Here is a 57,289-nt window from a genome sequence, read left to right as displayed (position 1 = left end):
CGATGCCATCTGCGCAGGCAAGCCGTGCTCGATCCCGGCCTGCCAACGCGCGCGTGGTAATGCCGCGCATCGGTTCGCCCAGCTTGTCGTGCGCCGCGGTGGTCGGCGCGACACATGCGGCTTGCAGGCACCCCGCGGGAGCACCGCTGCAACGTTCCGTTGCCGATGAAACAGTGGCAACGGCCAAACGTGCGTGGTATCAATGCACTCAATGAACGCACCCCGCAGCCAGTTTTACTTTTGGTACTACGGTTTTCCGATGCCGCTGGCGGAGGACGGATTGCGCTCACCCTGAAGAAATCTTCAGCAGCATTCCCGAAAAGCCGCCAGCGCACACTGGCGGCTTTTTTGTTGCCGCCGCGCCTGGCTCCCTGATGCAACACCGCCCACCGAGACACTGTTATGCCGCCTGTGACCGATGACCTGCGTATCCGCAAGATCGAAGCCCTTGCCCCGCCCTCGCAGCTGCTGTCGCTGCTGCCCTGCGACGAGCGAGCCTCCGAGACCGTGACCAATTCGCGTGCCGCGCTGCACGAGATCCTGCATGGCCGTGACGACCGCCTGGCGGTGGTGATCGGGCCCTGCTCGATCCACGATCCGGTCGCGGCGATGGACTACGCGCACCGCCTGCGCCCGCTGCGCGAGCAATTCGGCGACGCGCTGGAGATCGTGATGCGGGTGTACTTCGAAAAGCCGCGCACCACCATCGGCTGGAAGGGCCTGATCAACGATCCGGATCTGGATGGCAGCTTCCAGATCAACAAGGGCCTGCGGGTGGCGCGCGGTCTGCTGCGCGACATCAACAACCTCGGCCTGCCGGCCGGTGTGGAATTCCTCGACATCATCTCGCCGCAGTACATCGCTGACCTGGTGGCCTGGGGCGCGATTGGCGCGCGCACCACCGAAAGCCAGGTGCATCGCGAAATGGCCTCGGGCCTGTCGTGCCCGGTGGGCTTCAAGAACGGCACCGGCGGCGACGTCAAGATTGCGGTGGACGCGGTGGGTGCGGCCTCGCACCCGCATCATTTCCTGGCCGTGACCAAGGACGGCCACACTGCGGTGGCCGCGACCGCAGGCAACCCGGATTGCCACGTGATCCTGCGCGGCGGCAAGCAGCCCAACTTCGACGCGGCCAATGTGGAAGCGGCCAGCCAGGTGCTCACCACGTCCGGCTTGCCGGCGCGGCTGATGATCGACGCCAGCCACGCCAACAGCGGCAAGAATCCCGAGAACCAGCCCAAGGTCATCGACGATATCGCCACGCAACTGGAAGGCGGCGAGACCCGCATCGTCGGCGTCATGGTGGAAAGCCACCTGGTCGGCGGACGCCAGGAACTGGTGCCCGGCTGCGCACTGACCTACGGCCAGAGCATCACCGACGGCTGCCTGGGGTGGGACGCCTCGGTGCAGGTGCTCGAGCGCCTGGCGACGGCCGTGCGCGCACGTCGCGCAAGGCGGGTTGCCGAAGCTGCGTGATCGTTGATGCGGTGGGGCGAGAACACGAGGCTTCTCGCGTACCCTCATCCTGCGCTACGCGCCACCTTCTCCCGCCGGGAGAAGGGAGAAGGGAGAAGGGAGAAGCCCCTCTCGAGCAGCCTGGCAATGAACACAAGCGCACGCGTGCTGATGGCCGCTCCAGAACGAGAACGCCGGGCCGGCGCAGGGAGCCGGCCCGACGGATTGGACACCACCCAGTGGTGACCCGTCGCGCCCAGCGGCAGGAGGGGGAGAGAGCCATCCTGCCGCCGAATGCGAGCGGGCAGGAACGTTATCCGCCACATCCGTGACATCGCGATGTCGCAGCATGTCGATGCCAGCAATGAAGTTCGCGAAGCGTTAAACACTGGCACGACGACCGTGCTCCGATCTTTCTAGCAACACCGTCACGCTGCGCTACAAGCGCCGATTCCCGATTCCCGAATCCCGGCTCACCCCAACATATCCCCCGTCTCCAACCAGCGCTGATGCCACGACAAGGCCTCGGTCAGCAGATGCGGGGTGTGCTTGCCATAGCTGTCGCGATTGGCGCGCGCCACATAATCTTCCAGCGCATCGCGGTAGCGCGGGTGTACGCAGTGATCGAGCAACTGGCGTGCGCGTTGCTTGGGTGTGAGGCCGCGCAGATCGGCCAGGCCTTGTTCGGTGACGATCACCGAGACATCGTGTTCGGTGTGATCGACATGGCTGACCATCGGCACGATCGACGAGATGCTGCCAGCCTTGGCGATGCTGGGGCTCAGGAAGATCGACAGGAAGCCGTTGCGCGCAAAGTCGCCGGAACCGCCGATGCCGTTCATGATGCGGCTACCCATCACGTGGGTGGAATTGACGTTGCCGTACAGGTCGGCCTCGATCATGCCGTTCATGCCGATGCAGCCAAGCCGGCGCACCAGCTCCGGATGATTGGAAATCTCCTGCGTGCGCATGATGATGCGTTGCCGGTAGAAATCGATATTGCGCTTGAACTCCTCGTTGCCTTCCGGGCTGAGCGCAAAACCGGTGCACGAGGCATAGCGCAGCACGCCATCGCGCAGCAGCGCGAGCATGCCGTCCTGGATCACTTCGGTGAACGCTTCCAGGTCGCGGAAGCCGCTGCGTGCAAGCCCCGCCAGCACCGCATTGGGAATATTGCCCACGCCCGATTGCAGCGGCAGCAGGCTGGCCGGCAGCCGGCCCTTGTCCACTTCATGGCGCAGGAACGCGATCAGGTGCTCGGCGATGCGTTCGCTGCTGTCGTCGGCGGCAGCGAACGGGCTGTTGCGATCCGGGCCATGCGTGCGCACCACTGCCACGATCTTGTCCGGATCGCAGCGCAGGCTGGGCTCGCCGATGCGGTCGTCGCCGTGGATCAACGGGATCGGCTTGCGCTGCGGCGGCAGCGCAGTGCCGTAGTACACGTCGTGCATGCCATCCAGGCCGGCCGGCTGCCAGTCGTTGACCTCGATGATCACCTTGCTGGCCAGGTCCAGCCAGGTCTTGTTGTTGCCGATCGAGGTGGACGGCACCAGGCTGCCGTCGGCGCGGATCGCCGAGACTTCCACCACGGCGGTGTCGATCTGCCCGTAGAAGCCGAACCACACGTGCTGGGCGACGTGGCTGAGATGGATGTCGATATAGTCCAGCGTGCCGGCGTTGATGCGTTGGCGCGCGTCCGGGTCGGACTGGAACGGCATGCGCATGGCGATGCCGTCGGCCTTGGCCAGCGCGCCGTCCAGTTCCGGCGCGGTGGACGCGCCGGTCATCAGCTTGATCTGGAATGGCTGGCCCTGCAGATGCGCCGCTTCGATACGCTGTGCCAACGCCATCGGCACCGCCTTGGGGTAACCGGAGCCGGTGAAGCCGCTCATCGCCACGGTCTCGCCGGGCTGGATCAATGCGGCAGCGGCCTCGGCAGAAACCAGGCGCTCGCGCAGCGGCGCGTACAGGATGCGTTCGTCGGACATGGCGGCACAGCGGGACAGGGGACTGCCATTATCGCCGCTGCATGCGCTGGCGGCGCTGCGACCATGGTGCAATGCACCGGTGCAGATGGCCGCAACTGCGTGCGAAGCGGACTGTTGCGTGCCAGGTCGGTTGGGGCAACACATCGACGCTGCGTCCGCTTTCGTTGCCGCATCTGCAGCCTGGCGTCGGCGTTGCCGCCGGCGGGCCGGCGGTTATCTGGCGAGCGCGTGCCGGTACGCCCTGTCACACTCCTGCACTGCAGCGCCAACCGTCAACGCATCCCGGCTGCCGTACAGCGCGGGTGGTGACGCGCTACCGGCCATGTTCACGCCTCGCCGCCAGCGCAACCGCGATAGTGGCGGCAGACTCGACTTCTGCCTGCGCCCATGTCCTCTCTTCGCGACCGCTTCCAGCGCTGGCCCCGGCCAGGGCGCATCGCAGTGGTCGTGCTGGTGGCGCTGTATGCGCTGTATCTGCTGGCCGGCAACCTGTTTCTCAACACGCCGCTGTTCGATGCCGTCACCAACCGGCAGCCGCATAAATTCACCATGCAGACCGGCCCGGCACTGACCGTGTTTCCGGGGCAGGTGATGGCCTGGAACGTGCGCATGCGTGGGCAGGCCAACCGCACCGTGTACGTGTTTCACGCCGACCGCGCCAATGCGCGCGTGGCCTTGCTTGCACTGTTGCGGCGCGAGGTGCGCCTGCCCTGGCTGCATGCCACCGGCCTGGAAGCGGAAGTGGAAACCTCCGACACGCCCATTCCGCCACCGCCGCGCGGCGATCAGGGCTGGACGCTGCGCTTCGATGCGATCACCAGCAACAGCATCCGCAGTGCGCGCCTGGGCAAGCTGCTGATCGCCGGGCAGGGCCACGGCAGCGTCGGCTTCCTCAAGCAGCTCAAGGGCGGCCCGTCGGAGCTGTTTCCCTCCGAAGCGAGCTTTCGCGATGCGGTGGTCAGCTATGACGGGGTGCAGGTGTTTAATGGCGCGCAGCTGGATGCGCAATTCCAGTTTCCGCGCCATTACCGCGACCAGGCGCCGGGCCTGCGCAAGCTCGGCATTACCCATGCGCGCCTGCAGCTGAAGGCGGCGACCGTGGCGTTGAAGATCGACACCGGCGCGCCGCATGTGGACATCCGCAGCGGGCCGTCCGCGGCGCGGGTGGAGGCCGACATCACGCTGGATCGCGGCACCCTGCAGGAGGGCAGCCATGCGGTCTGGCGTCTGCCGTTGATGGCCGGCGTCGGCGCGACCGACCGCGGCATGCTGGCGCTGCAGCTGGACGTGGCGCGCGACATCCGTGTGCAGGCACGCCTGCCGCGCGACGAGAAGACGGGCAGCGAACTGCAGGCCGATCTGCGCATCGCCGGGCGCAGCATTCCCTTCCAGGATCCTGCGCAGGTGCTGCCGCGCCTGTCCGGGCAGGTGCGTGGGCGCTGGCAGTTCGAATCGCTGAACTGGATCGCCGAGCTGTTCGTGCGCAAGCCCTGGTTCCAGCTCGCAGGCGGCGGCCTGGTCGAGGCCGATCTGCGCTTGGCGCAAGGGCGGCTCGCCAGCGGCAGCAGCCTGGAGATTCCACGTGTGGAGGCGGTGGCGCAGGTGTTCGACACGCGGCTGGCCGGTATCGCCAAGGCGCATGGGCGCATCGACGATGCCGCCACGCCGCAGGCGCATCTGGAGGTGAGCATCCCCACCTTCAAGGCCGCACCGCGCGATGCGCCCAGGCAGGTCCTGCTGGACGGCCGCGATCTGCAGCTGGCCATGCATGGCGATGCCGAACTGGCGCGCCTACGCGACACGCTCAAGGCACAGCTGCGTTTCAGCGATGCGCGCGTTCCCGATCTCACCGTCTACAACCGTTACCTGCCCGGCAAGAACGTGCGCCTGCTCGGCGGCAGCGGCAGCCTGACCGGCGATGTGGCGCTCAATGCCGCCGGCGATGTGGGCAGCGGCCACGCCAACCTGCGCGGGCAGGGCGCGCACCTGGCGCTGGCCGGCGTGCAGATGCGTGGCGATGCCGAATTGCAGGCGCAGCTGCAGCGTGCCGATTTCAAGAACAAGTTCTTCGACCTCAGCGGCACGCGCGTGCGCCTGCGCAATATGCGTGTGGGCGACGACAGCAGCGACGCCAACTGGTGGGGGCAGATGCAGGTCGGTGCCGGCACCATCCAGGCCAGCGCACCGTTCCAGGTGGATGCCGATGCGGCGATCCGCATGCGCGATGTCGCGCCGCTGCTGTCGGTGTTTGCGCAACGTGCCGATTATCCGCGCTGGGTACTGGGCTTGCTGGATTCGGGCGAGCTCGACGCCACCGGCAGGGTACGTTGGCGCAAGCAGCAGTTGCTGATCGACGACCTGCATGCGGAGAATGCGCGGCTGTCGCTGCGTGCAAGGCTGGCCTTGAACGACGAGCAGCGGCGCGGCGATCTGTATCTGCGCTGGGGCGTGCTGGGCGCCGGGATCGAACTCGATGGCAAGCAGCGCCAGTGGCATCTGGCCGGCGCGCGCGAGTGGTACGACGCGCAGCCGGGGTTGTTGCCGGCGGTATCGAAGGCGAAGTAAGCGGCTCGTGGTTTGAGGCTTGCGTAATGCGGCCAGCTTTGCCGTCTTCGACGAGGCGTGCGCACACTGCCGGGCGTGTAGGACATCCACTGCACACAGGGCAGCCTGCCGGTGCCCAGCCGCAATCGCCGCTGCGCACCGCGCTCACGGTTTCCTTGGCACACTGCGCCACGCCGCGTGCGCGGTCTTCAGGAGCCTGCCGTCATGACGATGCCTGTTCGCGCCCGCTGGCAAAGGTTGCCCCGCCTGGTGCGTTGGCCGTTGCTGGCGTTACTGGTGGTGTACGCAAGCTATCTGCTGCTCGGCAACCTGTTGCTCAACACGCCACTCGGGCCGGCCGCGCTCAATCGCAAGCCGGACCGGTTCACCATGCACTGGGGCCCGGCAGTGACCTGGTGGCCGGGCCGGCTGACGCTGTGGAAGGTGGAGTTGCAAGGCCGCTCCACACGCACCCGCTGGAACGTCAGCGCGCAGCGCATGAGCGGGCAGGTGCGGCTATTGCCGTTGCTGCATCGGCAGTTGCTGGTGCCGGAGCTGCATGCGCACGGGGTGCGCGGCGGAATGCAGGCGGCTGTACCCACAGCCGGTACCGTGGCGACGCCAGCACCGGCGACAGCGCCGAACACGCAAGTCGCTGCCGCAGCGCCGGCTGACGCAGCCGGTACGCCGCAGCCAACGACCGCGCAGGACAAGCCACCCACACGCACCCCAGACCTCGCGGCGAGCACGCCGCCGCCCGCACGGACGACCGGCGCAGCCGCCCGCGTGCCGCCATCCTCTGGGGTCGCCAATACCGCTGGCGCACCCGCAGGTCCCGCATCGACCGCTCCGGCCTGGACCCTGCAGTTCGACCGCATCGTCGCCGATCAGGTGCAGGCAGTGACGCTGCGTCAGCTGCGGATCGAAGGCGATGGTCAGCTGCAGCTCGGTCTGTTCAAGCAGTTGCGTGGCGGGCCGATGGAAGTGTTTCCCTCGCGGGCGCGCTTCGACAACGCACGCATGCGCTGGGGTGACAGCGAAGTGCTGCGCAACGGCCAGCTGCGCATCGAAGCCAGCATCGCGCGGCATGCGCCGGAGCAGGCACGTGGGCTGGCCATGCTGCAGCTTGCCGATGCACAGGTGAGCGTGCATGGCGACACCGTGGCACTGGATGTCGTACGTAATGCGCAGGGGCGCCATACGCTCGCCACACGCGCCGGCACGGGGCGTGCGGATGGGCAGTTGCGCTGGATACGTGGCGCCTTGCAGCCCGGCAGCCAGCTGCAATGGCGCGCACCCCTGCACGACAGCACGCGCACGCCGGCCGCCCTGCTGGGCGAGCTTGCAGCGCAACTGCAGGTGGATCAGGACATGCGCCTGCAGGTGAGCATGCCCGAGCCGGCCGATGCCGGGCTGACCCTGGATGCGGATCTGCGCGTGCTGGGCCGGCAGCTGCCGCTGCAATCGATGCGCAGCCTGCTGCCGCGCACCTCCGGGCATGCGCGCCTGCATTGGCAGCTGTCTTCGCTGAGCTGGATTCCGGCGCTGTTCCCGGACGTGGACTGGCTGACGCTGGAAGGCGACGGACTGGTGGATGCGGATCTGCGCATCGATCACGGCCAGCTCGGTGCCGGCAGTCGCCTGCAGGTGCCGCACGTGCGTGCGCATGTCGGCGTGATGGGGCATGCGATCGATGGGCAGGCCAGTGCCGACCTGCGGGTGAGCGCCGATGCGAACGGACAGCTGCTGCCGGCACTTGCCTTGCAGATGCAGCAGTTCTCCATTGCGCACAGCGATGCGCCCACGCGCCCGTTCGTGCAGGGCCGCGACCTGCGTCTGGACCTGCAGACGCGCGCCGATGCACGCAACCTGGCCACGCTGCGCGACGCCACGCGCGCGCATCTGGTGTTCGCCAATGCGCGCGTGCCGGATCTGCGTGCCTACAACCGCTATCTGCCGCAGCAGCAACTGCGTTTCGATGGCGGCAACGGTGTGCTCAGTGGCGATCTGCAGATCGAACCCGGTGGGCGTATCGGCAAGGGTGGCTTGCGCATCGGTGCGCGTGCGGCGCGGCTGCAGTTTGCCGGCCTGGCACTGCGTGGCGATGTGGATGCGGATCTGCGCTTGCAACGCGGCGATCTGCGTGCGGAAAACTTTCGCCTCGACGCCAGCACCATCCAGCTGCGCAATATCGGATTCACCGGGCCGGATGGTCAGCGCCGCGATGGCTGGTGGGCGCGCATCGTGCTGGAGGACACCCGCATGCAATGGCACCAGCCGGTCGGCGTGGATGGTCGCGTGCGCATCCAGGTGCGCGATCTGGCGTTCCTGATGGCGCTGTACGCGCGCGACCGTTCGATTCCGAACTGGATGCTGCGGCTGGTGGATGCAGGCCAGGCGCAGGTGACCGGGCGCGTGCATTGGCAGGGCGACACCGTCATCGTCGATCGCTTGCAGGCGCGCAACCAACGCTTCCAGGTGGATGCGCGCCTGCGTTTGCAGGGCAGCCAACGCAGCGGCAGTCTGCTCGCGCGCTGGGGCATGTTGAGCGCGGCGGTGGGGTTGCGCGGCCAGACCCCGGAATGGCATCTGCTGCGTGCACCGGAGTGGTATCAGGCCCAGCCCGATCTGCTGCGCTGAGGTCGCCGCGCGCCAGTGCGGTGTGAAGGAAAAAGCGCCAGTTCTGTACTGCCTGGTGTTGTTTTGCAGTGCAGCGTGCAAGTGGCGTTCGGGGCGCGCACTATGATCCTGCATCCCGACGTGGGGGAGGGAGCAAAGCCCGCTGGCAGTTCGCTGCAAGCGGGCTTTTTTATTGCCTGAAGCTTGGCCAGTCAAGCCACTTGGCCTCCGCTCAGCGCGCGAAACGCCTAGTTGTTGAAGGCTTGCCCAGGCCACTGCCGGGTCACTTTGAGCATCAACCGCCTACATGTTCTCGATCCGCGTGATGGGGTGGCCAGCGGCCGCGCCTGCATACGTCGCCGGCTTCCGCTAGAATGAGATCAATTCTCATTTATCGCCGGGCGCCTTGCCGCCTGGGTCCAGCCGTCCAGGAGGTCATCGTGTCGGTCACGCAAGGCGCGCTTCATCAACAGGTGGAGCGCCTGTACACCGACCACCATGGCTGGCTGCAGGGCTGGCTGCGGCGCAAGCTGGGCGATGCGTTCGTGGCTGCCGACCTGGCGCAGGACACCTTCATCAGCGTGATCAGCGCGGGCGCCGCCGACGAGATCCGCGAGCCGCGCCCGTTCCTGGCCACCATCGCGCGCCGGCTGATGGCGCACCGGCAGCGGCGCAAGTTGCTGGAAACCAGCTACCTGGAACTGCTGGCTGCGCTGCCGGAGGAATTGGCGCCGTCGCCGGAGCTGCAACTGCTGGCGCTGGAAGCGGTGCAGCAGGTGGACCAGGCGCTGGATGGCCTGCCGCCCAAGGTGAAGGAAGCCTTTTTGCTGGCGCATCTGCAGGAGCTGAGTTACGCGCAGATCGCGCAGCGGCTGGGCGTGTCCAGCAGCTCGGTCAAGCAATACCTCACGCGTGCCAACCGGCACTGCCTGTTCGCCCTGTCGGCGTGAGCTGCACGGATGGCTGATGCCGCCTCACCTCGTGCGCGCACCGCTGCCGGCCAGCGCGCGCCGCTGGCCGGCGGGCAACCGATCAGCGCCGAGGTCGCCGACCAGGCCGCGCAATGGCTGACGGTGCTGATGTCCGGCACCGCGAGCGAGGCGCAGCTGCAGCGCTGGCAACAGTGGCGCGATGCGCATCCGGACCACGCGCGGGCGTGGACGCATATCGAAGCGGTGACCGGGCGGCTGAAGACGCTGACCCCGCAGGCGGCCTATCGCAGCCTGTCGCCGTATGCGGGTAGCAACGGCCAGGCATCGCCTGGCCGGCGCAAGGCGCTGAATCTGCTGCTGTGGGGCGGGGTGGCCGGGGCCACCGGCGTGCTGGCCTCGCGCACCGAACGCTGGCAGCGCGCCACCGCCGATTACGCCACCACGACCGGCCAGCGCCGCGAGGTGCAGTTGCAGGACGGCAGCCGCATCACCCTCAACACGCGCAGCGCCATCGACGTGCGGTTCGACGCGCAGCAGCGGCTGCTGGAGTTGCTGGCCGGCGAGATCATGGTGACCACCGCGCATGCGCTGGGCGCGGATCACGACGCGCGCCCGCTGCTGGTGCGCACCGCGCAGGGCGATATCCGTGCATTGGGCACGCGCTTTTGCGTGCGCCAGGACGAACACGACACCCGGCTGAGCGTGCTGGAAAGCGCGGTGGAGGTGCGGCCACATGCGGCCGCGCAGGCCGTCGGGCGCGTGCAGGCAGGGGAGCAGTGTCGGTTTACCGCCGAGGCGCTCGGCGCCATCGCGCCGGTCGATGCACAGGCCGCGGCCTGGGTACGCGGGCAGCTGGTCGCCGACGAGTGGCGCCTGGATGTCTTTCTCGCCGAACTCGACCGTTATCGCGCCGGGCTGCTGCGCTGCGACCCGCAGGTGGGCAGCCTGCGCGTCTCGGGCGTGTTCCCGCTGGACGACACCGACCGCATCCTGGCAATGCTGCCCAGCGTGCTGCCGGTGCGGGTGAGCCGGCGCAGCCGCTACTGGGTGACGGTGCAGGCGGCCGGGCAGGGCTGAGGCGCCGCCAGCCGGCCGTCGCCGAAAAAAGTTTGCATCCGGGCTGCCCGATCGCCGCAGTTGTGGCACCTCCCCAATGACGGTGTCAGTGCGACACCAACCTTTGTGGGAACAGCATGTCGATCACTGCCCGCCGCCGCGGCCAACTTTCCTCTTCGTCGTTGCAGCGCAACGCCCTGGTGCGGGCCGTGCAGCGGCCGCTCGGCACCGCCGTGGCGGTTGCGCTCTGCAGCCTGGGCGTGTGTGCGGGCATGCCCGATGCCATCGCCCAGACCGCGCCTGCCACGCAGGATGCACGCCAGGCTTATCGCATCCCCGCCGGCCCGTTGGCGCCGGCGCTGCGTGAACTGGCCGGTTCGGCCAATCTGTTGCTGAGCTTCACCGCCGCGCAGACCGACGGCAAGACCACCGCCGGGCTGGATGGCAGCTACACCGCACCGGCCGCCCTGGCTGCGCTGCTGGCAGGCAGCGGCTTGCAGGCCGTGCCGTTGCAGACCGGCGGCTACGTGTTGCGCGCCGCGCCGCAGCTGGGCGCGAGCAACAGCCAGGTGGACGCGTGGCTGCTGCCCACCGTCAAGGTGACCGCGCAGGCCAACCGCAGTGCGACCACCAGCGGCACCGGCAGCTACACCGCGCGCGCGGTCAGCATCGGCCGCGGCGAGCAGGCGCTCAAGGACATCCCGCAGTCGATCAGCGTGGTCACCCGTCAGTTGATGGACGAGCAGAACATCACCTCGGTCTACGACGCGCTGGCCAGCACCACCGGCATCACCATCGTGCAGAGCCCGCAGGGCGGCAAGTACATCTATTCGCGCGGGTTCGACATCACCACCGTGCAGTACGACGGCGTGCCGCTCAATCGCGGCATGTACGGCCGCGCAAGCAACTACAGCGCCAACATGGGCATCTACGATCGCGCCGAAGTGCTGCGCGGTGCGGCCGGCCTGCTGCAGGGCGCGGGCAATCCCGGTGGCGCGGTGAACCTGGTGCGCAAGCGCCCGCTGGATGTGCCGGGCGTCAGCGTGATGGTGCAGGGCGGCAGCTGGGATCGCTACGGCGCCCTGATCGATGGCAGCGCCAACCTCAGCGCCGATGGCGCATTGCGCGCGCGCGGGGTGATCGATTACCAGGAGCAGCGCTCGTTCGTCGATGGGGTCACGCGCCGCACGCCCACCTATTACGGCACGCTCGACTACACGTTCTCGCCGCAGACCCAGCTCAGCCTGGGCGTGAGCTACGAACAGGTGGAAGGCCGGCCGTTCTTCGGCGGTCTGCCCAGTTTCAGCGATGGCCGCGATATCGGCCTGCCACGTCAGACCAATCTGGGTGCGGCATGGAACCGGCAGTCCTCGTCCAATCGCGGGCTGTATCTGGACCTGGACCATCGCTTCAATGCCGACTGGGTGTTCAAGCTCAGCGCGGTGCAGGTGCGCGAGCTGCACGATCTGAAATATGCCAGCTCCAGCCGCGCGATCAATCCGGCCAACGGCACCGGCGCGCTGCTGGCCGCGCGCACCATTTCCGATGCGGACGCCTTTGGCTTCGATGCCAATGTGATCGGGCAGTTCAATGCACTGGGGCGCAGGCACGAGTTGGTGATCGGCAGCAACTTCGCCGAGACCACCGTGGATACGGTCTACGGCAACAAGAACAACTTCCAGACCTTCAACGTGTTCAATCTGCAGCGCAATGTGCGGGCGATCAGCGATGCGGAAATCTTCGCCAATGCACGCGAGGCCCGGCATGGCACCTCGCGCGAATTCGGCCTGTACGGCGCACTGCGCTGGCAGCTGACGGATCCGTTGAGGGCCATCGTCGGCACCCGCGTGAGCTGGCACGACACCCTGTGGAACACCACCACCACCGGGCTGTCGCCGTCGCAATCGATCGAGCACACCCGCGAGACCGGGCAGGTCACACCGTATGCCGGCCTGTTGTACGCATTGAGCCCGACCTGGTCGGCCTACGCCAGTTATGCGGACATCTTCCAGCCGCAGAACGCGCAGACCGAAGCCGGCGAGATGCTCAAGCCGATGACCGGTGCCAACTACGAGCTGGGCATCAAGGGGGAGTGGCTGGACGGGCGCATCAATAGCGCGTTTGCGCTGTTCCAGATCGAGCAGAAAAACCGTGCCCAGGCCGACCTGACCACCAGCCCCACCTGCCGCAACAACGATTTCTGCTACATCGACAGCGGCAAGGTGCGCAGCCGCGGATTCGATGCCGAAGTCAGCGGCGAGGTACTGCGCGACTGGAACGTGTTTGCCGGTTACACCTTCAACCGCACCACCTACCTGCAGGATGTCAGCAGCCAGGGCCAGACCTTCAACAGCTACACGCCCAAGCATTTGCTGCGGGTATGGACCACCTACCGTCTGCCGGGCGTGCTGCAGGACGTCACCGTTGGTGGCGGTGTCAGCGCGCAGAGCGCGGCGTATCGGCAGATCGGCACCGCCACCGCGCCGATCCAGGGGCGTGCGGTCTGGAATGCATTGGCGCGGTACCAGGTCAACCGGCAATGGTCGGTGGCGGTCAATCTCAACAACGTGTTCGACAAGCACTACTACAACACCTTGTCGAGCTTCGTTAACGGGCGCTATTACGGCGAGCCGCGCAACGTGATGGTGACCCTGCGCGGCGCGCTGTGATGCGGGCACAAGCGCTGCGGTGGCGCATGGCGCGTGCCGGATGAAAGAAGGTTTTCGCCAAAGCATGGCCTGGCTGCACACCTGGTGCGGCCTGAGCTGTGGCTGGTTGCTGTGCGCAATCTTCCTGACCGGCACGCTCAGCGTATTCCGCGATCCGATCACCAGCTGGATGCAGGGCACACCGGCCTTGCCGAGTGCGAGCACGCAGACGGTCCTGTCGGAAGCAGCGCTGGTGCCGCGTGCACTGGCGCAGTTGCATCAGCTTGCGCCACAGGCACGCCTGTGGCGGATCACCTTGCCCGCGCAGCTGGGTGAGGCGCTCACGCTGTCCTGGCGGACACCAGAGGGCCAGGATCAGGCAGCGCTGGACCCCGGGAGCGGCGAGCTGCTGCCGTCTCCGTGGGGCCGGCAGACCGAAGGCGGCCGGCATTTCATGAGCTTCCACTACACCTTGCATGGCGGCATTCCCGGCTATTGGCTGGTGGGCTGGGTGTCGCTGTGCGGGCTGATCGCGCTGGTATCCGGGGTGATCGTGCACAAGCGGATCTTTCTGGATTTCTTCACCTTCCGCCCGGGCAAGGGACAGCGCTCGTGGCTGGACGCGCACAACGCCACGGCGGTGCTGACGCTGCCCTTCCTGCTGATGATCGTCTACACCGGCCTGGCGTATTTCTACACCAGCTACATGCCCGCGCCATTGCACGCACTGTATGGCAGCGACGAGGACGCCTACACGCGTTACGCCGATGCTCTGTCGCCGGCAGTGCCTGCGGCCAGCACAGACGAAGCAGCAGTCAACAACGTGCCTGCCTATCTGCCGGAGCTGGTGCAGCGAGCAGACTCGCTCAACGCTGCGCCTGCGCAAACGCTGGTGATCGAGCGGCCCGATCAACCCGGCAGCAAGCTGCGCGTGATCGCGCGCGTGGCCGCGACCGGCAGCTCGCGGCGCCTGCTCAACCCAGCCAACAGCGTGGTATTCGACGCGAACAGTGGCGCGCTGCTGGAGCGGCACGCGGATGCCGCACGCACTGACCTGCACGCGCAGGATGTGGAAGAGGTCATCAAGACCCTGCACGTGGCCGGGTTCGGCGGCTGGACCAGTAAATGGCTGTATTTCATCTGCGGCCTGGCCGGCACCTTGATGATGGCCACCGGTACCTTGCTGTTTTCGATCAAGCGGCGTCGGCGTAGCGAGCAGGAGTTCGGCGCGGCCACCGCCGGCATCTATCGGGTAGTGGAAGCGCTCAATGCCGCCGCGCTTGCGGGAACCGCCTTGGCGAGCATTGCGTATTTCTACGCCAACCGCCTGGTGCCGATCGCGCAGGCCGGCCGCAGCCAGATCGAGATCCACGCATTCCTGTGGGTCTGGGCGGTCACGCTGCTGCATGCGCTGCTGCGCCCGCCCGCGCGCGCATGGGTGGAGCAACTGGCGATGACGGCGCTGCTATGTGTCGGCTTGCCGCTGCTCAATGCGGTCACCACCGGGCAACATCTGGGCGTGTACCTGGCTGCCGGCGACCTGCAGCGCGCCGGGGTCGAGCTGGTCTCGCTCGTCTTCGGCATTGCATTTGCTTACGCGGCATATCGGGCTCATCGCAGCGCAGTGCGACCGGTGCCGACACGCGCCAGGCGCGGCGCCACTGCCGGGATGGACGTGTTGTGAAGCCTGCTTCGAGCACCGCGTCGGTGACGCGCTACCGCTGGTCGGTTGCCGGTCGCGTGCTCGCTGCCAGCGTCGGCGGCTATGCGCTGACGTCCACCGGTTGCAGCGTGCTGGCGCAGCTGCTGTCGCGGTTTGCCGGCGTGTCACCTGCGGTCTCGGTGCTGAGCATGACATTGCTGAGTTTCGCCATCTACACCGTCGTCGTGCTGTGGATGTTTCGTGCGCGCAGTGCATTGCGCATGTGGGGCTGGCTGGGCGTGGGCATCGCCGTGCTGGGCGGTGCGAGCTGGTTGCTGGGACATCCGCCATGGATGGGCTGATCACCGCGCTGCTGGGCACCGCGCTCTGCCATGCCGCACTGATGGCCCTGGCCGTGGCGATGCATCGCCATTACGAGCAGCTCACCGGCCGCCGCACTGCGCCGGTCATGCAGCGATGGTTGCTGCGTGCGATGGCTGTCTGTCTGTTGATCGCCGCGCTGGTGCTGTGCGTGCTCGCTTGGGGCGGAGCGGTGGGCACCTTGTTGTGGCTGGGGTTTGCCAGCGTGGCCGCGCTGTGGGTGGCGCTGGGCCTGGCGTACGCGCCGCGCTGGAGTGCGTGGCTGGCAGTGCTGCTGGGCTGCGTCGCATGCGGGGTGGTGGGTTGGCGTGTGCTGTAGTTTGCTGTTGTTTGAAGGCCACACACACCGACCAGTTTGACTGGTCCTTGCCCGCCCACCGTCGCGTAAGCGCCTACATGGGCGTACTTGCGGCGTGTCCTGCGATGGTGGGCGGGCAAGGGCCCTGCACCAAGTCCACAGACCAATCGCTACGCAACCGATCTATCCGCATTGCCAAGCGCGCAAGAAGCAACGCCTAAAACAATCGAGATTTAGAACGCTGGCCTCTTTAACTGCGATCAAATGCCCGAGTCAAAAGCTCAGCTCGTCGAGTGCGCGGCGTCCTCACCGCTTGCGGGACACGCCGTGAACCCATCCCTGGGGGCTCGGTGGCGGCATCCATGCCGCCACACGGTCCCGCAACCGGCGAGGCCACCGCACCAGACAGTCGGTCGGCTGCTTCCTGAAAGCGTGTGACTCGGCCTGCGTCGCAGACGAGACGTTTACAGGGTACGTGTCGGAGGCTTGCCTGCCGCTCGGCTTGCAATGGAGAAATGATGAAAGTTGGGCGAACGCCGAGTGATCCAACCAGCGCACGTCGTGCACCGCATGCACCGTTTGCAACCATGCACACCGACCATCTCGCTAGGTCCTTGCCCGCCTAATGTCGCGGGACCTTACGCGGCATGGATGCCGCGTAAGAGCCTACACGGACGTACTTGCGGCGTGTCCTGCGATGGTGGGCGGGCAAGGGCCCTGCAAGGAAGCCTCAGATCACATGCTTCGCCTCTGCTTGACCGCCTCATCCGGCCTGAGCGCAAACAGCCGGCTTTCGAACTCTGACGCTGTTTCAACACGGGATACCTTCACCACTTTCGGGACACGTCATAAATCATCCGTGGAGTTCCATGGCTGCATCCATACGGCCAAGGAGCCCGCAACCAGTGAGGACATCACGCCCGCCGACATGACCGCATGCCGATGGGGCCACACGCAGTGCGGCAGTAAACCCGGTAGTTGCATTGCTGCCTCTAGACACCGCGGGATCAACCGTAGACACGTGCCGCCATCGCGCAGGGATGCCAGAATCGGCGCATGTCGCTGCCTAACTCATCCGTGTCTCCTGCGCTCACCGCCCTGATCGAGCGGGCTGTGGCGCGTGTCCGTCATGCCGTGCCGGCCGACCAGCCCTGGCCGGGCGATGACTTCGCTCGGCAGCTCGAACAGGTCGCGCTCGCCAGCGAGTTTGCGCTCGATACCTTGGCGCGTCAGCCGGCATTGCTGCAGCACCTGGCGCAGCCGGATCCACCGCCGTTGCCACTGCCGGTGCTCGACCCCGCGCAGCCACAGTCCTGGCCGACGCAGTTGCGACGTTACCGCAGTGGCGAATCCACGCGCCTGGTCTGGCGCGACGTGCTCGATCTGGACAGCGTCGATGCCACCCTGGCCGGTGCCACCCGCCTGGCCGAAACCTGCCTGCAATGTGGGCTGCAGGCGTTGGAGCAGCAATTCCGCGACCGCCACGGCCAGGTGATTGCCGAAGACGGCAGCGTGCAGCGGCTGGTGGTGTTCGGGCTGGGCAAGCTCGGTGGTGGCGAGCTGAATTTTTCCTCGGATGTGGATCTGGTTTATGCGTATCCGCAGGGCGGCCAGTCCGATGGTGCCCGCCCGTTGGCAGCGGAGGAATATTTTGCGCGGCTTGGCCAGCAGTTGGCCAAGCTGCTCGACGAAACCACCGCCGATGGATTCAGCCATCGCGTGGATCTGCGTCTGCGCCCGTTCGGTACCGCCGGGCGCGTGGCCTTGTCGTTCACCGGCATGGACCAGTACTTCCAGCGCGAAGGACGCGACTGGGAGCGCTATGCCTGGCTCAAGGCGCGCGCGGTGGCCGGCGATATCGATGCCGGCGAAGCCTGGCTGGAGACGCTGCGCCCCTTCGTCTACCGGCGCTATCTGGACTTCACCGCACTGGACGGCCTGCGCGAGATGAAGGCGGCGATCACTGCCGAAGTCGCCCGCCACGATCGTCTGGACGACATCAAGCGCGGGCCGGGCGGCATCCGCGAGATCGAGTTCCTGGCGCAATCGCTGCAGCTGATTCGCGGTGGGCGCGAGCCGAGCCTGCGCGAGCGTCGCCTGTTGCCTGCCTTGCAGGCGCTGGTGGAGGCCGGCCAGATCGATGCGGACAACGGGCATGCATTGACCGAGGCGTATCGCTTCTTGCGCCGGCTCGAAAATCGTCTGCAGATGTTGCGCGATGCACAGACCCATGCCTTGCCGCAGGCCCCGCTGGATCGCGAACGCATCGCGCTGGGCCTGGGTTATGCGGATTGGCCGGCACTGCTGCAGGCACTCACTCCGCAACGTGCGCGCGTTGCCGCCGAATTCGCCGAGCTGCTGGCACCGCGCGTGCGCGCCACCGCCCCCGACGCGCTTGCCGACTACTGGCGCGCACTGCCGGAAGGCGATGCCGCGCCGCTGGCCGGCATCGGATTGCACGATCCAGCCGGCGCACATCAGGTGCTGGCCGATTTTGCGCAGTCCTCCGGCGTGCGTGCGCTCTCCGATACCGCAAGCGCGCGGCTGGACCGCGTCATGCCGGCGCTGCTGCATGCGGCCACCCGCGCCAGCCAGCCGGATGCCGCCGTGCGCCGCGTGCTCGGCCTGCTGCAATCCACCTTGCGCCGCACCAGTTACCTGGCCTTGCTGGACGAACAACCCAGCGCGCTCGCACGCCTGGTCGATGTGCTCTCGCGCAGCGCCTTGCTGGCCGAGCGCCTGGCTGCGCATCCGCTGTTGCTGGACGAATTGCTCGACACCCGCATCAGCGGTCCGTTGCCCGACCGCGACGCGTTGCACGCTGCATGCCTGGACACCTTGCAGATCGAGGACACCGAAGCGGCGCTGCGCGAACTCAACGAACGCCGGCTCGCCTTGAGCTTCCGCATCGCACTGGCCACGCTCGATGGCCGCCAGCAGGCAGTGGACAGCACCCAGCAACTGGCCTGGTTGGCTGAAGCGGTGGTGCAGACGGTGCTGCAGCTGGCGCGCCGCGAACTGATCGCCGCGCACGGGCAGGTGCCGGGCGGGGCATTCGCCATCATCGGCTACGGCAGCCTGGGCGGCCTGGAACTGGGCTTCGGCTCGGACCTGGATCTGGTGTTCCTCTACGACCATCCACGCGAGGTGGAAGCCTCCGATGGCAAGCGAGCGCTGGAAGCCGGGCGCTGGTTTGCGCGGCTGGCGCAGAAGGTGATGACACTGCTGGCCGCCGAAACCGGCGCCGGCCGTCTCTACGAGATCGATGTGCGGCTGCGCCCGGATGGTGGCAAGGGCGCGTTGGTGTCATCGCTGGCCAGCTACCGCGACTACCAGCGCGAGCGCGCCTGGACCTGGGAGCATCAGGCGCTGGTGCGTGCACGTGCGGTGGCCGGCGATGCGGCGCTGTGCGCGGCCTTCGCGCAGGTGCGTGCCGACACGCTGACACGTGTGCGCGATACCGCCGTGCTGCACGAGGACGTGCGCAAGATGCGCGCGCGCATGCGCAGCGAACTGGATCGCAGCGATGCGGGGCGGCTGGATCTCAAGCAGGGCGCCGGCGGCCTGGTCGATCTGGAATTCGTGCTGCAGGCCGGCGTGCTCGGCCAGGCCGCACAGCATCCGGCGCTGCTGCTGGCCTGCGCCACGCCCGCCTTGATCGATGCGCTGTTAAAGGCGCAATGGCTGCCGGCCGAGCGTGCCGCACCGCTGCACCAGGCGCATGCCACCTTGGTGGAAGCGGGCCTGAGTTGCACCCTGGATCGCCGGCCGCGGCTGATCCCGCCAACGCCCGCGATCGAGCAGGCACGGCACAGCATCTTCACTACTGCGCACGCGCAAGGGCTGGAGTTTCCGCTTGGCAAGGACGTGGCAACGCTACCGCCTTGAGTGGCCGGTAGCTGGCGTTGCAAGGTGAGACGAGTGCAGCGCGCAGGGTCGGCAGAAACGCAGGTGCGTTGCAGTGGCATCCCTCCACCGCGCCTGGTGTTGGCCTGATTGCCGGTGCGCAGGCGAGCCGGTCAGCCCTGCGGGCGCGGCGTACTGCGCCACAGCAGTGCGCGGAACGGGCCGAGCAGGAACACGCCCATGCCCAGCTTCACCGCCAGGTCGCCGGCCGCCCAGCTGATCCATGGCAGGCCAGCGCCCGCAAAGGCGATGCTCCAGAAGATCGTCGTATCCAGCGTGGCGCTGCAGGTGGTGGCCACGATCGGCGCACGCCACCAATTGCCACTGCGCAGCCGGTCGAACACGCTGATATCCAGCAGCTGCGCAGCGATGAAGGCGGTGCACGAGGCCGCCGCGATGCGCGGGGTGGCCAGCCAGAGCGACAACACCACCGCCAGCGCAAACCCGCACCAGGCGACCTTGCGCGCCGCGCGCGGGCCAAAGCGGCGATTGATCAGGTTGCTCACCAGAAACGCCAGCGGATACGAGAACGCACCCCAGGTCAGCCAATCGTTGATCGGGTACTGCACCAGGATGTTGGACAACAGCACCACCGCGCCCATGGCCAGCACTGCCCACGCCAATGCGCGCGCGGTGAGTGGGGTGAACGGCGTCGGCGCGGTGCTGGACATGAGGGTGCGGTAGTGACAGAACAGCGCGGATTATCCGCGTGTTGGCGTATGTGGGCCAGTGCACCAACGCGTATGCACGACACGGCCGCGAGCTGCTGGTTCAACCAGTGTGCCGGTCAACGCATGGCCGCCAGCATTGGTGAGTGACGCGGTGCGGATCGCTCGTGCTCGCGTAATCGCGCGATGCGTGAGCGCCGCGCTGCCGTTCGAGCGCATGCCGGCGGGTCATCAGGCAATCTGCGTGTACAGCGTTGCCGATTACGGCGCGATCAGCACGCTGGCAATTACCTGCGTGCGTGCCACGCATCGGTGCGCCAAGGCTCTGCATCGGCACGTGGCAGTACGCGTCGGTGATCAACAAACCATCGCGCAGGCAGTTAGGCAGACAGTGGAAGATGCCTCTGCGCGCACCGCAGGTACTGCACGCACCGCACGTAGCGCCGTATCCGCAAACGGTGCGTCAGTGACGCGCCATCCTGGCCGACAGCGTCTGCACGCGGCTTTCCTGCATCACCAGGTGGTGCTGCTGTTCTGCGCGGCGGATTCTGCGGTCGGCACGAATGCCAGCGCCTGGCCTTGTGGCGATTGCACCGTCCAGCCGGCACCAGCCGGGCTCGGCTGGAAGGTCACCGTCTCGCCAACGCGAAAGCCCGCAGTCGGGTCGTCCTGGCGGGCCGGCCAGCGCAGCAAGGCGGTGTTCTCGGCGTTTGCCGGATCCTGCAACTGCACCTGGCAGCCGCCGTCAGTCTTTTTTTCCACCGACTTCACCCGCATTGGCGGCAACGGCCCGGCCGAGGCCTTGTGCGATGCGTCGCTCAAGGCTTCCGAGCCTGCGATCGCACTATGGCCCAGCGCCAACGACACAAAGTACGGCGCGGAGATCACCAGGATCGCCGACATCGCCGAGGCATCGCCACGGGTGATCGTGGTCAGGCCCGCACGGGCCTGCATCGGCTGGCCAAACGAGATGGCCAGCAGCAGCCCGAGGCCGGCAGATCGAAGAGGGATGTTCATGGAGATGCTCCGTGCGTGGCAACGCTGTGTGGAATGGCTTGGTCCTGCTGCAGCATGTGTTGCTGCTGCAGGAAATCGAACACCGACTCGACCGTGATCACCGAATAGTTGCCGGAGATGCGCTCGCCGGCGGGATGGTCGGTCACTGCGGCATTGGCGACGAAGAAACGTGCGCCGATGCGCTTGCTCAGATCCAGATGCAGGCGCGTAGGTTGGTAGCCATTGCGTTTGAGCCAGGCTTGCGCGCTGCGTCGATCGCTCACCGGTGCAGCTGTCGCCTCTGCTGCGTTGGTCGCCGCCAATGCCGCCGCCAGTACTTCGAGCACCCACTGGTTGGAATTCTGATAATCGGTGGAGAACGGGTAGGCGATCATGCTGTAGCGCGCCTCGTGCAGCGCATGTGCCAGCGTGGCCGGATCCTGCAGCAACGTGCGCAGTTGCTGCTGCAGCGCCGGTGCCGGCACGCCGACGCGCAGATCGGCAGTGAGGGCAGTTTCGCCGATGAAGTTGCTCAAACCTTCGTGATACAGCGCGGAGTTGTCCGACTTGCATTGATTGAGTAGGTGTTTCACCCGCCAGGTGCCGTCGTCCTCGCGCAGCGCGAAGGCCAGATGGCTGTGTTTCAAGCCATAGCGGCTCAGATCCTGGCCGCCGCGTGCCAGCAGCACGACCTGCGCACCGTCCACTGCATCCAGCGCCTGTTGGGTGGACCTGGCCATGTCGAACATCGCCGCTAGCGTGGCGGGCGTTGGATAATGCGGAGTGCACACCGGCGCGGCAAAGGCGGGGAGTGCGCACGTCAGGGAGACGAGCAACAGCGCCGTTGCAGGCCAGCCGCGCCGTTTGTGTGCAAGTTGCATGGGGGGTGCAGCGTCCTTGTGTCTGCCCCGTGGCATCGGCGGCGGCACCATCATACGTGCAGGCGCGCACGCACCAGTGCAGCGATGCGCTGGGTTTCGCGCAATGGGTGAAGTTGCGGCGGCGTTGCGAAAACATCGCCGGCATCGCATAGACGTCCACGTGCCTGCAGTGCCCGCACATACGTCGCCACCCGGCCCTGCGCCTGTTCGGCAAACGCCGCTGCCACCGGCACCCGCGTGGCGCAGGCTTCGGAGAGCAGGTTGACCGAGTCGGCACTGGCCACGATCGCATCGGCCCAGCCCAGCAGGCCGGCGTACGGATTGGGCCCGTCGCGCTCGTCGCACCACAGCAGGCCTGGCAGGCCTGCATGCAGTTTGCGCAGCGTTGCGATCGCCTCGGGCGGCGTGCGTCGTGAGGTGGTGACCAGCAGGCTGCCGCCGGCGGCGAGCACCTGCGCGCGCAGGTGCGTGCACAGCGCCGCAAGCGCTTCGGTGGTCCAGGGCAGCTGCGCGGTGGGGCCACCGATCAACAGCGCCACGCGCGGGCCGGGCAGCGCGCCGAGCGCGGCGAAGGCGGTGCGCCCGGCGGCCAGCCAGGCATCGTCCACCGGGTGCAGGCTGCCGAGCAGGGTGAGCACGTTGGCGCCACGCAGCGCATCGTGCTCGGGCACGACCAGCAGATCCCAGTGGCGCGGGTCCAGGCGCGGATCCAGCAGTTGCACCACCTGGCTGCCGCGTACGCGCAGCAGCCGGGTGGCCAGCGCGGCCTGGCGCCCGCAGCCGATCGCCAGCGCCGGCGGCTGCTGCAATTGCCGGGCAAAGCCGGATCCAAACGCCGCCTGCGCGCCCGGCAACAGGCGCGGTGCGGCCCAACGCCACGGCGCGCGGGCCTGCAGATGCAGCGCCGTGACCGGTGCGGAGTGCAGCGCCTGCGCCAAGGCCTCGGCCTGGCGTGCATTGCCGGCGCGGCCGTCGCTGACCGCCCAGGTCAGCGCCATCGTTTCAGATCCGACATAGATTTGTTTCAGATTGAGCGTGTGTTGCCGCAATCGCGTCACTCTACACTGCGGGTCTTCACGCTGGCGCCGGTGCTGCACCCTACTGTCGCCCATTCCCTTGCTTCCCGGAGTCTCCATGTCCGACTTGCTCGACGCTGCCGCGCTGGATCAGCTGTTTCGCACCGCCCGCACGCAAAACGCCTTTCTCGACAAGCCGGTGAGCGAGGCGCAGCTGCGCGAGCTCTACGATCTGCTGAAGTGGGGCCCGACCGCCGCCAACGGGTCGCCGGCGCGTTTCGTGTTCGTGACCACGCCGGAGGGCAAGCAGAAGCTCAAGCCGGCACTGTCCGAGGCCAATGCCACCAAGACGCTGGCCGCGCCGGTCACGGTAATCATCGGCTCCGATGAGCAATTCCACGAAAAACTGCCGTACCTGTTCCCGCATGCCGATGCCAAGAGCTGGTTCGAAGACTCGCGCGAGATGCGCGTATCCGGCGCGTTCCGTAACAGCTCGCTGCAGGGCGCCTACCTGATCCTGGCCGCGCGTGCGCTGGGTCTGGATGCCGGCCCGATGTCCGGCTTCGACAATGACAAGGTGGACGCGGCGTTCTTTGCCGGCACGCCGATCAAGTCCAACTTCCTGGTCAATCTGGGCTATGGCGATCCGGCCGGGCTGTTCCCGCGGCTACCGCGGCTGAGCTTCGACGAAGCCGCACGCATCGAGTAACAGCGGCTGGCACCGCGGCTGCGCGCACCGTCGGGCGGGCGCAGCCCGCGCTCCGGCAGGCAGGAGCCACGTACACTCCGGCTTCGGGGCGCGCCACCCGCACCACCTGACGACCGCGCCTTGTGCAACCCGCCCCGGGCGCCCGTTTCGATTTTCCTGCAGTCCTCGTCCGTCTGCGTCTGTTCCATCCGCGTTGATCCAATGCGGTCCCTCATCTCAAGGAGTTTCAATGAAGACCACCCACAAACTGTTGCTGCCGCTCGCCCTGACCCTGGCCATCGCCGCCTGCTCCAAGCCGGCCGACAACGCCGCCGCGCCGGCCGCTGAAACCCCGGCCGCCACCGCACCGGCCGATGCCGCTGCCACCACCCCGGCCCCGGCTGCTGCGCCGGCCGCCTCGACCGCGCCGGCCGTGGAAGTGGCCTCCGGCACCTACACGCTGGATCCGAGCCACACCGACGTGATCGCGCAGTGGAGCCACTTCGGCTTCTCCAACCCGAGCGCGCATTTCGGCAATGTCGACGGCACCCTGGTGTACGACGCGGCCGACGTGACCAAGTCCACCGTGCAGGTCACCCTGCCGCTGTCGGGCCTGAACAGCTTCACCGCCAAGTTCGACGAGCACCTGAAGAGCGGTGACTTCTTCGACGCGGCCAAGTTCCCGACCGCCACCTTCAAGAGCACCAAGGTCGAAGCGGCCGGCCCCAACAAGCTGACCGTCACCGGCGATCTGACCATCAAGGATCAGACCAAGCCGGTCGTGCTGGACGTCACCCTCAACGGTGCCGGCGAGCACCCGATGAAGAAGGTGCCGGCAGCCGGTTTCGACGCCACCACCACCATCAAGCGCACCGACTTCGGCGTGGGCCAGTACGCCCCGAACGTCAGCGACGAAGTGAAGATCCGCATCACCACCGAAGCCCTGCAGGCCAAGGCCGGTGACGCTGCTGCTGCCAAGTAAGTCGCAGCGCAGTCGATGCATCGGTGCGAGCGATCGCACCGATGTGCGGAACGCAAAAGCCCGCCAATCGGCGGGCTTTTGCTTGAGCGTAACCGCCCGGCTTTTGTAGGAGCGGCCCAGGCCGCGACAGCTCCACCCTCCGCCCCGCCACAAGGCGCACGCCAACGCCTCACTCTGCAGCAGGGTTCGCCTTCCAGTAGCCCTTCGCGCGCACCGAGTCCTTGTCCACGCCCATGTGCTCTTCCAGAAACTTGCGCATCGCACGCGCGCGCATGGATTCGGTACCGATCCAGTAGAACGTGTCGCCGTCGTGCGGCTCGTAATCGCGCAGGCTGTCTTCCAGCAACGTGCTGCTGGCGGCATCGAAGCCGTTGCGTTCCAGCCAATACACCTCCACCTCGGCGGCGCTGAGCAGCTCCTGGCGCTCGGCCGCATCGGCAATTTCGATAAAGACCTCTGCATGCATGTCGGCGGGCATCGCTTCCAGCCAGCGGCCGATCGCGGGCAGCGCGGTTTCATCGCCGATCAGTACGTAGTGGTCGTAGTCGTCGGCAACCAGGAACGAGCCGCGCGGGCCGCCGATCTTCAGCGTGTCGCCGGGCTGTGCCTGCGCCGCCCAGCTGGAGGCCACGCCGTCGCCGTGCAGCACGAAGTCGATGCTCAGCTCGCCGCTTTGCGGATCGAATGCACGCGGGGTGTAATCGCGGCCGGGCGAGGGCAGCGCGCCTTCGGCGTAGCGCGGGCCTTCCGGCGTCATCGTCGGCAGCACGAAGGCGCCATCGGCATTGGGGAAGAACAGCTTGACGTGATCGTCCGGCGCCTCGCTCTGAAAGCCGGCAAGCTCGCTGCCGCCAAACACGATGCGGCGCATCTGCGGCGTCAGCGATTCGCAGCGCACCACCTGCACGGAGCGCAGGCGCGGATCGCGGCGGAGTTGGGTGTGGGTGTGGATGGCCATGTAGTGCGATTCCTGGATGTGGCGCGCAGATGCGCGGCGGGGGAGTGACTGCAAACGGTGATGCGACGATCTGGCCAGCGAGCTGGCAAAGAACAGCGGTTGTTGCTCAGCCTTCTCCCATCGGGAGAAGGTGCCCCGCAGGGGGGAATGGGTGCGGGCGAAGCCGCGTGCATCTGCCAACCAAGCAAGGTCGATGTCGTGCAGCGACACGCTGATCAAATCGCAAAACAGCGCAGGGACAGCAATGCATGCATGCCACTGACGCCGCGCAACGCAACCACCGCGATGACGCGTCACTGCCGCAAGTCGCATTCAAACCGGTATCGGTTGGCTTCGGATCACGGCGATAGACGTACTCAGCCGTCGTCGCGCTCCATGCCGTCAGCGGCGGCGTTGAGTAGCGCGGCAATGCGTGTGGTTTCTGCATCCGTCCATTGCCCGTGCCGCGCAAACAGACCGTGCTTGATGCGGTGGATGGCCTCGCGAATCGGCGCCGGGGTCTGTGCCTTGATCAGCTCGCGTGCGCGGCGGTGGGTGCGGGCCAGTGCCGCATCCAGCGCGTCACGGTGCTGCGCCGCATACGTACGGCCAGAGGCGGTGACCTGATAGCGCTTGCGTCCTTCGTCCAGCGCGGTCTGCACCCAGCCATCGGCTTCGAGCTGCGCCAGCGCCGGATAGATGGCGCCCGCGCTGGGCGTGTACAGACCTTTGAACAGTGCAGTGATCTGCCGCATCAACTCATAACCGTGGCGCGGCTGTTGCTCGATCAGCGCCAGCAGCAGCAAGCGCAGGTCGCCATGTTCCAGCGGCCGTGCGCGCCCGGCGCCACCGCGACGCGTCGCACTGGGCGCTGCGGATGGATCGAGCTCGCTCGGCAGGTCGTCGTGGCGGGAGCGCATCGTTATTCGATATATCGAAGTATGGCGAAAAGATATATCGAAGTGTGCTGGCCCGCAAGCGCCTGCCTGTCGCCCGGCTGACCGGCCTGGACATCCCTGCCGCCCATGCTGCAACGCGGCTGGACATAGCTAGCCTCCATAATTACGATGTAATTACTTCGACATTACGGGCTCGGCCCGGTGAGGCAGACGCATGAGTCGACAGTGGGACACCCAGGCCGAAAGCCGGCGCCAGCGCCTGCAGCGCGCCGCAGCCCTGGCGCCGCAGGGGCGCGTGGTGGCCGCCGACGACGTGGTGGCGCTGCTGGAGGCGGTGATCGAACCCGGCGACCGCGTCTGCCTGGAAGGCAACAACCAGAAGCAGGCCGACTTCCTGGCGCGCTGCCTCACCGAGGTGGACCCGGCGCGCGTGCACGACCTGCACATGGTGCAATCGGTGTTGTCGCTGCCCGCGCATCTGGACGTGTTCGAGCGCGGCATCGCCAAGCGGCTGGATTTCTCGTTCTCCGGCCCGCAGGCCGCGCGCCTGGCCGGGCTGGTCGGCGAGGGCCGCATCGAGATCGGCGCCATCCACACCTACCTGGAATTGTTCGGCCGTTACTTCATCGACCTGACCCCGCGCATCGCGCTGGTCACCGCGCAGGCCGCCGACCGCCACGGCAATCTCTACACCGGCCCGAATACCGAAGACACCCCGGTGATCGTGGAGGCCACCGCGTTCAAGGGCGGCATCGTGATTGCGCAGGTCAACGAGATCGTCGACACGCTGCCGCGCGTGGACATCCCGGCCGACTGGGTGGACTTCGTCACCCAGGCGCCCAGGCCCAACTACATCGAACCGCTGTTCACCCGCGACCCGGCGCAGATCTCCGAGATCCAGGTGCTGATGGCGATGATGGCGATCAAGGGCATCTACGCCGAATACGGCGTGGACCGGCTCAACCACGGCATCGGCTTCGACACCGCCGCGATCGAATTGCTGCTGCCCACCTATGCCGAATCGCTGGGGCTGAAGGGCAAGATCTGCCGGCACTGGGCGCTCAATCCGCATCCTGCGCTGATCCCGGCGATCGAATCGGGCTTCGTGCACTCGGTGCATTCGTTCGGTTCGGAACTGGGCATGGAGGCCTATATCGCCGCGCGCCCGGACATCTTCTTTACCGGTGCCGACGGCAGCATGCGCTCCAATCGGGCGTTGTCGCAGACCGCCGGCTTGTATGCCTGCGACATGTTCATCGGCTCCACCCTGCAGATCGATCTGCAGGGCAACAGCTCCACCGCCACGCGCGACCGCATCGCCGGTTTCGGCGGCGCGCCCAACATGGGCTCGGATGCGCGCGGCCGCCGGCACGCCAGCGACGCCTGGCTCAAGGCCGGGCGCGAGGCGGCGCGCCCCGGCGAGATGCCGCGCGGACGCAAGCTGGTGGTGCAGATGGTGGAAACCTTCCGCGAACACATGGCGCCGGCCTTCGTCGACAGGCTCGATGCCTGGGAGCTGGCCGAGCGCGCCAACATGCCGCTGCCGCCGGTGATGATCTACGGCGACGACGTCAGCCACGTGCTGACTGAAGAAGGCATCGCCAACTTGTTGCTGTGCCGCAGCGCCGAAGAGCGCGAACAGGCCATCCGTGGCGTGTCCGGTTACACCGCTGTCGGCCTGGGCCGCGACAAGCGCGCGGTGGAAAACCTGCGCGATCGCGGCGTCATCAAGCGGCCGGAAGACTTGGGCATCCGTCCACGCGATGCCACGCGCGACCTGCTCGCCGCGCGCACGGTCAAGGACCTGGTGCGCTGGTCCGGTGGGTTGTACGACCCGCCGAAACGTTTTCGCAACTGGTAGGGGCACAGCATGGAAACCCTGCGGTATCGCTTCGATGGTCAGCATGGCGCACGCGCCGGGCTGGACCATGCGCTGGTCGGCGTGGTCGCCTCCGGCAACCTGGAAGTGCTGGTCGAGCGCGTGCCGCTGGACGGCGCGATGGAGATCGAGATCCTCACCGCCGCGCGCGGGTTCGGCACCATCTGGCAGGCAGTGCTGGACGATTTCGCCGCGCGCCATCCGCTGCGCGATGTGCGCATCAGCATCAACGATGTCGGCGCCACGCCGGCGGTGGTGAGCCTGCGCCTGGAGCAGGCGCTGGACGTCCTGCAGGGAGCCGCCACATGAGCCACCCCTCTCACCCCGTAGGAGCGCACCCGAGCGCGACGGGCGTTCCCGGTAACGCTGCAGTCGCGCCCGGGTGCGCTCCTACGCATGTCGTTGGGAGATACGTATGAGCACCACCATTCCCATGGCCGAGCGCAGCTATTACGAGGCCGATGCGCGCGAGCGCATCGATGGCGTGCTGGATGCCGGCAGCTTCCGCGAATTCGTCGGTCCGCGCCGTCGCCTGATCAGCCCGCACCTGGCCCAGCTGGACACGCCCGGCGCCTTCGATGACGGCATCGTCGTCGGTGAAGGCGCACTGCGTGGGCGCAACGTGCTGATCGCCGCGCAGCAAGGCGCCTTCATGGGCGGCGGCGTCGGCGAGGTGCACGGCGCAAAGCTCACCGGCCTGCTCGAACGCGCCGCCGCCACGCAGCCGGCGGCGGTGCTGTTGCTGCTCGACACCGGCGGCGTGCGTCTGCACGAAGCCAACGCCGGCCTGATCGCCATCTCCGAAATCATGCGCGCCACCTTGGACACGCGCGCCGCCGGCGTGCCGGTGCTGGCCTTGATCGGCAGCGGCAACGGCGCCTTCGGCGGCATGGGCATCGTGGCGCGCTGCTGCAGCACGGTGATCATGTCCGAAGAAGGCCGCCTGTCGCTGTCCGGCCCGGACGTGATCGAAACCGTGCGCGGTGTGGAGGAGTTCGACGCGCGCGACCGTGCCCTGGTGTGGCGCGTCACCGGCGGCAAGCACCGCTATCTGCTGGGCGAGGCGCAGACGCTGGTGGCCGACCGCATCGCCGCATTCGCCGATTCCGCCGTGCAGGCGCTGGACACGCTGACCGAGCCGGAAGGCGAGGCTGCATTGCAGGCGCTGGAACTTGCACAGCAGCAGTTGGCCACGCGCATCGCCGCCTACGGCGATTGCCGCGACGGCCTGGAGATCTGGCAGCGGCAGGGCATCGTCGATGCGCAGCGCCTGCCGCTGCTGGACACCGACGCCTTCCTCGCCGCCACCGCCGACCGGAGCACGCCATGGAACTGAGCCAACTGCTGGACCAGCTGTTTCCGCTCGGCCACGCCATCGCCCGCAACGACGATGTGCTTACCGGCAGTGCCACCACGGCCGCAGGCGAGGTCACCGTGATCGGCACCGCCAACAAGCTGGAAGTCGGCGTGGACCACGCGCTGGCACTGGCGGCGACCGTGTTGGCGAGCACGCGCGCGCATCCGCAGCGGCCGATCGTGATGCTGGCCGATACCGCCGGGCAACGGCTGGCGCGCCGTGACGAACTGCTCGGCATCAATGGCTATTTCGCGCATCTGGCACGCACGCTGGATCTGGCGCGCAAGCGCGGCGCGCGGCTGGTCACGCTGGTGTATGGCGAATCGGTCAGCGGCGGCTTTCTGTCGTTCGGTCTGATGGCCGACCATATCCACGCATTGCCGGATGCGCAGATCCGCGTGATGGATCTGCGCGCGATGGCGCGCGTCACCAAGCAGAGCGTGGACACCTTGCAGGCGCTGAGCAAGAGCTCGCCGGTGTTTGCGCCCGGCGTGGAGAACTATGTGCGCATGGGCGCGGTGGAGTCGCTCTGGGACGGCGATCTGGCGCAGGCGCTGGGCGATGCCCTGGCCGCGCCCAGCGATGGCGATCAACGCCGGGCACGTGGCGCGCAGCGTGGCGGGCGCACCCTGGCGCGCGATGTCGCTGCGGCAGTGGCCGCGGGCGAGGCCTGAGCATGCCCGGCCGCCACGCACTGGTGTGGTTGCATCCCGGCGCGCGCTGGCAAGCGCTGACGCCGGGTGCGCAGCCACGGCTGCAGCAGTGGTTTGCCGCGGGTCTGCCGGCAGTGGTGGCGCGTGGCGATGGCAGCGAGGCGCCTGGCAGCCTGCGGCTGGGCGTGCCGTTGCCGCCAGACGAAGGCAAGCAACGCCTGGCCTTGAGCGCCGGCCTGGACGAGGTTGCGCGCAGCACCGCGCCGTTGGCGCTGGACGCGGTGATCGCAGCCGCACCCGCCGCAACGCAGCCTGCACTGCAGGCCTTGCTGACCCAGTGCAATGCCAACGCCCTGCAGCCGCGCGTCTTCGGCAGCTTTGCATGGCAGGCCCTGACCGGGCTTGCGTATGTGCATGCGCAATCGGATCTGGACCTGCTGTGGTCCATCGCCACACCCGAGCAGGCGCAGGCCGTGGTGACAGTGCTGCAGCGCTGGGAACAGCGCCACGGGCTGCGCGCAGACGGCGAACTGCTGCTGCCCGACGACACCGCGGTGAACTGGCGCGAGTACGCCGGCAGCGCGCAACAGGTCTTGGTGAAGTCCACCAACGGCTGCCGCTTGCTGCCGCGCAGCGCGCTGTTTCCGGTATGGAGCGCGGCATGAGCACGCTGGTTGAACGCACTGCCGATGCCAGGCGCTCCGTGACGCCTGGCAACGCGGTGGAGCGGCAGCGGCCAGTGACAGGAGCCAAACAAACGGGCATCGCACCATCCCTGGTTGATGCGACCAGCCAGTCGACGCACCTGATTCGTGCCGATCACGAATCGACGCTCGCACCGACACCGGCAGCAGCGCACGACGTACCGCCGCAGCCGCTACTGCACCTTGCCCCCGCAGGCGCTGGTTCGAACCGCGTGCATGCGCCATCGCGCGTTGCATGCACGCATGGCGAGCTGCAAGACAGTGCAGCCCGGCAACACGCATCGCATCCTGAAGCCGGCACCGCCAGCGCGCTGGCGCATCGGCTGGGGCGGCTGGCGGTCGCCGCCCTGCATGCAGAACTCGGCTGCGCGCCGAAGCCCGGCCTGGTCACGCCGTTCGATAGCGGCAGCCATGCCGATATGGACGCGTCGACATTCCTGCGCAGCCTGTTCGCCCTACGCGGCTACTTCGTCGCGATTGCACAGGCCGGTATCGACAACGCGCCGTTCGAGCAATTGCGCCAGCTCGGCATCGCGGCCGAAGCGGCGATGCTGCGCAGCACCGGCGGCATCAATACCCACCGCGGTGCGATCTTCAGCCTGGGACTGCTCACTGCGCAGGCGGCGCGCTTGCGTGCGGTGCATGGGCATGCCCCTAGCGGCGAAGCAGTCTGCAGCGCGGTGCAGGTCTGGCGCGATGCATTGCGAGCCGCGCCGCTGGATCCACACAGCAATGGCCAGCGCGTGCGCGCGGCGTTCCGGATCAGTGGCGTGCGCGAACAGGCCGCAGCCGGGTATCCATTGCTGCGCGAGATCGCATTGCCGTCACTACGCAGTGCATTGCGCAGCGGCGCCACGCGCGAGGCCGCACTGGCACAGACCTTGATGCACCTGATTGCCGAGGTTGATGATCTCAACCTGCTGCATCGCGGCGGGCAGGAAGGGCTGGCTTACGCAAAAGCGCAGGCACGTGCATTTCTGGCCGATGGCGGCATCGCGCAGCCGCAGTGGCGCGCATGCCTGCACGCGATCGGCGCGCAATTTGTCGCGCGTCGCCTGAGCCCGGGCGGCAGCGCCGATCTGCTGGCCTGCGCCTGGTTCCTGCACTGTCAGGAGATGGCATGAGCCTGTGTCGACCACTGGCAGCTGCGAAGGCAACGTTCATGCAGGCGTGTGGCGGCGCGGCCCTTCGCACTGTCTCAGTGAACGGCGTGCTTGTCCTGGTCACGGAACAAAATGCCCGCAGCGCGAATGAGGGTCACGCTCGCACAAGGCACAGCATGTTCTGCAAGCAGGCCACCGCATGACCCTGGCCGTGCTCTGTCCCGGCCAGGGTGGGCAGCACGCCGCGATGTTCGCGCGGGTTGCCGATGCGCCTGTCGCGGCCGAGGTAATCGCTGCTGCGAGCAAGGTGCTTGGCGCCTCGGCGCAAACGCTGGCCGCAGACAACTCCCGCTACACCAATGCCATTGCACAGCCGCTGGTCTGCGCCGGCACCCTGGCGCACTGGCAGGTGCTGCGTGCGCAGCTGCCCACGCCGGTGTTGGTGCTGGGCTACAGCGTCGGCGAGCTGGCCGCGCATGCGGTTGCCGGCAGCATGGAGATCGCCACCTGCTTGCAGCTGGCTGCCACCCGCGCGCGCCTGATGGATGCGGCCAGCCCGGACCATGCCGGCTTGATGGCGGTGCTCGGCCTGCCGCTGCGCACGCTGGAGACGCTGTGCCAGACGCATGGCGCGGCCATCGCCATCGTCAACGGCGACGACCACGCCGTGCTCGGTGGCCCGCAGGCGGCGCTGCAGGCACTGGGCGATGCAGCGCAGGCGCAGGGCGCACGCGTCACGCCGTTGCCGGTGAGCGTGCCGGCACATACGCCATGGTTGCGTACGGCCGCCGACGCCTTCGCCATCGAATTGAACAGCGCGGCGGTGCACGCGCCCAGGCTGCGCGTGCTCGCCGGCATCGATGCACGTGCCGTCACCACGCAGGCCCTGGTGGTGGACACGCTGGCCGCACAGATCGCGCAGACCGTGCGCTGGTCCGAGGTGCTGGTGCAGGCCGCCGAGCGCGGCGCGCGGGTGTTTCTCGAACTGGGGCCCGGTGGCGCACTGGCGCGCATGGCGCGCGAGCGCGTGCCGGGCTGCGAAGCGCGATCGGTCGACGAATTTCAGAGTACCCACGGTGTGGTCGAGTGGGTCAACGCCGCATGCGAGCGCGCGGCATGACGATTGAGCAGGTGCTGCACACGGCGTGACCCTTGGGTGGCGGGTGGCCATCCGTGCTGTACGCGTATCAGGTGTCTGGGAGGGCGCATGACCCCGCAAATTGCAACGATTCTTGGCTTGGTGATCATGTTCATCGTCGCCACCGCATTGCCCATCAACATGGGCGCGGTGGCCTTCGCGCTGGCCTTCATCATCGGCGGCGTGTGGGTGGGTCTGGACGGCAAGGAGGTGCTGGCCGGCTTTCCGGGCGACCTGTTCCTGACCCTGGTCGGCATCACCTATCTGTTCGCCATCGCGCAGAAGAACGGCACCATCGATCTGCTGGTGCACTGGGCGGTGCGCGCGGTGCGCGGGCGCATCGTCGCCATTCCCTGGGTGATGTTCGTCATCACCGGCCTGCTCACCGCCTTCGGTGCGCTCGGGCCGGCGGCGGTGGCCATCATCGGCCCGGTGGCGCTGCGCTTTGCCAAGCAGTACCGCATCAATCCCTTGATGATGGGCCTGCTGGTGATCCATGGCGCGCAGGGCGGCGGCTTTTCGCCGATCAGCGTGTATGGCGGCATCACCAACAAGGTGGTGGAAAAGGCTGGGCTGGACGTCACCGAGATGGCGGTGTTCCTCACCAGCCTGGGCTTCAACCTGATGATGGCGATCATCTGCTTCTGCGCCTTCGGCGGGCTCAAGCTGATGCGCCGGCAGGAGGTCTCGCTGGCCGATGCGCAGTATGTGGCGGTGGCCGACGACCAGGCCTCCAAGCGCCCGTTCGCGATCGAAGGGCATGGCTCGCTGGTGGCTGCCGGTGGCGGCACCCTGTCGACCAATCCGCTGGCGCTGGAGGCGGTCGCCATCACGCGCGATCGGGTGATCACGCTGGTCGGCCTGCTCGGCCTGGGCATCGCCGCGCTGGTCTACAACCTCAACGTCGGCCTGGTCTCGATCACCGTGGCGGTGGCATTGGCGCTGATCTCGCCCAGCGCGCAGAAGGGCGCGGTGGACGGCATCAGCTGGTCCACGGTGCTGTTGATCAGCGGCGTGGTCACCTATGTGGCGGTGCTGGAAAAGGCCGGTGCGGTGGACTACATCGGCACCGGCGTGTCGCATATCGGCATGCCGTTGCTGGGGGCGCTGCTGGTCTGCTACGTCGGCGGCATCGTTTCCGCATTCGCCTCGTCGGCGGCGGTGCTGGGCGCCACCATTCCGCTGGCGGTGCCGTTCCTGATGCAGGGCCAGCTTGGTGCGGCCGGGGTGATCTGCGCGCTGGCGGTATCGTCCACCATCGTCGATGTCAGCCCGTTCTCCACCAACGGTGCGTTGGTGGTGGCCTCGGCCGCCAAGGAAGAACGCGACGCGCTGTTCCGCCGTTTCCTGGTCTACAGCGGGCTGGTGGTGTTGCTGGGGCCGCTGGTGGCCTGGCTGCTGTTCGTGGTGCCGGGCTGGCTGTGATGCGGCCCGTGTCCGGCAGGGTGTCGGGGCGCCCCGGTAGAATGGGCGCCCCCACGCCAGCATCGACGACCCGCCTGCCATGACCCTCGCCCCTGATTCGCGCAACGCCAAGAAGCGCGTACCGCTGTACGAGGAAGTGGCCGAGCGCCTGCGCCAGAAAATCTACGACTACGCGCTGCCGCCGGGCGAATGGATCGACGAGCCGGCGCTGGCCGAGGAACTCGGCATCAGCCGCACCCCGCTGCGCGAGAGCCTCAAGCTGCTCGCCGCCGAAGGCCTGGTGCAGCTGGACGCCGGCCGCGGCAGCCGGGTCACGCGGCTGACCCTGGAAGACCTCAATCAGTTGTTCCCGGTGATGGCGATGCTGGAAGGCCGCTGCGCGCACGATGCGGTCAAGCGCATCGACGTGGCCGGCGTGCAACGCCTGGAAGAGCTGCACGCGGCAATGGAAGCTGCCGCCACCGCTGGCGACCTGGCCGAGTACTACCGCAACAATTACCTGATCCACGAGACCGTGCAGCAGTACGCCGGCAATCCGTGGTTGATCCGCGTCACCCACGATCTGCACCGCATCCTCAAGATGCACCGCGGCCGGCAGCTGTTGACGCCCGGACGCATGGCGCAGTCGCTGGCCGAGCACCGCGAGCTGATGGCCTGCGTGCGCCGCGGCGACGCCGAAGGCGCAGAGCGCACGATGCACGGGCATCTGCTAAGCCAGGGCCAGGCCTTGGCGGCGTACGTGGCAGCGGGTGGCATGTTGAACGTGCCGGCGCCCTTGCCGAGGGTGGGTGGGGTCTAGCAGTCGGCGCTGTCCGGGCGCATCACCCCGCGCACCGAGATCGCACCTTCCTTCTCCCACCGGGAGAAGGTGCCCGAAGGGCGGATGAGGGCACGCACGCAGCACCGGAAAGCTTCTCGCTCCTGCGAATCTCCAATCCCCAATCCCGCCGCCTACTCCCCGCCCAACGCAAGCAAGTCATCCACGCGTTCGATCACCCGCGTCTCAGCCAAGCCGGCAAACACGTCCGGATGCGCATAGCCCCACGCAACTGCAGCAAACGATAAGCCCACCGCTTGCGCCGCCTCCCAGTCGGCGACCTGATCGCCCACGTACACCGCCTGCGCTGCGGTATGCCCGGTGCTGCGCAACACGCGACGCAAGGCGCGCTGTTTGCCCAGCAGATGCGCACCGCCGTCGATCACTGCGAACTTCGCGCTCAGCTCCTCGCCCAGCGCGCGCTGCACATTCTCCACCGAGTTGGACGACACCAGGGCCAGGCAGGTGCCGCGGGCGTGAAGGGCCTGCAGCACCCCGGCAATGCCGTCGAACAAGGCCATCGGTGGGGCGGCACGCATCAGGCGGATGAAGTCGGCAGCCACCAGCGGGATGCGCCAGCTGCTCAGGCCCGATTGCTTGAGCAACTGGCGGGTGCTCAGGCGGCGTGCGGCGTCCACTTCATGTGCTTGCGCGGCGCGGAAGCCGTGCCGCTCGGCCAGTACGCGCTGCGTGCTCAGAAAGAAACCGAACGAGTCGGCCAGGGTGCCGTCGAAATCGAAGATGATCAGCTTGGGCATCGCAACGCAGGGATCAGGGCGTCATAGCCTAACCACTGCCGCGCACGCGCCATACGCAGACAGGCTCACCGATGTGCGCGCAGGCGAGGCGACACCGCAAAGCGATCGGCACAACCACTGCAATCATCGCCAGACGGCGCGCGTCCGATGCCGGGGTCGGCATGCACCTCTCGTATCCTTCTGCCGCGCGCGCCGTCTACATCCAGCCGGCGCCTGTTCGCTATGCGGCGCTGGCCGCGCTCAGGCCTCGGCGAAATGCGGCACGATCGGCGTATCGCCTTGCGCATGCTGTTCGATGACCTTGCGCTGCATCGCCGCCAAGTAGGCATCCAGCTCTTCGGTGGAGGCGAAGACATCGCTCAGCGGCACTGCCTTGACCATGTCGAAGACCTTGCGGATCTGCGGCTGCGGGTTGGTCACCAGCACCTTGCCCTGGCGCGTGGCCAGGGCCTTGCGCGCCTTGAAGATGCAGCGGATGCCGGCGCTGGAGATGTATTCCAGCGCGGTCAGGTCCAGCACCAGCGTGGTGATCAGGGTGCCCAGCAGCGGCGACAGCGCCGCGTCCAGATCCTGGTAGGTGTGGGTGTCCAGGCGCCCGGTCAGGATGACGCGTTGACGGGTGTCCTGCGGCGGGTCGATCTGAATGGCGAGCGTGGTCATGACAGTGCCTCGGGGACGGGGGCGTACGGGTGGAGCAGGGTGACGCGCACCACGTTGTATGCACCATCGCGGCGGTAGTCGATGTGATCGGCGAACTGATGCACCAGGAACAGCCCCAGCCCACCGATCGCGCGCTCGTCGAGCTCGGCACTCAGGTCCGGCATCGCGGCGGTGCTGGGGTCGAAGGCGCTGCCGGGGTCGTGCATCTCCAGCACCAGCGCCTGCGGATCCAGCTGCAGTTGCAGGCGCAGCGGCTGCTCGGCGCACTGGCCGTGGGTGAGCGCATTGCAGCCGAGCTCTTCCACGATCAGCCGCACCTGGCCGATGCGCTCGGCGTGCAGTCCTTCCAGCGTGAGCGAGTGTTCCAGCGCGTCGTTGGCGCCGGCCAGCTGGGCCAGCGAGGGCGCGATGGCCAGGTCGAGCTTCATCAGGTCGTTGCCTTTCCGGGTGCGTCCCGGCCAGCGTCTGCGACCCGCCCAGCATGCTCCTGGCGCAGCCGGATCGCCAGCAGGGTGATGTCGTCGTACGGGTCGGCCTGGCCGGTGAAGTGGGCGATGTTGGCGATCACCGCCTTGCACTGCGCCGCCGCGCTGCGGCGTGGCCGCAAGGCGCCGAGCAGGCGCTCCAGCCCGTAGCTAGCGCCCTGCTCGTCCATCGCCTCGGTCACCCCGTCGGTATAGCCCAGCAGCGTCTGCCCCGCGCTCATGCGGCCTTGCAGCACCGGGTAGGCCACCTGCGGCTCGATTCCCAGCGGCGCGCCGGTGTCCAGCGGCAACGGCCGCGCGCTGCCGTCGATGTCGATCAGCACCGGCGGCTCGTGGCCGGCACTGGCCAGCCAGTAGTCGCCGCTCACCACGTTGATCACCCCGCATAGCACCGTGGCGAACATGCAGGTGTCGTTGTTTTCCGCCAGCCGCGTGGAGGCGGCGATCAGGATGCTGTCCGGGCGCGTATGCCGGCGCGCGGCGATTTCCAGCACGCTCACCGCGCGCGCCATGAACAGGGCGGCCGGCACGCCCTTGTCGGACACATCGCCCACCACAAACCACAGCAGCCCCGGCTCGGTCTCGACGAAGTGGTAGAAGTCGCCGCCCACCGCCTTGGCCGGCTCCAGCCAGGCGCAGGTTTCCAGATGCGAACTGGCGCGGTCGAAGGTGCGCCCGGAGGGCAGCATCGCCTGCTGGATCTCGCGCGCAATCTGCAGCTCGCTGTGCATGCGCTCGCGCGCGGCGGTCATCTCGCCGATCTGCGCGATGTGGTCGCGGATCGCATCGCGCGCGCTGTCGAACGCACGCGCCATCACGCCCACCTCGTCGCGGCGTTCGATGTGCTGCAGCGGGTATGCGAATTCGCCACGGCGAAAGTGCTCGGCGGTATCGGTCAATTCCTCGATCGGGCGCGTCAGCTTGCGCGTGATCCGCCCCATCAGCCACCACCACACCACCGCGCCCAGCAACGCCGCCAGCGCCACCCACGCGGCCAGCCAGTTCAGGCCCGCCAGCACATAGCCTTCCGAGGCGGACAGCACAAAGGTCCAGCCGCTGCGCCCCACCGCCGCGCTATGGGTCAAAAAGCGCTCGCCATCCGGCGCGGTGTGCGCAAACGAGATCGGCTGGCCCGCCGCCACCGCGCGCTGCAACGGCAGCAGGTCGGGCCGCGAATGCGCCACGTAACGCTCCAGCGTGTAACGCAGGTTGAGCGCCGGGTCGGGGCTGAACACCAGCATGCCTTCGGGCGACAGCAGCATCGGCTGGATGCCGATGTCGCGCGGCAGCTGGTCGATGATCTCGCGCAGGTGCTGCAGCGGCAGGTCCACGCTGACCATGCCCACCGGTGCGGCATCCACCGCATCGCCCGGGCGGCGCAACGGCAGGTTGTAGCTGGTGTACAGCGCGTTGCCGCCATTGGCGTTGAGATACGGCTCGGACCACCACGCGCGGCCTTCGCGCTGGGTGCGCAGATACCACGGCATCGCGCGGTAGTCGTAGCCCAGGTCCTGCACCGATTTCTCCAGCACGCGCGTGCCGTCGCGATGCACGTACCAGACAAACCCGGTGTCGCGCGCCTTCTGCGTGCGCGGCTCGATGATCAACCGCGCCGCACCGATATCCGGGTCGCCGCTGAGCGTGGCCAGCAGCAGCGCGCGCAGATTGAACGGCTGCAGCCCCACCGCGCTGCTGCTGGCCGCCAGCGTGCGGCCGCTCACCTGCACCGAGTCCAGCATCGCCGCCAGGCTGCGTGCGGTCTGCTCGGTCAGGCCATCCACCTCGGTGCGCGCCGCCTCCACCAGCTCGGCGCGTGCGCCCAGGTAGAACACCGTGCCCAGCAACGCCAGCAACACCACCAGCACCGCGGTGGCGGCCAGCAACACGCGCATGCGCAGGCTGTGCCGCCAGTGCACCCGCGGGGTGACGGCCACGCTGTCGGCTGGCGATGTGGGACCCGTGGCGATGGCGCGCTTCCGTGGCGGCGGATGGCCCGATCATGGCAGTTTTGCGGGCGCCGGCAACCGGCTCACGGCCGCCTCATCCTCAGCTGCCGTAAATTGACCCCGGCGGGTCAAGCAAACTAGATTGACTCCCCCTATCGCCATGGAGGCCGGCCTTGCGCCAGATTCTGACCCCGAGCCTGCTGGCCCTTTTGCTTACGGCCTGTAACGCCCCGGAGACCAGCATGACCCAGACCCAATCCCCCGCAACCGAGGCCGCCGCAGAAGCCGACGTCGAGGCCGGTGGCCGCGGCCTTGCCAAGTTGAATCCCAACCCGCGCAAGGCCTACGAGGTCACGCTGACCCTGGACAAGGCGCCCGGCGCCTTCGGCCTGGTGCAGGGCGCGGCGCAGTACGACGTCAGCAACGAAGCCGAATGCGGCAAGATCCAGCCCGAAACCGGCACCGCCGGGCGCATCACCAGCCAGGAAGACTTCGCACTCAAGAAGATCTCCGACACCGAGTACCGCGGCACCGTCTATCTGGACCTGATGCAGGACGAGGACTATTACGGTCGCGGCGTCTGCCATTGGGAATTCAGCGGTGCCAGCGTGCTGCTGAAGGCCACCGGTGCAGAGGAAGAGACCCGCTTCCTGTCGTTTATCGAAGGCAAGACGGTGACTGCGCAGCAGCCACAGACGAAGTACTACTGGAAGGAAGGGTATCCGCGCTCGGAGTCCAAGAGCTTTCCGGACACCGGTGAGCTGAGCCCGGACAAATTCAAGCCGGAAATCCGCGACAATCTCTTCACCATCACATTGGCTGCCAAGGAAGTTGCGCCATGAGCATCCCATCGCCGCACTATGCGGGCTTGTCGGAAGATGTCTACAAGGATCGCGCCGTCGGCCGGCGCGCGCCAGGTCAGGAAGAAATCGTCGTGGTCGAGGGGCAGCGTTATGCGGTTCTCGACCACGTCAACAACAAGGCCACCGGCTATCAAGGCACCATCTACCGGCGTGAAGGCAGCGGCGACATCGTGGTCGCCCATCGCGGCACCGAGGGCGCGGTCAAGGACATTCTCACCGATGCGACCATGGTCACCTCGCGGACCAATCCGCAGGCAGCCGACGCGCTCGCGCTGACCAAAAACGCGATGGACATTGCCAAGGACGTCGGCAAGCGAACCGGGCACCAACCCGAAGTCACCGTCACCGGCCACTCCCTGGGCGGTGCGCTTGCGCAGGTCTCCGCGCACCACTACGACCTCAAGGGCGAAACCTTCAACGCCTACGGTGCAGCCAGCCTGAGTTACCGCATTCCCGAAGGCGGCAACAGCGTGATCAACCACGTGATGGCATCGGACCCGGTCAGCGCAGCCTCGCCGCATTTCGGGCAGGTGCGCATCTACGCCAAGCCGGATGAAATCGCTACGTTGAGCGGCGCCGGCTACAGCAACAGCAAGGCCAATTTCCTGATTCCCGACTACCCGCTGGTGGCGGCCGGCGGTTCGCTGGGCGCGCACAAGCTGGGCAACTTCCTGGGCGAGCATTCGGCGCTTACAGATCCCAACGCGCGTCCGCTTGCCGAAAAGAACGCGCGCATGATCGACGAATACCGCAGCGATGTGGACGGGCTGCGCACCGGCACCACCATCTTGACGCGCAGCGCGCGCGGCCTCGGCCAGGACGCCATCGACGCCATCCGCGGCCCGCTCGCTCCGGGCGAGCCTGCCAAGCGCGACGCACGCGAGCACGGCAACGAGCACACCTCGCTGCGTATCGACCAACCGGGGCATGTGGGCAATGCCCTGTTCCAGGACGCGCAGCGTGGCGTGCACGCACAGGACGCACGTGCAGGGCGCGCGCCCGACCAGCAAAGCGCCCAGTTGTCCGGCTCGCTCGCCTCGGAAATGCACGCCGCCGGCGGCCAGCGCATCGACGCGGTGATGATGAGCCCCGATGCCGCACGCACCTTCGCCGTGCAGGGCCGCGTGGACGACCCCGCGCAGCTGCGTGTCAGCGTGGAGACCATGACCGCGATGAACACCCCGCTGGAGCAGAGCAGCCAGCGCGTGGCCGACAACGCCGCACGCCAAGCGGTGGCGCTGGAGCAGCAGCAAACCCAGACCCAGCAACAACAGCAGGGCGCACGCGCGCTGGGCTGAGTGCGCTCATGCATGCATGGGCGTGGAGCGGCCGACAAAACGGCTGCGCAGCCGTCAGGTGGGCGCGGCCGTTGCCCGGAATCGGCATGGACCAATGGTTCACTGCAATGCCGGGCGCGCCATCCGCACCATCTGACGGCCGCTCGCTACGCGCTGGGAGCCGCGCTTGATGCGGTGACTGCGCCCGACCCGCAGTGCTGACGCGGCGGCGCTTCGATCTGCCAACTGCCGCCATCGCGTGGTGCACAGAAAAAACGCCGGCTTGCCCGGCGTTTTTCGTTTCGGTCGCTGCCGAGCCATGGACGCGAGCGTGTCGAGTGCGCCGAGCGGGCAGGGTAGCTGGAAGCCGGGCGGTCTTCACCCGTCGGGCTGCTGCTGCTGTCGAGCTGGAATCGCACTTTGCCGCGCAGCGCCGGTGACGGTGATCGAGCCAGGGGTGTCCTTACAGAATCAGCTGTCAGCCACAGCCACAGCCACAGCCACAGCCGCAGCCGCAGCCGCAGCCGCAGCCGCAGTCACGCAGCCGCAGTCACAGCACGGCCGCTGCGCGCGGTGAGCGGTGAGCGGCGTACGTACGGCGAGGGTGTGCGCTTCCAGCAACGCGCCCCGGTGCCGGGAAGTCGGCAGCACGTCGCCGCATCGCATCGAGCCCAGGTCTGCTTGTGCTGCCCTAACAGTCGACCACGCCTGTCACCTCAGCGACCGATCGCCAGTAACAGACCCGCTGCGCACTATCGCGCCGGTTTTCTGTTGCACCCGCACAACAATGCGCTGGCGAAAATATCGCCAGTTCGCTGGCGCAAGGTGTTTGCCGCCGCGAGATATGCCGCAACCACGCAGCAGCTATAGCGAGCGCGACCGCATTACGCCGCCGTGCTGCAATCGCCACCGTTTCGCGGCGTGTCTGGCCGCTGCGGGCAGCGCCGTATCGCCACAGGCATGCGGCGAATTCAGGGGGATCAGGCAGGGCGCCATGCGGCGCGACATCCATCGATCAAGGGAGAGGGTTCATGCACGTTTTTCGCAAGGGGTACCACCGTTTGCTGCTGGTGCTGTTGCTGGGTGGCATTAGCGCCGGCGCCGGCGCGCAGGGCATCGCCAAGGGCGCCGATGTCAGCTGGCTCAACCAGCAGGCCGCGGCCAACCCGCCGCAGGTGTTTCGCGATGCGGCCGGCAACACCACCGACTTCATCAAGCTGTTCAAGAATGTGGGCGGCAACGCCATCCGTCTGCGCGTGTGGGTCAACCCGTCCGGCGGCTGGAACGATGGCCGCGACACCCTGGACAAGGCCAAGCGCGCCGCCGCGCAGGGCATGCGCATCATGATCGACTTCCACTACAGCGACAGCTGGGCCGACCCCGGCAAGCAGACCAAGCCGGCCGCCTGGGCGGGCCACTCCGTCGCCCAGCTCAATACCGATGTCTACAGCCACACCCAGGGCATCCTCAAATACCTCAAGGACAACGGCATTACCGTCAGCTGGGTGCAGGTGGGCAACGAGATCAACAGCGGCATGCTGTGGAACGAGGGCAAGACGCCCAACTTCGCCACGCTGGGCCAGTTCATCAACAGCGGCTATAACGCCACCAAGGCGGTGTATCCCAACGCCAAGGTCATCGTGCACCTGGCCAACGGCTACGACAACGCCAACTTCCGCTGGTTCTTCGACAACCTGCGCTCGGCCGGCGGCAAGTGGGATGTCATCGGCATGTCGCATTACCCGCCGGTCGGCAGCTGGCAGGACTACAACAACCGCCTGGACACCAACATGCGCGACATGATCTCCCGCTACGGCAGCGACGTGATCGTGGCCGAGGTCGGCATGGACTGGCAGCAGGCCGCCACCACCCGCGCCATGCTCACCAACCTGCTCAGCCGCAGCAGCGCCATCGGATCGCGCGTGCTCGGCATCTTCTACTGGGAGCCCAACGCCTACCCCGGCTGGCAGGGCTACACCATGGGCGCGGTCAACAACAACGGCCAGCTGACCGAAGCGCTACAAGCCTTCTGACCACCACCCCCACCGCCGTAGGAGCGCACCCGGGCGCGACGGGCTTTACCGGTAACGCCCCTCGCGCCCTGGTGCGCTCCTACGGGGTATGCGTGTCGGTCCATTCCGGCCAATGGCCCTTATCCTTTGGTCGTATACCGGCAGCGCCCGCTGCACCAGATCGTCGTCCCAAGCGGCATCGGTGCACCACCCACGCACAACACCGTCCCATTCCATACGCACCCGTAGCGAGGAATGGCAACAGGTGCGTGCGGTACACTTGGGGGTTCACGAATTCACGATGTCGACACACCCGCGGGGTGTGTCCCCCCGGGAGCGCTAATGAACTGGTTGAACGAAGTGCTGCACAACGATCCGAACCCGCTTGAGACGCAGGAGTGGCTCGAATCGATCAAGGCCGTCATCGACGTCGAAGGCCCGGAGCGCGCCCATCAGCTGCTGGAAGGCATGGTCGAACAGACCCGCCGCGCCGGCGCTTACCTGCCGTTCTCGCCCACCACCGAGTACGTCAACACCATCGCACCGGCCAACGAGGCCAAGAACCCCGGCGACTCCGCGCTGGAGTGGAAGATCCGCTCGATCATCCGCTGGAACGCCATGGCCACCGTCGTGCGGGCCAACCGCAAGCCGGGCGACCTGGGCGGCCACATCGCCTCGTTCGCCTCCAGCGCCACGCTGTACGACGTGGGCTTCAACCACTTCTGGCGCGCGCCCAGCGACCAGCACCCGGGCGACCTGCTGTTCATCCAGGGCCACAGCGCCCCGGGCGTCTACGCCCGCGCATTCCTGGAAGGCCGCATCAGCGAAGCCCAGCTGGACAACTTCCGCATGGAAGTGGACGGCCAGGGCATCTCCTCCTACCCGCACCCGTGGCTGATGCCCGAGTTCTGGCAGACCCCCACCGTGTCGATGGGCCTGGGCCCGCTGGCCGCCATCTACCAGGCGCAGTTCATGCGCTACCTGGAAAACCGCGGCCTGATCGAGAAGTCCGACCGCAAGGTGTGGTGCTTCATCGGCGACGGCGAGAGCGACGAGCCGGAAACCCTCGGCGCCATCGCGCTGGCCGGACGCGAAGGCCTGGACAACCTGATCTTCGTGGTCAACTGCAACCTGCAGCGCCTGGACGGCCCGGTGCGCGGCAACGGCAAGATCATCCAGGAACTGGAAGGCGTGTTCCGTGGTGGCGGCTGGAACGTCATCAAGCTGCTGTGGGGCGGTTACTGGGATGCCCTGCTGGCCAAGGACACCGACGGTGTGCTGCGCAAGCTGATGATGGAAACCGTCGACGGCGAATACCAGAACTGCAAGGCCTTCGGCGGCGCCTACACGCGCGCCAACTTCTTCGGCAAGTACCCGGAGACCGCGGCCATGGTCGCCGGCCTGTCCGACGACGACATCTGGCGCCTGAACCGTGGCGGCCACGACCCGCACAAGGTGTACGCCGCCTACCACCAGGCCGTGAACACCAAGGGCATGCCCACCGTGATCCTGGCCAAGACGGTCAAGGGCTACGGCATGGGCTCGGCCGGTGAGGCGCTCAACCCCACCCACCAGACCAAGAAGCTGGACGACGCGGCGGTCAAGCACTTCCGCGACCGCTTCAACATCCCGGTGACCGACGCCCAGCTGGAAGACGGCCAGGTGCCGTTCTACCACCCCGGCGAAGATTCCCCGGAAGTGCAGTACCTGAAAGAACGCCGCAACGTCCTGGGCGGCTTCCTGCCGTCGCGCCGTCCCAAGGCCAGCAAGTCGTTCGTGGCGCCCACGCTCGACAAGTTCGAGCGCCTGCTCAAGGACAGCGGCGAGCGCAGCTATTCCACCACCATGTCCTTCGTGCAGAGCCTCAACATCGCCCTGCGCGACAAGGAACTGGGCCCGCGCATCGTGCCGATCGTGGCCGATGAGGCGCGCACCTTCGGTATGGAAGGCATGTTCCGCCAGATCGGCATCTATGCCCCGTTCGGCCAGAAGTACAAGCCGGTCGATGCCGACCAGCTGATGTACTACCGCGAAGACCAGACCGGCCAGGTGTTGCAGCAGGGCATCAGCGAGCCGGGCGCCATCGCCTCGTGGATGGCCGCCGGCACCAGCTACTCGGTGTCCGACGTGCCGATGCTGCCGTTCTACATCTACTACTCCATGTTCGGCTTCCAGCGCGTGGGCGACATCGCCTGGCAGGCAGCGGACATGCGCACGCGTGGCTTCCTGCTCGGCGGCACCGCCGGCCGCACCACGCTCAATGGCGAAGGTCTGCAGCACGAAGACGGCTTCAGCCAGGTCATCGCCGGCTCCATCCCGAACGTGCGTAGCTACGACCCGACCTTCGGTTTCGAAGTCACTGTCATCATGCAGCACGGCATGAAGGCGATGATGGAAGACCAGATCGACGAGTACTACTACATCACCCTGATGAACGAGAACTACGCCCACCCCGGCATGCCGGACGGCGCAGCCGAGGGCATCATCAAGGGCATGTACCTGCTTAAGGACGCCGGCAAGCCCAAGAAGGGCGAGCTGCGCGTGCAGCTGCTGGGCAGCGGCACCATCCTGCGCGAGGCCATTGCCGCGGCCGAGCTGCTGGACAAGGACTTCGGCGTCACCGCCGACATCTGGTCCTGCCCCAGCCTCAACGAAGTGCGCCGCGACGGCTACGCCGTGGAACGCTGGAACCGCCTGCACCCGGAGGCCGAACAGCGCAAGCCCTATGTCACCCAGCTGCTGGAAGGACGCCAGGGCCCGGCCATCGCTGCCACCGACTACGTGCGCGCCTTCGCCGACCAGATCCGCGCCTTCGTCCCGATGACCTACACCGTGCTCGGCACGGATGGGTTCGGTCGTTCGGATACGCGTGCCAACCTGCGCCGGTTCTTCGAAGTGGACCGCTACTACATCGCGCATGCGGCGATTGCCGCGCTGGCGAAGGATGGCAAGATGACGGGCAAGGACGTGGCCCGGGCGATCAAGCAGTACAAGATTGATCCTGAGAAGGCGAATCCGGTTGGGGTTTGAGGTTGTTAACTCACCGGGAAAATAAAAGGGCGGCCGAAAGGCCGCCTTTTTACTAAAAAATTTCGTTAATATTTTAGAGTCAATGTGTCGATTTTCGTTGGGCCCATAAAATCTAGAAATTTTCTTCCATTACTTTAGCTTTAGTGCAAATTGGATCCGATTCGCTAATCGCACTAAGTTGTTCAACTATTCGCTTCATTACCACTGCGCAAACACCATTTCCGCATACACGTACTTTTTCGCGGCGTGTGCCAATCATAAGGCGATGTTCCTCCGGAAGTGACATGGCCCTGGCTAGCTCTGAAGGCTGTAGCATTCTCATTTGCCAGCGATTACTTTGCTTCTTGACATACGCAAATCGGTCAATCGTGGTGATTGTTCGTAAAGGTGTGTCTAGTGATTGCCATGATTTGTCGCCACCTGAGCCATAATAAACTACCAAAAATTCGCTGTTTGGTCCTAATGTAGAAATGGCATCTTTTACCCGTTTTTTTGTGGCATCAGCCCGTCCCTCCACAAAAACAGGTTTCATCGTCCAAGTTCCGGGAGGGTCGAGTATGTCACGCACAGTTTTTCGCTGTACCCTATCGGGCGGAGAGATTTTTGGGGGCGTTTTTTCTAAGCCACCAACCAAAAATAGCCTGACTCTGCTTTGAGCAGCGCCATAATCGGCTGAGTTAATAAGATTCTCTGATATCTCATATCCAATATTTTTTAATTTTTGGAGGAGTTCGGAGTATCTGTGCCAGGATTTCATCTCCTTGACATTTTCTATGACGAACCAGCTTGGTTTTAGTGACTGGATCCAGTCAACCGTATGCATTGCAGTTTCTTTGCTGGATTCATCTCTCGGCGCAGAGCCCTTAGCTACAGAGTGATTGGTGCATTCCGGAGAGGCAATCAATAAGTCGAGAGATCTAGCATCGCAATAGTCAAGTGGATTAACTCGCTCTATTCGATCATTGATTACGATAGCGTCTGGAAAATTGTCACGGTACGTGCGGCAGGCTATGTCCCATAGGTCTACCGCCACAAGCGGCCTCAGCCCTGCTTGCACCGCCCCACGAGCTCCGAGGCCCCCGCCACAAAAAAGATCGACAAATGTATTCATAGAAGGAATGATAGCTTAAGATCTAATGCTGGAAGCTACTGTTTGTAATAAAAAGCCATGTAGGGGAGAGGGAAGTGGCAAAGCTAAGACCGCGAGCAAGGATTGTACGCACGATTGGTGACCAGCTAATAAGTGGTCCGGAAGCGGCACTAATTGAGCTGGTTAAGAATGCATTTGATGCGGATTCGCCTTGGGTAAAGATTAAAATCATACCTCGCTCCGATAGCTCCCTTGAGACGACTGGGATTATTTATGTTGCGGATGCAGGGCATGGAATGTCTGCGGATGATCTCATAAGTAAATGGCTAGAGCCTGCTACAACAGATAAAGTGGAGCGTAAAAGTAGTCCGGGAAATCGTCGTCTTCTTGGAGCGAAAGGGGTCGGGAGATTTGCGACCGCGCGTCTTGGGCGTTTCCTTAGCTTAACTTGCGCTAAGAAATCTTCTGATGCTCTTGAAGTGAGTGAGATAAATATTGATTGGAATGAATTCGAAGAAAACAAGTACCTTGATGAAATAAATATTGACGTTCAGACACGGGTCGGACAAGCGGGTGGAACGCCTGGGGTATGGTTGAAAATTTCTGGCCTCAGAGATGATTGGACAAAAGCCCAGCTTGAGTTACTTGTCCGCGAGCTACGAAGGCTGGCATCTCCCGACGAAGCACGTCATCGCGGATTCAAAATATTTCTAGATATATCCGAATTTTCAAAAGACGGGCATGGATTCGACGGGCCTTCCCTCCTTGGCGGTTTGTTTAAGACTGAAGATGAGTTCGATGCTGACGATATCTCAGAGATCAAGCCATTCTCCATAGGTGATGTTTACCATTATCGCCTTGAGGGCAGCTTTGATAAGTCTGGTGCTTTTGATGGGGCTTTTATAAATCAGCGCGCCGATGGGCAAAAAAGAAATATTTCGATTCCAGCTTCTGCTCTTGCTGAGGATGAAAGAACATGCGGGCCTGTGTCGATAGCGCTGAATATATATGATCGCGAGGGCGATGCGATCGTAGATTTACTCAAAAAGCTTGGGCTTGGCTCTGTAGGGCGAATGGACGCGAGAAAAATACTTGATGAGAATATCGGTGTTGGAATTTATAGGAATGGCTTCAGAATTAGGCCTTACGGAGATGCGGACTCGGATTGGCTAGAGCTCGAGAGAAAACGTGTTCAGAATCCCTCCCAGAAGCTAGGACTTAACCAACTTTGGGGTGTTATTAGCATCTGTGATGAGCAAATTTCAGGCCTCGTTGAAAGAAGTAGCCGTGAAGGGTTGGAGCATAATGGGTCTTTCCTTCGGCTTCGTAATTTGATAGCTGATGTCATGACTCGTGTGGAAGCATTTAGAGTTGAGTTTAGGGAGATGGTCGGGATCAGCCGGCGGCCTGATGGAGATACCGGCGGAATACGGACTCAAGCAACCCTCCAAGCGACTACTAAAGCGATCGCTTCACTCCCACCCCAGTACAGAGATCGTATCCAAAGAGCTCTTAAGCAAGAAAGTGCAGCACTTCGAAATTCACTTGAGGAGCTAGAGGCTTATCAGCATAAACTTGCTGCTCAATCAAGTCTCGGGCTAGTGGTCTCGCAGATGCTACATGATGGTCGTCGTTTTCTGGGGGACATAAATACACGTTCTAAATTACTTGCTGATGGAGCGCCGCGGCTGCTCGAAGAAAGTGCTTTCGGTATTACTTTCCGCGACTCATTTGGCAAAAATGCACGACTAATAAATGATTCTGCGGGTCATTTAACCAAGCTGTTCAAGGCCCTAGACCCGTTGGCGAGTCGCAAGAGAGGTAGGCCAAAGTCACTTAATCCAATGGATGTAGTCGATAGGTGTCTTGGCTTTTTCTCAGATTCGATGCTAGAGCATAAAATTGAAGTGAAAAAAGATCCGCGAAACGATCTGTTAGAAGCGACGGTCTATGAAGCTGACCTGATGGCAGCTATATTAAATATATTGGATAATGCGGTGCATTGGCTTAGTGTGAGCCCCGTTTCCCCTAGGCAAATAAAAATTCAAATTGGCTCCTCAAAAAAATTTATTAGAGTGGCTGTCTCAAACAATGGCCCGCCTATAGATTCAAACTTGGCGTTGAATTTGTTTAAGCCTGGATTTACCTTGAAGTCGGAGGGGTCTGGGCTGGGCCTTGCTATAGCTCGGGAGGCTATGTCCGCAAGCAAAGGCAAGGTTGAATACGATATGGATGCGGATTTAACAACTTTTGTTGTGCAAATTCAAAAAAGTTAAAATTGGGGGTATGAAGATGCCAGTTCTGCAAGTATTATTGGTTGAAGACCAAGACTCAAATATTGATTCTTGGATGGATAGGGCTGAATTTTATAACGCTGATGCGGATAAGCGTGGATTTAGTGTGGCTACATTGACCGCAAAATCTGTATTTGAAGCGAAGTCATGCTTGGCAAATAATAAAATTGATGCAGTTGTTGTTGATTTGAGGCTTCAGCCAAATGCACAAGATCAGCCTAATGATCATGGTAACTCTTTAGTGAGGTACGCCTATCAAACACATCCAGTTGCTATTGCCATTTATACAGGTCAGGGGCAGGAGGCAGAAACTGAACAATATCCGCAGGTGGAGGTATTTGATCGCGGTGACGGGGTAGATCAAGTATTTGAATGGCTAGACCGTCAACGACCTATGCTCATGAAGTTGCAATCGACTCGGGAAGCGATTGAGCGAGAAACCGCGCGCGTTTTTTTTAAGGCTATTTGGCCTCGCTGGACCCACTGGGCGGCGAATGATCCAGACATATTTTCACCAATGCTGGCTAGGCATGTAGTAGCTCATATTCATGATGCTCTTCTCGACGCCGATGGCGGATGTGCACATCCGGAAGAGACTTATTTTCTTCCTCCGATAAAAGATCGGCTGGATACCGGTGACCTGATTAAAAAGGCAGACGGGCTTTGGATTGTAGTGACCCCGCGCTGCGATCTTGCAAGCCCTAACAAAGTTACTTCTGTATTAGTTGCAAAGTGTCTCGATATCTCAGATCGTTGGAGAGCTGCAAAGCCAAAAGAGAAAAATAAAGTTGCTCAACATGATGGGTCTGCTAAATTGCATTTTCTGCCACAGTTGTTAGATGCCGCCGGACTTCCTCTAGGTCCATGGTTCGCTCAATTCAATGAGCTTAAAGCAATTCCAATTGCTGAAGTGCCAACTGAGCTTTCAAACCATAGGTGGGCTTCCCTCACTCCTCAATTTGTGCCCTCTTTAGTAGAGCGTTTTGGAGCATACTTCGGAAGAATTGGAACGCCAAATTTCTCTTCAGAATAGTGCCGTTAACAGAATTGGTTAGAGCGTAGGTATCTCTATTGGATTGAAATTTGGGGGGGCTGATTCCATCGAATGTCTTTTAGACACTCTTTTCCCTGCAGGAAATTAATGAGCTCGAGTAGTGCTTGAGGTGCTACTCTTCTTAGAGCACATTCCCAAATTATAGCGACTCGCCAGCCAAGATTTTGTAGGTCGCTTACTGCGACAACGTCGCGCTCTATGTTGGAAAGAATTTTCTTTGTCCAGAACTCAGTTCTAGTACCGGGAATTTTAAAATAGGGGCAGTTCTCGTGGGCATGCCAGAAGCAACCGTTCACAAATATGGCGGTGTTATATCTGGCAAGGACAATGTCTGGGCAACCGGGAAGATTCCTTCGATTTAGTCGATAGCGGTAACCGCGTTGATGGAGGAATTTCCTGACTAATATTTCTGGCTTGGTGTTCCTGCCTTTGATGCCGGACATCATTTTTGAGCGCTGAGCAGGTGTGACGATGTCGGTCATGTGAAGAATCCTTTATTGGTCGCTATGGCGGCTTGTTAGCCATAAATTTATAGCTTTCTCGGCATCCTGTCGGCTTGTAAATTTCTCAGTGTCATAAATGTAATACGCGTAACCGGCTTGTGGGTGATTGAGGTAGCCAGGTAGCAGGCTGCCTTCGAAGCCTTCTTGCTCAAGTGCGTCTTGAATGGCTGAGAAATGAACATTGATAGTTTCGCGATAAGGAGCGAAACTATGCTCATCCGTAACAAAGCCCGTTTCAGCTAATTCTCTAAGTGTTGCCGCGAGAAAATCGGCGGTTAGTACGGTATCAATAGGCTGATGGGCCACAATGTTTTCCAGTAATTAAAAATTGCTTTACGGCATTTGGTAGGAATTAATTTTCGTGATGCCCGCACGGACGGTATGTTTTTACGATGATGCGATTTTAATCTATTAAATAAGTAATTTATAGCGCTGCTCTTATTTTGGATCACAGGTCGACGCGATGTGCTTTCGGAGACTCTTCGCTCAATCATACTGTACAGAGGTTGACATTGCCGCGAATTCGCTGCAGCCTTCGGATTAAGGAGCGTCGAAACTCCGTACATAGCGGCACCCACCTCCGTCAAACCGGTGGGTTTTTTGTGCCTGCATCCTGTGCAGGTACAAGCCGACGCAATGCCTGCGTCGGGAGGGCGGCTAATACAACACCCGCAAGGGGAATATGCCCGCCGACTATGTACGGTTTCGAACCTCCCGACATCCCGTCGCCGTTGGCGGCGGTTCTTGGGTTGTTCCAGGAGGGCATTGCCATGTCTACCGCACCATCCATGCCGGCATCTGTACCGGTTGATCTGTTGCCAGCTTCCGCTCACCGCCTGCGTTGGGATGTGGGCGAGGTGCTGCGCCGGCGCGTCGCACGCGCAGCTGTTGAGCAGGCGAGCGCCCATTCCGCGCATCCGCCGGGTTGCCAGCTCGCTGTGTTACCGCACACCTCGCGCCACACGTTCGCACGCAGAGCCGTGGTGTTGCAGCAGTGCGTTGTCGCATCCACCAACCACCAGCCGGAGGCGCCATGACACGCCGCCGCCCACCTACGGCATCTGCCAGCGCACGGCCCATCCGCACGCATACGCGCCCCACGCCGCCCAAGCGGGTGCAGTGGGTTGTTGTGGAACCCGACCGCACCAAGCTGCCACCGATGCTGCCGCCCGACCCGGACGCCTCCCCGCAAGGCCCCGGCACGCTACGCGCACCCCGCCGCGCCCGCCGCCCGCGCCAATGCACCGTCAGCTACACCCATTACCCCGGCGCCCACGACCACGCCGGCGACCAGCACGTGCCCCACGTCCGCCTCAGCGGCCTATGGCTGGAGCAACTGGGCTTTGCCATCGGGACCAAGCTGCGCATCACCGCCAGCGAAGGGCAGCTGCTGATGGAGGTGTTGCCGCCGGTGGAGGTGCCTGCAAAGCAGCTTAGGGCGCGTCGGTGAGCGCCGCCCGCCGCATTGAGCTGAATCCGTCGGCCGCTAGCCGATCTTGCGAACGCAGAACCACGTGAAGTACTTGCTGCCGCCGCCTGATTTGAGGTCATTGACGTGTTAAATTTCAGCGACACTCTTAGCGCAGGATCAGAGAGATGGCTCCTCACCTTGGGAAATCCCATGGCCGGCAAGTTAACCAAGGACGTAATGCCTTCCCTCAGGTAACGTTGTTACCAATTGCACTGCTGGCACTATGCACCTTTCATGCGGGATGTGCCCCCAGCACTCCACGCGATCAATCGGCCGTAGCGGCTGCAAAGCCCTCCGTTGAAACCAGGAGCAAAGACGTGACGGAACGCCTCAAGCAAGATGTAGATCGTTTGATCGCAACTGACTTCCAAGACAGCGCTGCCATCAGTGCTCAACTTCACACTCAACTCGGACCACCCCAGTTGGACGGGGAAAGAGAGTTGCGTGTCAGCGAGAGTGGTGTACTGGCAGGTGAGAAATTGCAGCGCGTTGAATTCAGTAATGCAACAGATGATCCATCGCGTGGAAAGTTGTTGATCGATTTTTCTCCGCCTGGTCCAACCTTTGTGCATGCCCCCTGGGCAGATGCTATGCCCTATCCACCACGTCCGGATGCACCCGATTCGAGAGCATATTGGGTGATGACGGTTGACCGTACAAAAGTCACGTTTGGTCTGACTGAAGACCAGGCGCACCTAAGTTATATCTCGATCAATAAAATGTGACTAAAGGCTTAGTTGCTCAAGCAAAGGAAATGCGATGGAAGGCAATGAAGAATCAAAAATTCCGCAACCTAAGCAGGTGGGTGCATCATCTGCCGGCGCACCGCCCACCTCTCCGCTGAAAGACCCCGCACTTACTCCATTTCTTGCTCAGTCACCTACGCTACAAGCAGGCTTATCTCAGCTCAAGCGTGATGGCATAGGCGTTGTGTGGGGTAATGCAGGCGGGGGCACTTACATAGTGCCTGACAAGGAGATCGTGATTGACCAGAATGCGATCGGCAAGGGCGGGCGACTCGCCGCATCGCTCTCGCATGAGATTGGTCATCATCGGTTCGCCGAGCCTCCTGATTATTCGTCCAAACAAGCTTATGTGAGTAACATGCTCCGCGGCGAAGCTGCAGCAACGCTCAGTAACGCACTGGTTCGGCGTGAGATTTTGAATAATCAAGGGCCAGATATTGGTATCGCTGGTAGCGGAAATAGGCCGCAGCAGTACGAAGCAATTGCCGATCAACAAATGGCAGGCCGCATCACTCGCAATGCGGCGTTGAATCAGATCGCCCAGATATTCAAGACGGAACAACCTTCGGTTGGGCCAAGTAAGACATACGAGCAATATTATGGCGATTACTACGACAAACACATTGTCCCCTGGAAGGTTAAACAAGGGCGGCCGGAGCCCGGAGCCGTTAGTGATATCGCTTCTTCTGATGTGAAGCAGGGTGGACTTGGCCCTGAATCACCCTTGACACTACCGAAGACCCCGTTGTTGCCCTCACAGCCAGGCCATGCGGACCACACGCTGTACCAGCAGATCAAAAGTGGTGTGTTGCAGCTCGACGCCCAGCACGGCAAAGAGTGGGACGGGGCAAGCCAGCGTATGACCGCCAGCCTGCTTGCGTTGGCCAAAGAGGAAGGGTTGTCGCGGGTGGATCATGTAGTGCTCAACAACCCAACAGGTCAGCTGGCCGGCGGCGAGAAGGTCTTTGTCGTCCAGGGCGCCCTCAACGACCCGGCACACCAGCGCACACACATGCCGACGGTGGACGCCGTGCAGGCACCAGAGACCCAGTCGTTCGATCGCGTGCAGGCAATCAACCAGACTCAGGCCCAGGCACGTGAACAGCAGCAGGCGCTGGAGCAGTCGCAGCAAGCCGTTACCCAGACAGGACCATCAATAGCGCGCTGAGATATTCCATGTCGTCGGTACCGGCTGTCACTGAGTGCGACGAAGGCTGAGAGGTGCCTGTGAAAAATTCGCTGATCTACGTCGTGTTCTGTTTTCTCGTTACAACGGGTTGCACCTGGAGATTCGCTCAATATGGGATGGATAAGCCCTCCGGCCCCTCACTCTGTGCAGAGGTTCTGGATTGGGAGAGCACAAGCACACCTCAGGCGCTGCGAATGACGCCGCAGATCGTCGAGGACGAGAACGGCCGGTCTTATCATTTTGATCTCGGTGGACGAAAGGGGCTGCGCTATCTGGATGCGAGTTGTGGAATCGGTGTTTATGCTGAATGCAGCTTTGACGCAACTTATTCGAATGGGCATGTCCTTCGATTTTCTGAGCTGTCGACATTTAGCCTCTGGAAAAGTCGAGAGGAGTTCTATCTCGTCTATCATGTCGTTGCCCCTGAGGGGGAGTTGGAGAAGGGATTGCGAAGAGTCGTCAAGGTGGATGATCCGCCCTCAGAGATCTGCAATCAGATCGGTGACTACTCAAATTTAATGTAGTTGCCCGATCAGGATGTCAACGACTTGCTTAGTTGCCTGGGTCCGGAATTTATCAGGAGGGCAAATCGCTACTCCTGCCAAGATGCGCGTGCATTGCGCTTCTGGTTAAACATCGCTCTACCGCAGGAAGGGGCCGCGCCGTATGTCATTCGTTATCTTCCGTTCTTACGTTTCGGCATCGGTCGCAGTGGTCGTTGCCGCCTTGGCAGGATGTGCCATGACCGAGCCACCGATCTCAAAGAAACAGTTTTCCGAACATGTTGTGACGCTGCTGGCCGGCAAGGACTCGGCGGTGGTCGAAGCCGGCAAGCTGACCGATTTCCCTTGGAAGACGCTGTGCTTCGAGCGCGATGACAGTCTGTTGCTGAAGTTCGATCGCGACGGAGAGACATCCGTGCTGCCGTTGCCCTATGAAGAGTTCTTCGTGGATGAGGCACATGTGAGCAATTCCCTTGAGGACAGCTGTGTCACGCCATCCGATCGCATCCTGATCAAGAAGAAGTCTCCGGGCTATCAAGGGCCTGTCGAGTTTCAGCGGGTAGCGCGCGCAGTTGGGTTGAGCCGCGGTCGAATCTGGGGGTCTGTGCAAGCCAGGTATGCGGTTGCGCAGGAGTATTTGGGCATCGGGACAAGCTGAGCCGCGCACCACGTGTGGCTGGTCGAATTTGATAGTGAATGCTCTAGTTCTTTTGCCTGGCCAGCGCTTTCCTGCATAACGCAAGATTGGTTCGTGCTGCGCGTACGATTGCCAGATAGCGGTCCGCAAGGACCGGTGGCCAGTTCTCCATCACTGCGTCGTCGTCTGTCGCTGCATCTTCGGCATAGGCATTCAACGTTTCCAGACACTGCGCATAAAGCGCGTTCTTGTACTGGGTGATCGCCAGATCATTGCGGATCTCTCCCTCTTCTTCCCAGTCCAGTGTCGGCCCGCATTGCGCCAGGACCGGGGACAGGGTGGTCAATGCCGTCCTGTAGTCCTTGCGGTCGTAGTGCTGCTGAAATGCCGCGCGCGTGCGGGCAAGGGCGTTGCGGCTGCAACCATCCTTGGCCCGCAGGTAAGGTGCTTCGAAACCGCCGTTGTAGCCGCACAAGGATTTGCACTCGACCGGCGTGGTGGTGGTCACGTTGACACCTTCGGCGGTGTTCGCGAATTGCACTTGGCAATCCGTGAGGCCGGTCTCGCTTGTGGCAATGCCTTGTCTTCCATCAATCACGCCTTCCAGGAAGCACATGGCTTGGCCAGTGGTGCTTTCCAAAGAGAATCGTAGCGATTGCTTGTGCCTAGTCAGTAGTAGATGCCCCCATCCCTTTTCGGTGATGTATTCGCCGGGCACCAGGGCGACGCTTGCTGCGGGGTCGTCCAAGGTTGGTGCGAATTCGGGCGCGCCGGCAGGCGGCTGCGCGAGGCATGGCGTGGTGGCAAGTGCCATAGATGCCAGACAGGCCAGCGTCAGAAGGGGGATTTTTGTTTTCCTGTCCATGCGTCTGCTGTGGTGTCCCGGAGGTGATGGAGCGATGGACATCGACATCACCCTTGATGCACATCACCGCAATGCCGCCCGCACAGTCTGCAACGAGGCGGCAAACAGGTCGACGGCGCGCTTGCCATCGTTGTCCTTGATGGTTTTGTCGGCACCCCGGGCCAGGACGAGGGCGTAGTTGGGCGCGCTCTCATCGTTGCTTTCCTGTTCGGCGGCGTAGTGCAGCAGGGTGCGGCCCCTGGCGTCGCGCGCGTTGATGTCGATCCCCAGGCTCAGCAGAAAATCGAGAAAGGC

General features: G+C 64.4%; 49 protein-coding genes and 2 other RNA genes (1 of these 51 running past the window's edge). 35 read left to right on the top strand and 16 right to left on the bottom strand.

The genetic code is table 11. The annotated features are described in order from the left end of the window. Positions 1 to 165 precede the first annotated feature (165 nt). On the top strand, positions 166 to 375 hold the full coding sequence (locus DYQ94_RS09005; RefSeq protein WP_126750501.1) for a hypothetical protein: 210 nt from the start codon (positions 166 to 168) through the stop codon (positions 373 to 375). A 27-nt stretch (positions 376 to 402) separates the two neighbouring features. Next, positions 403 to 1,476: a 3-deoxy-7-phosphoheptulonate synthase gene (locus tag DYQ94_RS09000; protein ID WP_126965244.1), complete on the top strand. Its 1,074-nt coding sequence runs from the start codon at positions 403 to 405 to the stop codon at positions 1,474 to 1,476. 452 nt (positions 1,477 to 1,928) lie between these two features. On the opposite strand, the gene scpC is transcribed toward DYQ94_RS09000, so the two are convergent. Then, on the bottom strand, positions 1,929 to 3,443 hold the full coding sequence (scpC, locus tag DYQ94_RS08995) for a succinyl-CoA:acetate CoA-transferase ScpC (RefSeq protein WP_039523179.1): 1,515 nt from the start codon (positions 3,441 to 3,443) through the stop codon (positions 1,929 to 1,931). Between the two features lie 387 nt (positions 3,444 to 3,830). Here scpC and DYQ94_RS08990 point away from each other — a divergent pair, with 387 nt between their 5' ends. The 9 genes from DYQ94_RS08990 to glnE all read left to right on the top strand — a co-directional run bounded on the left by DYQ94_RS08990 (position 3,831) and on the right by glnE (position 19,451). Continuing rightward, positions 3,831 to 6,008, top strand: coding sequence for a translocation/assembly module TamB domain-containing protein (locus DYQ94_RS08990; RefSeq protein WP_126965243.1), 2,178 nt, complete (start codon positions 3,831 to 3,833; stop codon positions 6,006 to 6,008). Between the two features lie 204 nt (positions 6,009 to 6,212). Then, complete coding sequence (locus tag DYQ94_RS08985) at positions 6,213 to 8,627, top strand: hypothetical protein (RefSeq protein WP_126965242.1); 2,415 nt, start codon at positions 6,213 to 6,215, stop codon at positions 8,625 to 8,627. Positions 8,628 to 9,046: 419 nt separating this feature from the next. Next, positions 9,047 to 9,556, top strand: coding sequence for a sigma-70 family RNA polymerase sigma factor (locus DYQ94_RS08980; protein ID WP_016902856.1), 510 nt, complete (start codon positions 9,047 to 9,049; stop codon positions 9,554 to 9,556). Positions 9,557 to 9,565: 9 nt separating this feature from the next. Continuing rightward, positions 9,566 to 10,615 carry a FecR domain-containing protein gene (locus DYQ94_RS08975; RefSeq protein WP_126965241.1) on the top strand — a complete coding sequence of 350 codons (1,050 nt, stop codon included), beginning with the start codon at positions 9,566 to 9,568 and terminating at the stop codon, positions 10,613 to 10,615. A gap of 116 nt (positions 10,616 to 10,731) precedes the next feature. Beyond that, positions 10,732 to 13,263: a TonB-dependent siderophore receptor gene (locus DYQ94_RS08970; protein WP_160954862.1), complete on the top strand. Its 2,532-nt coding sequence runs from the start codon at positions 10,732 to 10,734 to the stop codon at positions 13,261 to 13,263. A gap of 64 nt (positions 13,264 to 13,327) precedes the next feature. Continuing rightward, positions 13,328 to 14,926, top strand: a complete 1,599-nt coding sequence (locus tag DYQ94_RS08965; RefSeq protein ID WP_237474926.1) for a PepSY-associated TM helix domain-containing protein — start codon at positions 13,328 to 13,330, stop codon at positions 14,924 to 14,926. Next, entirely contained in the window at positions 14,923 to 15,246 is a 324-nt protein-coding gene (locus DYQ94_RS08960; protein WP_104646867.1) for a hypothetical protein, read from the top strand. The genes DYQ94_RS08965 and DYQ94_RS08960 overlap by 4 nt, the downstream gene beginning before the upstream one ends. Beyond that, positions 15,234 to 15,584 (top strand): DUF3325 domain-containing protein, encoded by a 351-nt coding sequence (locus DYQ94_RS08955; RefSeq protein WP_126965239.1) that lies wholly within the window; start codon positions 15,234 to 15,236, stop codon positions 15,582 to 15,584. The genes DYQ94_RS08960 and DYQ94_RS08955 overlap by 13 nt, the downstream gene beginning before the upstream one ends. 1,035 nt (positions 15,585 to 16,619) lie before the next feature. After that, entirely contained in the window at positions 16,620 to 19,451 is a 2,832-nt protein-coding gene (gene glnE / locus DYQ94_RS08950) for a bifunctional [glutamate--ammonia ligase]-adenylyl-L-tyrosine phosphorylase/[glutamate--ammonia-ligase] adenylyltransferase (RefSeq protein ID WP_126965237.1), read from the top strand. Positions 19,452 to 19,582: 131 nt separating this feature from the next. Here the strand turns inward: glnE and DYQ94_RS08945 are convergent, their stop codons facing one another. The 4 genes from DYQ94_RS08945 to DYQ94_RS08930 form a co-directional block, all read right to left on the bottom strand. After that, a complete protein-coding gene (locus DYQ94_RS08945; RefSeq protein ID WP_065032193.1) occupies positions 19,583 to 20,140 on the bottom strand; it encodes a VUT family protein in 558 nt (185 codons plus the stop codon). A gap of 510 nt (positions 20,141 to 20,650) precedes the next feature. After that, positions 20,651 to 21,154 (bottom strand): hypothetical protein, encoded by a 504-nt coding sequence (locus tag DYQ94_RS08940; protein WP_126965236.1) that lies wholly within the window; start codon positions 21,152 to 21,154, stop codon positions 20,651 to 20,653. Further along, the gene (locus DYQ94_RS08935) at positions 21,151 to 22,014 is read right to left on the bottom strand and encodes a DUF2145 domain-containing protein (RefSeq protein ID WP_126965235.1); all 864 of its coding nucleotides are present in this window, start codon (positions 22,012 to 22,014) and stop codon (positions 21,151 to 21,153) included. Before DYQ94_RS08935 ends, DYQ94_RS08940 begins: the two co-directional genes overlap by 4 nt. Positions 22,015 to 22,064: 50 nt before the next feature. Then, the gene (locus DYQ94_RS08930) at positions 22,065 to 23,012 is read right to left on the bottom strand and encodes a mitochondrial fission ELM1 family protein (RefSeq protein ID WP_126965234.1); all 948 of its coding nucleotides are present in this window, start codon (positions 23,010 to 23,012) and stop codon (positions 22,065 to 22,067) included. A gap of 136 nt (positions 23,013 to 23,148) precedes the next feature. Between DYQ94_RS08930 and DYQ94_RS08925 the strand changes: the two genes are divergently transcribed. Together DYQ94_RS08925 and DYQ94_RS08920 are read left to right on the top strand one after the other, a co-directional pair. Beyond that, entirely contained in the window at positions 23,149 to 23,739 is a 591-nt protein-coding gene (locus tag DYQ94_RS08925; protein ID WP_104569158.1) for a malonic semialdehyde reductase, read from the top strand. Between the two features lie 229 nt (positions 23,740 to 23,968). Next, positions 23,969 to 24,700 carry a YceI family protein gene (locus DYQ94_RS08920; protein WP_080716308.1) on the top strand — a complete coding sequence of 244 codons (732 nt, stop codon included), beginning with the start codon at positions 23,969 to 23,971 and terminating at the stop codon, positions 24,698 to 24,700. 169 nt (positions 24,701 to 24,869) lie between these two features. Here the strand turns inward: DYQ94_RS08920 and DYQ94_RS08915 are convergent, their stop codons facing one another. Together DYQ94_RS08915 and DYQ94_RS08910 are read right to left on the bottom strand one after the other, a co-directional pair. Then, complete coding sequence (locus DYQ94_RS08915; protein WP_104593766.1) at positions 24,870 to 25,658, bottom strand: siderophore-interacting protein; 789 nt, start codon at positions 25,656 to 25,658, stop codon at positions 24,870 to 24,872. A gap of 356 nt (positions 25,659 to 26,014) precedes the next feature. Next, the gene (locus DYQ94_RS08910; RefSeq protein WP_039515620.1) at positions 26,015 to 26,557 is read right to left on the bottom strand and encodes a PadR family transcriptional regulator; all 543 of its coding nucleotides are present in this window, start codon (positions 26,555 to 26,557) and stop codon (positions 26,015 to 26,017) included. 193 nt (positions 26,558 to 26,750) lie between these two features. Here DYQ94_RS08910 and mdcA point away from each other — a divergent pair, with 193 nt between their 5' ends. From mdcA to DYQ94_RS08865, 9 genes are all read left to right on the top strand, one after another. Next, entirely contained in the window at positions 26,751 to 28,397 is a 1,647-nt protein-coding gene (gene mdcA, locus DYQ94_RS08905; protein ID WP_024937871.1) for a malonate decarboxylase subunit alpha, read from the top strand. Positions 28,398 to 28,406: 9 nt separating this feature from the next. Beyond that, entirely contained in the window at positions 28,407 to 28,724 is a 318-nt protein-coding gene (mdcC, locus tag DYQ94_RS08900) for a malonate decarboxylase acyl carrier protein (RefSeq protein WP_047126154.1), read from the top strand. A 124-nt stretch (positions 28,725 to 28,848) separates the two neighbouring features. Next, a complete protein-coding gene (locus tag DYQ94_RS08895; protein WP_184429013.1) occupies positions 28,849 to 29,751 on the top strand; it encodes a biotin-independent malonate decarboxylase subunit beta in 903 nt (300 codons plus the stop codon). Then, positions 29,742 to 30,446: a biotin-independent malonate decarboxylase subunit gamma gene (gene mdcE, locus DYQ94_RS08890; protein ID WP_102580360.1), complete on the top strand. Its 705-nt coding sequence runs from the start codon at positions 29,742 to 29,744 to the stop codon at positions 30,444 to 30,446. Before DYQ94_RS08895 ends, mdcE begins: the two co-directional genes overlap by 10 nt. A 2-nt stretch (positions 30,447 to 30,448) precedes the next feature. Further along, positions 30,449 to 31,090, top strand: a complete 642-nt coding sequence (mdcG, locus tag DYQ94_RS08885; protein WP_047128013.1) for a malonate decarboxylase holo-[acyl-carrier-protein] synthase — start codon at positions 30,449 to 30,451, stop codon at positions 31,088 to 31,090. A gap of 350 nt (positions 31,091 to 31,440) precedes the next feature. Then, complete coding sequence (gene mdcB, locus DYQ94_RS08880) at positions 31,441 to 32,253, top strand: triphosphoribosyl-dephospho-CoA synthase MdcB (RefSeq protein ID WP_160954867.1); 813 nt, start codon at positions 31,441 to 31,443, stop codon at positions 32,251 to 32,253. Between the two features lie 178 nt (positions 32,254 to 32,431). Beyond that, positions 32,432 to 33,352, top strand: coding sequence for a malonate decarboxylase subunit epsilon (gene mdcH, locus DYQ94_RS08875; protein ID WP_160954860.1), 921 nt, complete (start codon positions 32,432 to 32,434; stop codon positions 33,350 to 33,352). Positions 33,353 to 33,439: 87 nt separating this feature from the next. Then, positions 33,440 to 34,795: an SLC13 family permease gene (locus DYQ94_RS08870; RefSeq protein ID WP_024937865.1), complete on the top strand. Its 1,356-nt coding sequence runs from the start codon at positions 33,440 to 33,442 to the stop codon at positions 34,793 to 34,795. Positions 34,796 to 34,874: 79 nt separating this feature from the next. Continuing rightward, complete coding sequence (locus DYQ94_RS08865; RefSeq protein ID WP_065032179.1) at positions 34,875 to 35,594, top strand: GntR family transcriptional regulator; 720 nt, start codon at positions 34,875 to 34,877, stop codon at positions 35,592 to 35,594. Between the two features lie 152 nt (positions 35,595 to 35,746). On the opposite strand, the gene DYQ94_RS08860 is transcribed toward DYQ94_RS08865, so the two are convergent. After that, entirely contained in the window at positions 35,747 to 36,370 is a 624-nt protein-coding gene (locus DYQ94_RS08860) for an HAD hydrolase-like protein (RefSeq protein WP_160954859.1), read from the bottom strand. Positions 36,371 to 36,531: 161 nt separating this feature from the next. On the opposite strand from DYQ94_RS08860, the gene DYQ94_RS08855 reads away from it, so the two are divergent. Further along, a non-coding RNA gene (locus DYQ94_RS08855) (sX9 sRNA) lies at positions 36,532 to 36,606 on the top strand. 4 nt (positions 36,607 to 36,610) lie between these two features. On the opposite strand, the gene DYQ94_RS08850 is transcribed toward DYQ94_RS08855, so the two are convergent. From DYQ94_RS08850 to DYQ94_RS08840, 3 genes are read right to left on the bottom strand one after another with little or no spacing between them, the layout of a single operon-like run. Beyond that, positions 36,611 to 37,030: an STAS domain-containing protein gene (locus tag DYQ94_RS08850; RefSeq protein WP_005923815.1), complete on the bottom strand. Its 420-nt coding sequence runs from the start codon at positions 37,028 to 37,030 to the stop codon at positions 36,611 to 36,613. Then, positions 37,027 to 37,458, bottom strand: coding sequence for an ATP-binding protein (locus DYQ94_RS08845; protein ID WP_039523217.1), 432 nt, complete (start codon positions 37,456 to 37,458; stop codon positions 37,027 to 37,029). The genes DYQ94_RS08850 and DYQ94_RS08845 overlap by 4 nt, the downstream gene beginning before the upstream one ends. Next, positions 37,458 to 39,407 carry a SpoIIE family protein phosphatase gene (locus DYQ94_RS08840; protein WP_202397483.1) on the bottom strand — a complete coding sequence of 650 codons (1,950 nt, stop codon included), beginning with the start codon at positions 39,405 to 39,407 and terminating at the stop codon, positions 37,458 to 37,460. The genes DYQ94_RS08845 and DYQ94_RS08840 overlap by 1 nt, the downstream gene beginning before the upstream one ends. Before the next feature lie 296 nt (positions 39,408 to 39,703). Between DYQ94_RS08840 and DYQ94_RS08835 the strand changes: the two genes are divergently transcribed. The 5 genes from DYQ94_RS08835 to aceE all read left to right on the top strand — a co-directional run bounded on the left by DYQ94_RS08835 (position 39,704) and on the right by aceE (position 46,643). Next, positions 39,704 to 40,303, top strand: coding sequence for a hypothetical protein (locus DYQ94_RS08835; protein WP_047126145.1), 600 nt, complete (start codon positions 39,704 to 39,706; stop codon positions 40,301 to 40,303). Further along, positions 40,300 to 41,622 (top strand): XVIPCD domain-containing protein, encoded by a 1,323-nt coding sequence (locus DYQ94_RS08830; protein WP_102250910.1) that lies wholly within the window; start codon positions 40,300 to 40,302, stop codon positions 41,620 to 41,622. The genes DYQ94_RS08835 and DYQ94_RS08830 overlap by 4 nt, the downstream gene beginning before the upstream one ends. A gap of 86 nt (positions 41,623 to 41,708) precedes the next feature. Then, positions 41,709 to 41,784: non-coding RNA, sX9 sRNA (locus DYQ94_RS08825), on the top strand. 848 nt (positions 41,785 to 42,632) lie between these two features. Then, complete coding sequence (locus DYQ94_RS08820; RefSeq protein ID WP_126965227.1) at positions 42,633 to 43,634, top strand: arabinogalactan endo-1,4-beta-galactosidase; 1,002 nt, start codon at positions 42,633 to 42,635, stop codon at positions 43,632 to 43,634. 321 nt (positions 43,635 to 43,955) lie between these two features. Then, the gene (gene aceE, locus DYQ94_RS08815) at positions 43,956 to 46,643 is read left to right on the top strand and encodes a pyruvate dehydrogenase (acetyl-transferring), homodimeric type (RefSeq protein WP_024937855.1); all 2,688 of its coding nucleotides are present in this window, start codon (positions 43,956 to 43,958) and stop codon (positions 46,641 to 46,643) included. 112 nt (positions 46,644 to 46,755) lie between these two features. Here aceE and DYQ94_RS08810 read toward each other — a convergent pair whose 3' ends face one another. Further along, the gene (locus DYQ94_RS08810; RefSeq protein ID WP_160954858.1) at positions 46,756 to 47,754 is read right to left on the bottom strand and encodes a DNA cytosine methyltransferase; all 999 of its coding nucleotides are present in this window, start codon (positions 47,752 to 47,754) and stop codon (positions 46,756 to 46,758) included. Between the two features lie 74 nt (positions 47,755 to 47,828). Between DYQ94_RS08810 and DYQ94_RS08805 the strand changes: the two genes are divergently transcribed. Beyond that, entirely contained in the window at positions 47,829 to 50,009 is a 2,181-nt protein-coding gene (locus DYQ94_RS08805) for a sensor histidine kinase (protein ID WP_160954857.1), read from the top strand. 10 nt (positions 50,010 to 50,019) lie between these two features. Beyond that, complete coding sequence (locus DYQ94_RS08800) at positions 50,020 to 51,060, top strand: response regulator (RefSeq protein WP_160954856.1); 1,041 nt, start codon at positions 50,020 to 50,022, stop codon at positions 51,058 to 51,060. Between the two features lie 35 nt (positions 51,061 to 51,095). Here DYQ94_RS08800 and DYQ94_RS08795 read toward each other — a convergent pair whose 3' ends face one another. Continuing rightward, complete coding sequence (locus DYQ94_RS08795; RefSeq protein ID WP_160954855.1) at positions 51,096 to 51,563, bottom strand: very short patch repair endonuclease; 468 nt, start codon at positions 51,561 to 51,563, stop codon at positions 51,096 to 51,098. A 12-nt stretch (positions 51,564 to 51,575) separates the two neighbouring features. After that, complete coding sequence (locus DYQ94_RS08790) at positions 51,576 to 51,890, bottom strand: hypothetical protein (protein ID WP_160954854.1); 315 nt, start codon at positions 51,888 to 51,890, stop codon at positions 51,576 to 51,578. A gap of 727 nt (positions 51,891 to 52,617) precedes the next feature. Between DYQ94_RS08790 and DYQ94_RS08785 the strand changes: the two genes are divergently transcribed. The 5 genes from DYQ94_RS08785 (at position 52,618) to DYQ94_RS08765 (ending at position 56,151) form a co-directional block, all read left to right on the top strand. Continuing rightward, a complete protein-coding gene (locus tag DYQ94_RS08785) occupies positions 52,618 to 53,034 on the top strand; it encodes a SymE family type I addiction module toxin (protein WP_184428946.1) in 417 nt (138 codons plus the stop codon). Positions 53,035 to 53,372: 338 nt separating this feature from the next. After that, entirely contained in the window at positions 53,373 to 53,780 is a 408-nt protein-coding gene (locus DYQ94_RS08780) for a hypothetical protein (protein ID WP_049818005.1), read from the top strand. 34 nt (positions 53,781 to 53,814) lie between these two features. Continuing rightward, entirely contained in the window at positions 53,815 to 54,969 is a 1,155-nt protein-coding gene (locus tag DYQ94_RS08775) for an XVIPCD domain-containing protein (RefSeq protein ID WP_237475033.1), read from the top strand. 59 nt (positions 54,970 to 55,028) lie between these two features. Next, positions 55,029 to 55,514: a hypothetical protein gene (locus DYQ94_RS08770; RefSeq protein ID WP_241235221.1), complete on the top strand. Its 486-nt coding sequence runs from the start codon at positions 55,029 to 55,031 to the stop codon at positions 55,512 to 55,514. Between the two features lie 217 nt (positions 55,515 to 55,731). Then, positions 55,732 to 56,151 (top strand): hypothetical protein, encoded by a 420-nt coding sequence (locus tag DYQ94_RS08765; protein WP_237475034.1) that lies wholly within the window; start codon positions 55,732 to 55,734, stop codon positions 56,149 to 56,151. Positions 56,152 to 56,194: 43 nt separating this feature from the next. Here the strand turns inward: DYQ94_RS08765 and DYQ94_RS08760 are convergent, their stop codons facing one another. Together DYQ94_RS08760 and DYQ94_RS08755 are read right to left on the bottom strand one after the other, a co-directional pair. Beyond that, positions 56,195 to 56,995 carry a hypothetical protein gene (locus tag DYQ94_RS08760; RefSeq protein WP_237475035.1) on the bottom strand — a complete coding sequence of 267 codons (801 nt, stop codon included), beginning with the start codon at positions 56,993 to 56,995 and terminating at the stop codon, positions 56,195 to 56,197. Positions 56,996 to 57,058: 63 nt separating this feature from the next. Next, positions 57,059 to 57,289, bottom strand: partial view of an ankyrin repeat domain-containing protein gene (locus DYQ94_RS08755; RefSeq protein ID WP_126965219.1) — the end only. Its footprint extends 1,899 nt past the window's final position; 231 of the gene's 2,130 nt are visible here — the last part of the coding sequence; its start codon lies beyond the right edge, outside the window; the stop codon is at positions 57,059 to 57,061.

Source organism: Xanthomonas sp. LMG 8993 (assembly GCF_009835065.2).
GTDB classification, from domain to species: Bacteria; Pseudomonadota; Gammaproteobacteria; order Xanthomonadales; family Xanthomonadaceae; genus Xanthomonas; species Xanthomonas arboricola.
This window is presented reverse-complemented; position numbering and strand designations above follow the sequence as displayed.

Bases quoted from the DNA above. Each gene is read 5' to 3' on its own strand.
- DYQ94_RS09005 (WP_126750501.1), top strand. From the start codon at position 166: ATGAAACAGTGGCAACGGCCAAACGTGCGTGGTATCAATGCACTCAAT.
- DYQ94_RS09000 (WP_126965244.1), top strand. From the start codon at position 403: ATGCCGCCTGTGACCGATGACCTGCGTATCCGCAAGATCGAAGCCCTT.
- scpC (WP_039523179.1), bottom strand. From the start codon at position 3,443: ATGTCCGACGAACGCATCCTGTACGCGCCGCTGCGCGAGCGCCTGGTT.
- DYQ94_RS08990 (WP_126965243.1), top strand. From the start codon at position 3,831: ATGTCCTCTCTTCGCGACCGCTTCCAGCGCTGGCCCCGGCCAGGGCGC.
- DYQ94_RS08985 (WP_126965242.1), top strand. From the start codon at position 6,213: ATGACGATGCCTGTTCGCGCCCGCTGGCAAAGGTTGCCCCGCCTGGTG.
- DYQ94_RS08975 (WP_126965241.1), top strand. From the start codon at position 9,566: ATGGCTGATGCCGCCTCACCTCGTGCGCGCACCGCTGCCGGCCAGCGC.
- DYQ94_RS08970 (WP_160954862.1), top strand. From the start codon at position 10,732: ATGTCGATCACTGCCCGCCGCCGCGGCCAACTTTCCTCTTCGTCGTTG.
- DYQ94_RS08965 (WP_237474926.1), top strand. From the start codon at position 13,328: ATGGCCTGGCTGCACACCTGGTGCGGCCTGAGCTGTGGCTGGTTGCTG.
- DYQ94_RS08955 (WP_126965239.1), top strand. From the start codon at position 15,234: ATGGATGGGCTGATCACCGCGCTGCTGGGCACCGCGCTCTGCCATGCC.
- glnE (WP_126965237.1), top strand. From the start codon at position 16,620: ATGTCGCTGCCTAACTCATCCGTGTCTCCTGCGCTCACCGCCCTGATC.
- DYQ94_RS08945 (WP_065032193.1), bottom strand. From the start codon at position 20,140: ATGTCCAGCACCGCGCCGACGCCGTTCACCCCACTCACCGCGCGCGCA.
- DYQ94_RS08940 (WP_126965236.1), bottom strand. From the start codon at position 21,154: ATGAACATCCCTCTTCGATCTGCCGGCCTCGGGCTGCTGCTGGCCATC.
- DYQ94_RS08935 (WP_126965235.1), bottom strand. From the start codon at position 22,014: ATGCAACTTGCACACAAACGGCGCGGCTGGCCTGCAACGGCGCTGTTG.
- DYQ94_RS08930 (WP_126965234.1), bottom strand. From the start codon at position 23,012: ATGGCGCTGACCTGGGCGGTCAGCGACGGCCGCGCCGGCAATGCACGC.
- DYQ94_RS08925 (WP_104569158.1), top strand. From the start codon at position 23,149: ATGTCCGACTTGCTCGACGCTGCCGCGCTGGATCAGCTGTTTCGCACC.
- DYQ94_RS08920 (WP_080716308.1), top strand. From the start codon at position 23,969: ATGAAGACCACCCACAAACTGTTGCTGCCGCTCGCCCTGACCCTGGCC.
- DYQ94_RS08915 (WP_104593766.1), bottom strand. From the start codon at position 25,658: ATGGCCATCCACACCCACACCCAACTCCGCCGCGATCCGCGCCTGCGC.
- DYQ94_RS08910 (WP_039515620.1), bottom strand. From the start codon at position 26,557: ATGCGCTCCCGCCACGACGACCTGCCGAGCGAGCTCGATCCATCCGCA.
- mdcA (WP_024937871.1), top strand. From the start codon at position 26,751: ATGAGTCGACAGTGGGACACCCAGGCCGAAAGCCGGCGCCAGCGCCTG.
- mdcC (WP_047126154.1), top strand. From the start codon at position 28,407: ATGGAAACCCTGCGGTATCGCTTCGATGGTCAGCATGGCGCACGCGCC.
- DYQ94_RS08895 (WP_184429013.1), top strand. From the start codon at position 28,849: ATGGCCGAGCGCAGCTATTACGAGGCCGATGCGCGCGAGCGCATCGAT.
- mdcE (WP_102580360.1), top strand. From the start codon at position 29,742: ATGGAACTGAGCCAACTGCTGGACCAGCTGTTTCCGCTCGGCCACGCC.
- mdcG (WP_047128013.1), top strand. From the start codon at position 30,449: ATGCCCGGCCGCCACGCACTGGTGTGGTTGCATCCCGGCGCGCGCTGG.
- mdcH (WP_160954860.1), top strand. From the start codon at position 32,432: ATGACCCTGGCCGTGCTCTGTCCCGGCCAGGGTGGGCAGCACGCCGCG.
- DYQ94_RS08870 (WP_024937865.1), top strand. From the start codon at position 33,440: ATGACCCCGCAAATTGCAACGATTCTTGGCTTGGTGATCATGTTCATC.
- DYQ94_RS08865 (WP_065032179.1), top strand. From the start codon at position 34,875: ATGACCCTCGCCCCTGATTCGCGCAACGCCAAGAAGCGCGTACCGCTG.
- DYQ94_RS08860 (WP_160954859.1), bottom strand. From the start codon at position 36,370: ATGCCCAAGCTGATCATCTTCGATTTCGACGGCACCCTGGCCGACTCG.
- DYQ94_RS08850 (WP_005923815.1), bottom strand. From the start codon at position 37,030: ATGACCACGCTCGCCATTCAGATCGACCCGCCGCAGGACACCCGTCAA.
- DYQ94_RS08845 (WP_039523217.1), bottom strand. From the start codon at position 37,458: ATGAAGCTCGACCTGGCCATCGCGCCCTCGCTGGCCCAGCTGGCCGGC.
- DYQ94_RS08840 (WP_202397483.1), bottom strand. From the start codon at position 39,407: ATGCGCGTGTTGCTGGCCGCCACCGCGGTGCTGGTGGTGTTGCTGGCG.
- DYQ94_RS08835 (WP_047126145.1), top strand. From the start codon at position 39,704: ATGACCCAGACCCAATCCCCCGCAACCGAGGCCGCCGCAGAAGCCGAC.
- DYQ94_RS08830 (WP_102250910.1), top strand. From the start codon at position 40,300: ATGAGCATCCCATCGCCGCACTATGCGGGCTTGTCGGAAGATGTCTAC.
- DYQ94_RS08820 (WP_126965227.1), top strand. From the start codon at position 42,633: ATGCACGTTTTTCGCAAGGGGTACCACCGTTTGCTGCTGGTGCTGTTG.
- aceE (WP_024937855.1), top strand. From the start codon at position 43,956: ATGAACTGGTTGAACGAAGTGCTGCACAACGATCCGAACCCGCTTGAG.
- DYQ94_RS08810 (WP_160954858.1), bottom strand. From the start codon at position 47,754: ATGAATACATTTGTCGATCTTTTTTGTGGCGGGGGCCTCGGAGCTCGT.
- DYQ94_RS08800 (WP_160954856.1), top strand. From the start codon at position 50,020: ATGAAGATGCCAGTTCTGCAAGTATTATTGGTTGAAGACCAAGACTCA.
- DYQ94_RS08795 (WP_160954855.1), bottom strand. From the start codon at position 51,563: ATGACCGACATCGTCACACCTGCTCAGCGCTCAAAAATGATGTCCGGC.
- DYQ94_RS08785 (WP_184428946.1), top strand. From the start codon at position 52,618: ATGACACGCCGCCGCCCACCTACGGCATCTGCCAGCGCACGGCCCATC.
- DYQ94_RS08775 (WP_237475033.1), top strand. From the start codon at position 53,815: ATGGAAGGCAATGAAGAATCAAAAATTCCGCAACCTAAGCAGGTGGGT.
- DYQ94_RS08765 (WP_237475034.1), top strand. From the start codon at position 55,732: ATGACCGAGCCACCGATCTCAAAGAAACAGTTTTCCGAACATGTTGTG.
- DYQ94_RS08760 (WP_237475035.1), bottom strand. From the start codon at position 56,995: ATGGACAGGAAAACAAAAATCCCCCTTCTGACGCTGGCCTGTCTGGCA.